At 45.8% G+C, this 57671-nt stretch carries 52 protein-coding genes, 4 tRNA genes, 1 rRNA gene and 1 riboswitch (1 of these 58 running past the window's edge); of the genes, 24 read left to right on the plus strand and 33 right to left on the minus strand.

Annotated elements, in window-relative coordinates:
* Positions 1–118, minus strand: a 16S ribosomal RNA gene (locus FTT89_RS04110); the annotation flags it as partial.
* Between the two features lie 576 nt (positions 119–694).
* Between FTT89_RS04110 and FTT89_RS14525 the strand changes: the two genes are divergently transcribed.
* From FTT89_RS14525 to FTT89_RS04125, 4 genes are all read left to right on the plus strand, one after another.
* Entirely contained in the window at positions 695–961 is a 267-nt protein-coding gene (locus FTT89_RS14525; RefSeq protein ID WP_257221839.1) for a YfiR/HmsC family protein, read from the plus strand.
* Between the two features lie 8 nt (positions 962–969).
* Complete coding sequence (locus FTT89_RS14530; protein WP_373688336.1) at positions 970–1083, plus strand: hypothetical protein; 114 nt, start codon at positions 970–972, stop codon at positions 1081–1083.
* Between the two features lie 210 nt (positions 1084–1293).
* The gene (locus FTT89_RS04120) at positions 1294–2382 is read left to right on the plus strand and encodes a sensor domain-containing diguanylate cyclase (protein ID WP_180172714.1); all 1089 of its coding nucleotides are present in this window, start codon (positions 1294–1296) and stop codon (positions 2380–2382) included.
* 7 nt (positions 2383–2389) lie between these two features.
* Positions 2390–2869, plus strand: a complete 480-nt coding sequence (locus FTT89_RS04125; protein ID WP_168390147.1) for an OmpA family protein — start codon at positions 2390–2392, stop codon at positions 2867–2869.
* Between the two features lie 133 nt (positions 2870–3002).
* Here the strand turns inward: FTT89_RS04125 and FTT89_RS04130 are convergent.
* From FTT89_RS04130 to secA, 8 genes are all read right to left on the minus strand, one after another.
* Positions 3003–3079 (minus strand) — tRNA-Pro (locus FTT89_RS04130).
* An 18-nt stretch (positions 3080–3097) separates the two neighbouring features.
* Positions 3098–3173, minus strand: a tRNA-His gene (locus FTT89_RS04135).
* A 34-nt stretch (positions 3174–3207) separates the two neighbouring features.
* Positions 3208–3284 (minus strand) — tRNA-Arg (locus tag FTT89_RS04140).
* 41 nt (positions 3285–3325) lie between these two features.
* Positions 3326–3402: transfer RNA gene (locus FTT89_RS04145), tRNA-Pro, on the minus strand.
* Between the two features lie 154 nt (positions 3403–3556).
* Entirely contained in the window at positions 3557–4624 is a 1068-nt protein-coding gene (gene nadA / locus FTT89_RS04150; protein WP_127800468.1) for a quinolinate synthase NadA, read from the minus strand.
* Between the two features lie 144 nt (positions 4625–4768).
* Complete coding sequence (argJ, locus tag FTT89_RS04155; protein WP_016658664.1) at positions 4769–5989, minus strand: bifunctional glutamate N-acetyltransferase/amino-acid acetyltransferase ArgJ; 1221 nt, start codon at positions 5987–5989, stop codon at positions 4769–4771.
* A gap of 160 nt (positions 5990–6149) precedes the next feature.
* The gene (locus tag FTT89_RS04160; protein ID WP_016658663.1) at positions 6150–6503 is read right to left on the minus strand and encodes a hypothetical protein; all 354 of its coding nucleotides are present in this window, start codon (positions 6501–6503) and stop codon (positions 6150–6152) included.
* A 157-nt stretch (positions 6504–6660) separates the two neighbouring features.
* Positions 6661–9378: a preprotein translocase subunit SecA gene (gene secA / locus FTT89_RS04165; protein ID WP_160241013.1), complete on the minus strand. Its 2718-nt coding sequence runs from the start codon at positions 9376–9378 to the stop codon at positions 6661–6663.
* A 339-nt stretch (positions 9379–9717) separates the two neighbouring features.
* Here secA and FTT89_RS04170 point away from each other — a divergent pair, with 339 nt between their 5' ends.
* Together FTT89_RS04170 and FTT89_RS04175 are read left to right on the plus strand one after the other, a co-directional pair.
* Positions 9718–10359: a peroxiredoxin gene (locus FTT89_RS04170; RefSeq protein WP_005179960.1), complete on the plus strand. Its 642-nt coding sequence runs from the start codon at positions 9718–9720 to the stop codon at positions 10357–10359.
* A 136-nt stretch (positions 10360–10495) separates the two neighbouring features.
* Positions 10496–11113 carry a dual specificity protein phosphatase family protein gene (locus FTT89_RS04175; protein ID WP_180172715.1) on the plus strand — a complete coding sequence of 206 codons (618 nt, stop codon included), beginning with the start codon at positions 10496–10498 and terminating at the stop codon, positions 11111–11113.
* On the opposite strand, the gene FTT89_RS04180 is transcribed toward FTT89_RS04175, so the two are convergent.
* From FTT89_RS04180 to trpA, 4 genes are read right to left on the minus strand one after another with little or no spacing between them, the layout of a single operon-like run.
* A complete protein-coding gene (locus FTT89_RS04180) occupies positions 11110–12135 on the minus strand; it encodes an SPOR domain-containing protein (protein WP_160241011.1) in 1026 nt (341 codons plus the stop codon). The two genes, FTT89_RS04175 and FTT89_RS04180, sit on opposite strands and share 4 nt — an antisense overlap.
* A complete protein-coding gene (gene folC / locus FTT89_RS04185) occupies positions 12132–13415 on the minus strand; it encodes a bifunctional tetrahydrofolate synthase/dihydrofolate synthase (protein WP_180172716.1) in 1284 nt (427 codons plus the stop codon). The genes FTT89_RS04180 and folC overlap by 4 nt, the downstream gene beginning before the upstream one ends.
* On the minus strand, positions 13412–14308 hold the full coding sequence (accD, locus tag FTT89_RS04190) for an acetyl-CoA carboxylase, carboxyltransferase subunit beta (protein WP_005179967.1): 897 nt from the start codon (positions 14306–14308) through the stop codon (positions 13412–13414). The genes folC and accD overlap by 4 nt, the downstream gene beginning before the upstream one ends.
* Positions 14305–15108, minus strand: coding sequence for a tryptophan synthase subunit alpha (gene trpA / locus FTT89_RS04195; protein WP_005179970.1), 804 nt, complete (start codon positions 15106–15108; stop codon positions 14305–14307). The genes accD and trpA overlap by 4 nt, the downstream gene beginning before the upstream one ends.
* A 364-nt stretch (positions 15109–15472) precedes the next feature.
* Between trpA and FTT89_RS04200 the strand changes: the two genes are divergently transcribed.
* The gene (locus tag FTT89_RS04200) at positions 15473–16804 is read left to right on the plus strand and encodes a Na+/H+ antiporter NhaC family protein (RefSeq protein ID WP_160242839.1); all 1332 of its coding nucleotides are present in this window, start codon (positions 15473–15475) and stop codon (positions 16802–16804) included.
* Positions 16805–16815: 11 nt separating this feature from the next.
* Here the strand turns inward: FTT89_RS04200 and FTT89_RS04205 are convergent, their stop codons facing one another.
* Positions 16816–17901, minus strand: a complete 1086-nt coding sequence (locus tag FTT89_RS04205; RefSeq protein WP_016658656.1) for an AraC family transcriptional regulator — start codon at positions 17899–17901, stop codon at positions 16816–16818.
* A 120-nt stretch (positions 17902–18021) separates the two neighbouring features.
* On the opposite strand from FTT89_RS04205, the gene FTT89_RS04210 reads away from it, so the two are divergent.
* Positions 18022–18900, plus strand: coding sequence for a metal-dependent hydrolase (locus FTT89_RS04210; RefSeq protein WP_016658655.1), 879 nt, complete (start codon positions 18022–18024; stop codon positions 18898–18900).
* Positions 18901–19001: 101 nt separating this feature from the next.
* On the opposite strand, the gene FTT89_RS04215 is transcribed toward FTT89_RS04210, so the two are convergent.
* The 4 genes from FTT89_RS04215 to FTT89_RS04230 form a co-directional block, all read right to left on the minus strand.
* Complete coding sequence (locus tag FTT89_RS04215) at positions 19002–19994, minus strand: DUF2804 domain-containing protein (RefSeq protein WP_005179978.1); 993 nt, start codon at positions 19992–19994, stop codon at positions 19002–19004.
* Between the two features lie 167 nt (positions 19995–20161).
* Entirely contained in the window at positions 20162–20680 is a 519-nt protein-coding gene (locus FTT89_RS04220) for a DUF1543 domain-containing protein (RefSeq protein ID WP_168399780.1), read from the minus strand.
* Between the two features lie 372 nt (positions 20681–21052).
* A complete protein-coding gene (trpB, locus tag FTT89_RS04225) occupies positions 21053–22297 on the minus strand; it encodes a tryptophan synthase subunit beta (protein ID WP_005179981.1) in 1245 nt (414 codons plus the stop codon).
* Entirely contained in the window at positions 22278–22922 is a 645-nt protein-coding gene (locus tag FTT89_RS04230; RefSeq protein WP_104470884.1) for a phosphoribosylanthranilate isomerase, read from the minus strand. The genes trpB and FTT89_RS04230 overlap by 20 nt, the downstream gene beginning before the upstream one ends.
* 145 nt (positions 22923–23067) lie before the next feature.
* A riboswitch (cobalamin riboswitch) is annotated at positions 23068–23289 on the plus strand.
* 37 nt (positions 23290–23326) lie between these two features.
* Here FTT89_RS04230 and FTT89_RS04235 point away from each other — a divergent pair.
* From FTT89_RS04235 to FTT89_RS04245, 3 genes are all read left to right on the plus strand, one after another.
* Entirely contained in the window at positions 23327–25186 is a 1860-nt protein-coding gene (locus FTT89_RS04235; RefSeq protein WP_180172717.1) for a TonB-dependent siderophore receptor, read from the plus strand.
* A 93-nt stretch (positions 25187–25279) separates the two neighbouring features.
* Positions 25280–25861, plus strand: a complete 582-nt coding sequence (locus FTT89_RS04240) for a cob(I)yrinic acid a,c-diamide adenosyltransferase (RefSeq protein WP_016658650.1) — start codon at positions 25280–25282, stop codon at positions 25859–25861.
* Between the two features lie 145 nt (positions 25862–26006).
* Positions 26007–26720, plus strand: coding sequence for a glycerophosphodiester phosphodiesterase (locus FTT89_RS04245; RefSeq protein ID WP_016658649.1), 714 nt, complete (start codon positions 26007–26009; stop codon positions 26718–26720).
* Between the two features lie 63 nt (positions 26721–26783).
* Here FTT89_RS04245 and FTT89_RS04250 read toward each other — a convergent pair whose 3' ends face one another.
* Positions 26784–27275 carry an META domain-containing protein gene (locus tag FTT89_RS04250; RefSeq protein ID WP_005179993.1) on the minus strand — a complete coding sequence of 164 codons (492 nt, stop codon included), beginning with the start codon at positions 27273–27275 and terminating at the stop codon, positions 26784–26786.
* 228 nt (positions 27276–27503) lie between these two features.
* On the opposite strand from FTT89_RS04250, the gene FTT89_RS04255 reads away from it, so the two are divergent.
* The 3 genes from FTT89_RS04255 (at position 27504) to FTT89_RS04265 (ending at position 30686) form a co-directional block, all read left to right on the plus strand.
* Entirely contained in the window at positions 27504–28670 is a 1167-nt protein-coding gene (locus FTT89_RS04255) for an acyl-CoA desaturase (RefSeq protein WP_005179996.1), read from the plus strand.
* Positions 28671–28784: 114 nt separating this feature from the next.
* On the plus strand, positions 28785–30230 hold the full coding sequence (locus FTT89_RS04260; protein WP_180172718.1) for a YdiU family protein: 1446 nt from the start codon (positions 28785–28787) through the stop codon (positions 30228–30230).
* Between the two features lie 75 nt (positions 30231–30305).
* Positions 30306–30686, plus strand: coding sequence for an MmcQ/YjbR family DNA-binding protein (locus tag FTT89_RS04265; protein ID WP_016658646.1), 381 nt, complete (start codon positions 30306–30308; stop codon positions 30684–30686).
* A gap of 69 nt (positions 30687–30755) precedes the next feature.
* Here the strand turns inward: FTT89_RS04265 and FTT89_RS04270 are convergent, their stop codons facing one another.
* The 3 genes from FTT89_RS04270 to baeS all read right to left on the minus strand — a co-directional run bounded on the left by FTT89_RS04270 (position 30756) and on the right by baeS (position 33661).
* Positions 30756–31022 (minus strand): hypothetical protein, encoded by a 267-nt coding sequence (locus FTT89_RS04270; protein ID WP_104505830.1) that lies wholly within the window; start codon positions 31020–31022, stop codon positions 30756–30758.
* A 266-nt stretch (positions 31023–31288) separates the two neighbouring features.
* Entirely contained in the window at positions 31289–31975 is a 687-nt protein-coding gene (locus tag FTT89_RS04275; RefSeq protein ID WP_005180005.1) for a response regulator, read from the minus strand.
* A 15-nt stretch (positions 31976–31990) separates the two neighbouring features.
* Entirely contained in the window at positions 31991–33661 is a 1671-nt protein-coding gene (gene baeS, locus FTT89_RS04280; protein WP_005180006.1) for a sensor histidine kinase efflux regulator BaeS, read from the minus strand.
* 134 nt (positions 33662–33795) lie between these two features.
* Between baeS and FTT89_RS04285 the strand changes: the two genes are divergently transcribed.
* From FTT89_RS04285 to FTT89_RS04300, 4 genes are all read left to right on the plus strand, one after another.
* Positions 33796–34407, plus strand: a complete 612-nt coding sequence (locus FTT89_RS04285; RefSeq protein WP_180172719.1) for a hypothetical protein — start codon at positions 33796–33798, stop codon at positions 34405–34407.
* A gap of 296 nt (positions 34408–34703) precedes the next feature.
* On the plus strand, positions 34704–36506 hold the full coding sequence (locus tag FTT89_RS04290) for an acyl-CoA dehydrogenase C-terminal domain-containing protein (protein ID WP_075168330.1): 1803 nt from the start codon (positions 34704–34706) through the stop codon (positions 36504–36506).
* 173 nt (positions 36507–36679) lie between these two features.
* Positions 36680–38461, plus strand: a complete 1782-nt coding sequence (locus FTT89_RS04295) for an acyl-CoA dehydrogenase C-terminal domain-containing protein (RefSeq protein WP_075168331.1) — start codon at positions 36680–36682, stop codon at positions 38459–38461.
* A gap of 148 nt (positions 38462–38609) precedes the next feature.
* Complete coding sequence (locus FTT89_RS04300) at positions 38610–39107, plus strand: phosphate-starvation-inducible protein PsiE (RefSeq protein WP_005180016.1); 498 nt, start codon at positions 38610–38612, stop codon at positions 39105–39107.
* A gap of 147 nt (positions 39108–39254) precedes the next feature.
* Here the strand turns inward: FTT89_RS04300 and FTT89_RS04305 are convergent, their stop codons facing one another.
* Positions 39255–39680 (minus strand): RcnB family protein, encoded by a 426-nt coding sequence (locus FTT89_RS04305; RefSeq protein ID WP_160242833.1) that lies wholly within the window; start codon positions 39678–39680, stop codon positions 39255–39257.
* 183 nt (positions 39681–39863) lie between these two features.
* Here FTT89_RS04305 and FTT89_RS04310 point away from each other — a divergent pair, with 183 nt between their 5' ends.
* Positions 39864–40319, plus strand: a complete 456-nt coding sequence (locus FTT89_RS04310; protein ID WP_005180018.1) for a hypothetical protein — start codon at positions 39864–39866, stop codon at positions 40317–40319.
* A 241-nt stretch (positions 40320–40560) separates the two neighbouring features.
* Here the strand turns inward: FTT89_RS04310 and FTT89_RS04315 are convergent, their stop codons facing one another.
* Both FTT89_RS04315 and znuD read right to left on the minus strand, forming a co-directional pair.
* Positions 40561–42024: a phospholipase D family protein gene (locus FTT89_RS04315; protein ID WP_180172720.1), complete on the minus strand. Its 1464-nt coding sequence runs from the start codon at positions 42022–42024 to the stop codon at positions 40561–40563.
* Between the two features lie 105 nt (positions 42025–42129).
* Complete coding sequence (gene znuD, locus FTT89_RS04320) at positions 42130–44262, minus strand: zinc piracy TonB-dependent receptor ZnuD (protein WP_180172721.1); 2133 nt, start codon at positions 44260–44262, stop codon at positions 42130–42132.
* A 142-nt stretch (positions 44263–44404) separates the two neighbouring features.
* Between znuD and FTT89_RS04325 the strand changes: the two genes are divergently transcribed.
* The 4 genes from FTT89_RS04325 (at position 44405) to FTT89_RS04340 (ending at position 48333) form a co-directional block, all read left to right on the plus strand.
* Complete coding sequence (locus tag FTT89_RS04325; protein ID WP_168384234.1) at positions 44405–45169, plus strand: DUF4184 family protein; 765 nt, start codon at positions 44405–44407, stop codon at positions 45167–45169.
* A 144-nt stretch (positions 45170–45313) separates the two neighbouring features.
* A complete protein-coding gene (gene aspS, locus FTT89_RS04330) occupies positions 45314–47098 on the plus strand; it encodes an aspartate--tRNA ligase (RefSeq protein ID WP_045796021.1) in 1785 nt (594 codons plus the stop codon).
* Between the two features lie 111 nt (positions 47099–47209).
* The gene (locus tag FTT89_RS04335; protein ID WP_005180031.1) at positions 47210–47428 is read left to right on the plus strand and encodes a hypothetical protein; all 219 of its coding nucleotides are present in this window, start codon (positions 47210–47212) and stop codon (positions 47426–47428) included.
* 23 nt (positions 47429–47451) lie between these two features.
* The gene (locus FTT89_RS04340) at positions 47452–48333 is read left to right on the plus strand and encodes a lysophospholipid acyltransferase family protein (protein WP_180172722.1); all 882 of its coding nucleotides are present in this window, start codon (positions 47452–47454) and stop codon (positions 48331–48333) included.
* A gap of 8 nt (positions 48334–48341) precedes the next feature.
* Here the strand turns inward: FTT89_RS04340 and FTT89_RS04345 are convergent, their stop codons facing one another.
* From FTT89_RS04345 to FTT89_RS04370, 6 genes are all read right to left on the minus strand, one after another.
* Positions 48342–49508 carry a glycosyltransferase family 4 protein gene (locus FTT89_RS04345; protein WP_373688337.1) on the minus strand — a complete coding sequence of 389 codons (1167 nt, stop codon included), beginning with the start codon at positions 49506–49508 and terminating at the stop codon, positions 48342–48344.
* The gene (locus FTT89_RS04350) at positions 49501–50307 is read right to left on the minus strand and encodes a galactosyltransferase Lgt5 (protein WP_373688338.1); all 807 of its coding nucleotides are present in this window, start codon (positions 50305–50307) and stop codon (positions 49501–49503) included. The genes FTT89_RS04345 and FTT89_RS04350 overlap by 8 nt, the downstream gene beginning before the upstream one ends.
* A 22-nt stretch (positions 50308–50329) precedes the next feature.
* The gene (locus FTT89_RS04355; protein WP_180172723.1) at positions 50330–51094 is read right to left on the minus strand and encodes a glycosyltransferase family 25 protein; all 765 of its coding nucleotides are present in this window, start codon (positions 51092–51094) and stop codon (positions 50330–50332) included.
* A gap of 61 nt (positions 51095–51155) precedes the next feature.
* Positions 51156–52136 (minus strand): glycosyltransferase, encoded by a 981-nt coding sequence (locus FTT89_RS04360; protein ID WP_180172724.1) that lies wholly within the window; start codon positions 52134–52136, stop codon positions 51156–51158.
* Positions 52133–53704 (minus strand): glycosyltransferase family 2 protein, encoded by a 1572-nt coding sequence (locus FTT89_RS04365; protein WP_180172763.1) that lies wholly within the window; start codon positions 53702–53704, stop codon positions 52133–52135. The genes FTT89_RS04360 and FTT89_RS04365 overlap by 4 nt, the downstream gene beginning before the upstream one ends.
* A gap of 57 nt (positions 53705–53761) precedes the next feature.
* Positions 53762–54532, minus strand: coding sequence for a glycosyltransferase (locus FTT89_RS04370; RefSeq protein ID WP_075174841.1), 771 nt, complete (start codon positions 54530–54532; stop codon positions 53762–53764).
* Positions 54533–54694: 162 nt separating this feature from the next.
* On the opposite strand from FTT89_RS04370, the gene FTT89_RS04375 reads away from it, so the two are divergent.
* Positions 54695–55864 carry a nucleotide sugar dehydrogenase gene (locus tag FTT89_RS04375; protein ID WP_104498923.1) on the plus strand — a complete coding sequence of 390 codons (1170 nt, stop codon included), beginning with the start codon at positions 54695–54697 and terminating at the stop codon, positions 55862–55864.
* Positions 55865–55921: 57 nt separating this feature from the next.
* Here FTT89_RS04375 and FTT89_RS04380 read toward each other — a convergent pair whose 3' ends face one another.
* Together FTT89_RS04380 and glnE are read right to left on the minus strand one after the other, a co-directional pair.
* Entirely contained in the window at positions 55922–56848 is a 927-nt protein-coding gene (locus tag FTT89_RS04380) for a branched-chain amino acid transaminase (RefSeq protein ID WP_075174843.1), read from the minus strand.
* Positions 56849–56872: 24 nt separating this feature from the next.
* On the minus strand, positions 56873–57671 hold the final stretch of the coding sequence (glnE, locus tag FTT89_RS04385) for a bifunctional [glutamate--ammonia ligase]-adenylyl-L-tyrosine phosphorylase/[glutamate--ammonia-ligase] adenylyltransferase (RefSeq protein ID WP_180057621.1). The gene runs 1952 nt beyond the window's last position; the window shows 799 of its 2751 coding nt (coding positions 1953–2751); the start codon falls outside the window, past its right edge; it ends in the stop codon at positions 56873–56875.

Raw genomic sequence — 57671 nt, forward strand, 5'->3', positions numbered from 1 at the left:
AGCATTACTCACCCGTCCGCCGCTAAGCTAAGGTGCAAGCACCCTCGCTCCGCTCGACTTGCATGTGTTAAGCCTGCCGCCAGCGTTCAATCTGAGCCATGATCAAACTCTTCAGTTAAAATCATTTCGAACTTTATAAGTAAAGTTCTTAAACTTGGCTCATCAATTTTCTGACTTAAATTCGCTCAAATAAACTTCGAGTAATTTAAACCAATCAATTAATGAAAATATATTCGATTAATCAACCAGTAAAAATCCACACAAGTTGTTCTTCATAATCTCTTAATGATCTTCTCGATGCTTCGTCAGCATCAAGCTAGGTCGGCTATACTACTCTCTATTTTTAGAAAGTCAACATGCAATGTTGATTTTATTTCTAAACTTACCACCTAAACCAGAACTCAACCATTTTAGCTAAATCCTTGTTTATCAACAAGTTTTTATCAACATCACCGCCGATGGATGTGCATTATAGAGCAAATAAAACCTGACGCAACCCCTATTTTTAATTATTTTGGGAAATATATCTTAACTGTATTTTTTATGATCAATTTCGGGTTTTTCAGTTTATTTTTTATCCTTTTCTTTCATTTTTATTTTAGTTAGACTGCGGCCATAATTTTATTTTTAACTTTTTATAAAAATGCCTTCTCTCCCCTTACACAAAACACTGTGTTTTTTGCTGTGTTTATGTTTGCACCCTGCCCATGCCAATAGCCCAACCGCTGGTACACCCCAAATGGTGTATGCCATTTTAAGTTATGCCAAATGGGAGCAAAATACGCCGAATATTTGTATTGTGAATAATCCGGCGCTAGCACAACAATTTAAAAGCCAGCGTAGCGCACAGCATGTTTATAAAATCAGCCCACTACAATTAGACGATTTAAAACAGACCAGTTGTCAGGCCATTGTCTTTTCTAACCTAAGCCCGCGTGAAGAGAAGAACAGAATATTCTGAACAATGCAGTGCGTTATCCCGCCTTAAGCATTAGCACTACCAATTCAGCCTGTGAACTGGGCAGTGTCTTTTGTCTTTACCAGAAGAAAAATCAGCAGTATTCATTTAGGGTGAATATGTAAAGTCTGACGCAGTCACAGGTACATATTGACCCCCGGGTATTATTACTGGGTAAAAACGGGGGCCTAAAGCATGAATAAGCCCAAAGCAGTATCGCTACGACGTATTTTCCGTTCGTACCAGCTGGTGATTTTTATTCTGACCTTTGGTTTATGACTAGGTATTTTTTGTGTGGTGTCTAATTACACCCTGGAAGTTATGCCAAACAGAGTTTGAGTATTTTATCCGGTTCTCTGGCAGAGCGGATTCAGCCCGCTGTGGTCTTTCATGACACCTATACAATTCAGAAGATTCTGGCTGAATATGCCGAGCAATATCCAATTCACTCAATTCAAGTCATCGCAACCAATGGTGAAGTCCTGTCGACCATTCATCATCATCAAAATGCGTTACCGTTTATTCAGTATTTACTGGACTGGCTGTATTTTCGTGAGCCGGTGACAGTTCAGATTCAGCATCAGCAGCAAAATTTTGGACAACTGGTGGTCTATGGCAATGCCTCTACCCATGTCAGTTTTTTCTATACCATTCTACTGGCGCTGACCATTAGCTTTATTTTGCTGCTAGCCTTACTGTTCTGGTCGGCAAATGCGGTTTACCGACATTTGATGAAAGCGGTCAATCCACTGGTACAGACCACACAGACCATCAGCACCAATAAAAATTATCAGCTACGCCTCCCCTCGTCTGAAATTTCCGAATTTCAGGAAATTAATCGCGTGGTAAATGAACTGCTGGACAAAATTGAAGCCTCAACCCGGGCGCTACAACATGAAAATCATCAATTGTCGCATCAGGCCCGTCATGATGGATTGACCCAACTCCCTAACCGTGAATATTTCCATCAAATGCTGGCACAGAGTTTTGCCCAAGGTACGCAGGACAGCATTGCCCTGCTGTTTATTGATAACGATAACTTTAAAGAAATTAATGATCGCCACGGCCATGCCGCCGGTGATGCCGTGCTGCTGGAAATGGCCAAACGCTTGCGCCAAGCGTTAAACCAGCATGATTTTGTGTCCCGCCTCGGTGGTGATGAGTTCGCAATTATTGTAAAAAATATTGAAGATCATCATGATTTAATTAGAATAAGTGAAAATTTACTCCACTGCTGTCGCCAGCCTTTAATTTTTAATCATCATCCTATTTATTTCAGTTTTAGTATTGGCATCGCACTCGCGCAGTCAGCATCATCTCCTGAAATGCTGATCAATAATGCAGATATGGCCATGTATAAGGCCAAGCAGCTCGCACAACACTGGTACATTTTTGCAGAGCACGGGCGCATGGCCAAAGGTTAGTTTATTCATGTTAAAACATATTTTTAAAACTGCTTGTCTGCTGCTTGCACTGACTACCCTCAGTGCCTGCATGAGTCTGGGGCAGCTCAATTACAAACAGGCCCGCATGCTCAAGCAGGAAGGTTTTAGCCTGACCAGCGAGGGCTGGAGCTTAAGCCTACCAGAAAAACTGCTGTTCGGTTTTGATCAGGCCGAGATCCAGGCACACAACCAGCAAGCTTTACAGCAACTCTCAAGCAAGTTGCTGAAATATAAACTGGATAAAGTCAAAATTATTGGACATAGCGACAATGTCGGTGACCTGGCCTATAACCTGAAGCTGTCCGGAGAACGTGCCGAAAATGTCGCACAAATTTTTATGCAACAAGGTTTTCGACCAGTGAATTTACAGGTAATTCCTCGCGGTGCAGAACAGCCGCTGGTACCAAACACCTCTCCTGAAAACCGGGCGATGAACCAGCGTGTAAATGTGGTGATTGTGCCTTAAGTATTTTGCCACTTTGTAGAATCAGCCTCTTGCAGAGGCTTTTTTTATGGGGAGATTTTATCAGCAGACTTAAATTTCAGGCATAAAAAAACCGCTTAACGCGGTATCTTTTATCTTTCAACTTTAGGGAAATTGGTCGGAGCAGTAGGATTCGAACCTACGACCCCCTGGTCCCAAACCAGGTGCACTACCAGGCTGTGCTATGCTCCGATGTTCAACTTTAAAAGTTGGGGTGAATGACGGGATTCGAACCCGCGACAACTGGAATCACAATCCAGGGCTCTACCAACTGAGCTACATCCACCATCAATTAGTTCTACAATACCAAGCCACCAAAATGGCGCGCCTGACAGGATTCGAACCTGTGACCATCCGCTTAGAAGGCGGATGCTCTATCCAACTGAGCTACAAGCGCTTAACCGATGATACAAAAAACACATCGTTGCCTTGAGAAATTGGTCGGAGCAGTAGGATTCGAACCTACGACCCCCTGGTCCCAAACCAGGTGCACTACCAGGCTGTGCTATGCTCCGTTTCATCTCAGCTTTTCGTGTATCGCACATCGTGCGGTACGGTGTGCATTCTAGGCGCGACGCCCGTGGACGTCAACACCTATCTTTAAAAAAATATGAAAAATCTCTTCAACCGCTTATTTATCAAGCATTTTAGACATTTTTCAATCAATTTTTAGCGTTTTAGCTGCGCACTGAAGTTTAACATGCGATCGAGCGGTAATTTGGCGCGTTCTGCCAGCGTAGGATCAACAAAAATTTCCTGATCCCCCTGCTGTAAAACCTGCAAAATCCCATCTAGTTCGTTCATAGCCATCCACGGGCAATGCGCGCATGAGCGACAGGTCGCGCCTTCACCAGCGGTCGGCGCTTCTACCAGAATCTTGTTCGGTACCGCCTGCTGCATTTTGTAGAAAATCCCGCGGTCGGTCGCCACAATTAAACGCTCATGTGGCAAAGTCTGGGCAGCCTTGATCAATTGCGAGGTACTGCCGACTGCATCAGCAATATCCACCACCGATTCTGGTGATTCTGGATGCACCAGCACCGCTGCATCCGGATAAAGCGCTTTCATTTGTGCAATCCCGCGGGCACGGAATTCTTCATGCACGATACAGGCACCATCCCAGAGTAGCATGTCTGCGCCCGTTTTTTTCTGGATATAACGACCCAAATGCTGATCCGGTGCCCAGATAATTTTTTCACCCAGGCTATCGAGATGCTCGACAATTTCAACCGCACAGCTTGAGGTTACCACCCAGTCGGCACGGGCTTTCACAGCAGCCGAGGTGTTGGCATACACCACTACGGTATGATCAGGATGGGCATCGCAGAATTGGGTAAATTCATCTACCGGGCAGCCCAGGTCGAGTGAACAGGTGGCTTCCAGCGTCGGCATCAGCACTGTTTTCTCAGGTGACAGGATTTTGGCGGTTTCGCCCATAAATTTCACCCCGGCCACCACCAGGGTTGACGCTGCATGATCACGACCAAAACGTGCCATTTCCAGTGAATCCGATACACAACCACCCGTCAGCTCTGCCAGCTCTTGCACTTCAGGATCGCAATAATAGTGTGCCACCAGTACTGCATCACGTTTTTTAAGTTCGGCCTGAATTAAGGCAAATTTGGCCTGCTTGGCTTCTTCAGTTAAATGATTTTCTTTCGGTTCACCCAAACGGTCTAAATGCGCCTGCACAATCGACTTTGCTTCATTGGCAATTAAAATGGTCGCATCATTCATAACAGCGTCTTCTCTATCGAAATGCTTGTTTGCACAAGCAGTTACATCAGCAATTGGTCAGTGTCAGCGCTTGACCAATCATTAAAAATACAGCGTTGTAAAAAAGCCTCACAACGGAGGCTTTTTCAGAAATACATCAGGGACTTAAGAACGGTAGTCTGCATTAATCTTGACATAATCATAAGATAAATCGCAGGTATAGACGGTATCTTGAGCCTGGCCACGACCTAAATCTACACGAATGGTCATTTCCTGCTGCGCCATGACACGTGCGCCGGCTTCTTCGGTATAGTCCGCTGCGGCGCCGCCATCTTTACAGATTTGTACATCATCTAACCAAACCTGAATTTTTTCAACGTCTAAATTTGGCACGCCCGCATAACCAATGGCCGCCAGAATACGGCCCCAGTTTGGATCTGAGGCAAAAATAGCGGTTTTTACTAGCGGTGAATGAGCAATACTGTAAGCAATATCGCAACATTCCTGGGTATTTTGTCCACCTTCGACTGCAACGGTAATAAATTTGGTCGCGCCTTCACCATCACGCACAATCAGCTGCGCCAGACGTGTCATCACCCGGGTTAAAACCTCTAATACTACGGCATAACGCGGATCTTCGGTCGAGCTGATTTCTGTACCACCGGCTTGGCCAGTTGCAATGAAGATACAGGAGTCATTGGTTGAGGTATCGCCATCGACAGTGATGCGGTTAAACGAGACATTAACCGTACTACTCAACAGTTGCTGTACCAGTTCACGGCTGATTGGAGCATCAGTGGCCACATAACCAAGCATGGTCGCCATATTCGGGCGAATCATGCCGGCACCTTTAGAAATACCGGTCATGGTATAAGTGATGCCATCCAGTTCAAACTGCTCAGATGCACCTTTCGGTGTGGTATCTGTGGTCATAATACCGCGGGCAGCGTCGTCCCAGGCATCGGCACGCAAGCTGTCTAAGGCCGGTTGTAAACCCGCAGTTAAACGCTCAATTGGTAACTGCTCGCCAATCACACCAGTAGAAAACGGCAATACTTCGGCGGTCTGTACACCCGCCAGTTCAGCCAGCTTGGCACAGGTTGCTGCTGCATTTTGCATACCGGTTTTACCGGTTCCGGCATTAGCATTGCCGGTGTTAATCACTAAATAGCGTGGATTACCCGCCTGCAGATGTGCTTTACAGATATGCACAGGTGCTGCACAAAAGGCGTTTTGGGTAAACACACCGGCGACATTGGCGCCTTCGGCCAGTTCAAAAATAACAAGGTCACGTCGGTTCTTATAACGAACATAGGCTTCTGCTGTCCCAATTCTCACCCCTTTGACCACATGCATCTGTGGCATAGAAACGTCACCTACTGCCATTTTTAAAACGTCCAACCAGTTAATAATTCAGTGTGCACAGCTTAGAACAAAATCAGGAAAAAATCGAGCAGAACCCGTCATCCACAAAATTGTGACCGGACTCAACTGCCGTACAATAAAAAACCAGCCCGCAGGCTGGTTAGTGTTGTGTGCTTGACCCTTAGTTTTTGGCCAGTTGCACAGCTTCGTTTAATAAAGCCTGTTTGGCTTTTTGCTGGCTTTCTGCAGACAGGGCCGGGTTAGAAGCAACAATGCGGTCGGCATTGGCAGCATTGGCCGGAGCAATGGCTGCAGTCTGGAGCACAATCGGACGTTTATTCGGGTTGGCAAAGGTATAACGGATACCGGTACGTGGGCTTGCAACCGTCACCTGGTCATTATTGACCACTGCTTGGGTAGTGCTTACACCGACTGCGGCCTGAACTTTTTCCGGCGTGGTGGTTTGGGTATTGGCAAAAGCCAAAGCAGGCGTTGCTAAAGCAACAATCAGTAAAGGTTGTAATACTTTTTTCATTGTGTTTTCCACTTTTCGGTGTGCAATGTGCAACTAAATACCATTTAATTTCCTGCACTGCAATCTGTATTCACATCTTGCAAAACTATTCAAACACTTAGCGGAATAAAAAAAAGCAGAATCGAAATTCTGCTTTTTGCGAGATGTTTTGAATGGCTTAGATTTTGCCGTGGCACTGTTTGTATTTCAGACCTGAACCACATGGACATGGTGAATTACGGCTTGCCGGTGGCGTAAACACCGTTTCGGTTGGGGTTGTCTGCTGCGCATCGGCTTCGAAAGTTTCACCGGTCAGACTGTCCACATCGGCATGAGACAGATTCAGCTGCATCGCCTCGGCTTGTGCCTGTTTCTGTGCTTCAAGTTCAGCCAGTTCTTCAGCTGTTGGTACGTGTACGCGAGACAAGTCAGTCACGACATCAGACTTGATCACAGCGAGCATATTTACAAACAGGTTAAAGGCTTCTTTCTTGTATTCCTGCTCCGGATTCTTTTGCGCATAACCACGTAAATGAATGCCTTGACGCAAGTAATCCATTGCTGCCAGATGATCTTTCCAGTGACGATCCAGCGAGTTGAGCATAAAATGACGCTCCAGCATGGCTGCAGATTCATCACCCATTTGCTGACGGCGGCTGTTATAACGAGCCACCAGCTCATCAGAAATACGCTCCACCAGACCTTCTTCATCCAGACGGCGATCTTCTTCTAACCATTGGTTAATTGGCAGATCTAAAGCCAGATCTTCACGTAACGCCTGCTCCAGACCGTCAATATCCCACTGGTCATGAATCGACTCTGGTGGCACATAGTTGGCAATCACGCCCTGAATCACTTCACGGTGCATTTCTTCGATGTAATCTTGCAATGAGTTTGCGGCAAGAATTTCATCACGCTGTGAGTAAATAATCTTACGCTGTTCATTGTTGACGTCATCGTATTTCAACAGGTTCTTACGGATATCGAAGTTACGTGCTTCAACTTTGCGCTGGGCATTTTCAATCGAACGTGACACCATTTTGTGTTCAATGGCTTCATCTTCTTTCAGGCCCATGGCACGCATCATGGCCACCACACGATCACCAGCGAAAATACGCATCAGGTCATCTTCAAGTGACAGATAGAAACGCGACACACCCGGGTCACCCTGACGACCCGCACGACCACGCAGCTGGTTATCAATACGGCGTGATTCATGACGTTCAGAACCAATAATATGCAAACCGCCTGAGGCCAGTACTGCTTCGTGGTTCTGGTCCCATTCTTCTTTCAGACGTTGCTCATCTTCAGGCGTCGGGTTTTCAATTTTGGCCAGCAGAGCTTTCCAGTTACCACCGAGCAGAATATCGGTACCACGACCCGCCATGTTGGTGGCAATAGTCACCGCACGTGGTGCACCGGCTTGGGCAATAATATCGGCTTCACGTTCGTGCTGTTTGGCGTTCAGAACTTCGTGATGAATACCGGCCTCTTTCAGTTTGTCCGAGAGGATTTCTGAGGCTTCAATGGTGGCGGTACCAATCAGGATCGGCGCGACACCGGACTCCTGCACGCGCAGGATTTCCTGAATAATCGCGTTGTATTTGCCTTCACGATTTAAATAGATTAAATCGTTATGGTCCTGACGGATCATTGGACGGTGGGTTGGAATAATCACCACATCCAGACCATAAATTTCTTTCATTTCTGCCGCTTCAGTATCGGCAGTACCGGTCATCCCGGACAGTTTTTTGTACAGACGGAAGTAGTTCTGGAAGGTGGTGGTGGCCAGAGTCTGGTTTTCCGGCTGGATTTCCAGACCTTCTTTGGCTTCAACCGCCTGATGCAGACCTTCAGACCAGCGACGACCCGGCATGGTACGACCGGTGTTTTCATCGACAATAATCACTTCACCATCATGAATGATGTAGTGCACATTGCGCTGATACAGGAAATGGGCACGAATGGCCGCAGACACGTGATGTACCAGATTCAGGTTGGAAGCAGAATACAGGCTTTCCCCTTCTGCCAGCAGCCCCATCTGAATCAGCTCATTTTCTACGGTTTCATAACCGACTTCGGTCATTTCAACCGAACGCTGTTTTTCATCAATCCAGAAGTGACCGCCATCTGGCACTTTCTCTTCTTTTTGCGGATGCAGTTTAGGCGGAATGGTATTAATCGCCGCATACAGCTGTGATGAGTCTTCGCTCTGACCCGAGATAATCAGCGGGGTACGTGCTTCATCAATCAGGATCGAGTCGACTTCATCGATAATGGCATAGGTCAGGCCACGCTGCTTTTTCTCTGCCAGCGAGAACACCATGTTGTCACGCAAATAGTCGAAACCAAATTCGTTGTTGGTCCCGTAAGTAATATCGGCACGATAGGCTTGCGCTTTTTCGGTCGGGTCCTGCATCGAATAAATAATGCCGATGCTTAAACCCAGAAATTCAAAGAGTGGACGGTTGAGTTCGGCATCACGCTGCGCCAGGTAGTCGTTCACGGTAATCACGTGTACGCTTTCACCACTTAAGGCATTCAGGTAACAGGCCAAAGTCCCCATTAAGGTTTTACCTTCACCGGTACGCATTTCTGCAATTTTACCTTCGTGCAGGGTAATACCACCAATCAGCTGTACATCATAATGGCGCATGCCCATGACCCGTTTCCCGGCTTCACGGCAGACTGCAAACGCTTCTGGCAATAACTTATCTAGACTTTCGCCCTTGTTATATCGTTGTTTGAATTCTTCGGTTTTTGCAGATAAGTCTGCATCGCTTAAGGCTGATATCGTCGGCTCGAGCGCATTAATCTTGTCTACGATTTTACGCATGCGTTTGAGTTCGCGCTCATTTTTGGTACCGAAGATTCCTCCGATCAGACTTGCCAACATGAATAGACTCTCTAAATCTTGCTTGTCAAAAGAATAATTTGTTCTCAGTCGTTATTATGCTGCTAGAAATTTGAAGTACAAGGGTTTTGCACACAACCCATCAAAAAATTCTGATGATTTCTATCCGTACAGCGAAGCTAAGGCAAAATAATGTAGCAAATTTTAATCGGATGATATAGTCAAAGCATGACAATATGACTGCATGTTTTTTCAGCATTTCATTCAATCACTTATTCAATATATTCATAAAGAATTACAAAAAAAGTATTTTCAATGCTAAAAGAATTGCGCCATAGTCAATTCCATCCCCCAATACAACAACGATATGAGGCAGTTAAAATGAGTTTACGATTAGGCGATACCGCACCCGACTTTACTCAGGAATCAAGCGAAGGCACCCTGAACTTTTATGAATTTCTGGGCGACAGCTGGGGCATCCTGTTTTCACATCCTGCCGACTACACCCCGGTCTGCACCACCGAACTGGGCTATACCGCAAAACTCAAACAGGAATTTGAAAAACGTGGCGTCAAGGCCATTGCCCTGTCGGTCGATGATGTCGAGTCACACAAAGGCTGGATTAATGACATTAACGAAACCCAGAACACCAGCGTGAATTTTCCGATTATTGCCGATCAGGACCGTAAAGTATCGACGCTATATGATTTTATCCATCCCAATGCCAGCGAAACCCTGACGGTACGCTCCCTGGTGATTATCGACCCGAATAAAAAAGTGCGTCTGATTATTACCTATCCGGCCTCTACCGGACGTAATTTCCATGAAATTTTACGCGTGGTCGATTCCCTGCAACTGACCGACAACTATAAAGTGGCCACCCCGGCCAACTGGCAAGAGGGTGAAGATGTGGTGATTGTGCCTTCACTGCAAGATGAAGCCGAATTAAAACAGCGCTTCCCGAAAGGCTATACCGCAGTAAAACCATACCTGCGTTTAACCCCGCAGCCGAATCGTGACTAAATAATCAATATCCGTTCATCTTCCTGTATGCCTGTCTTCGGACGGGCATTTTTTCATGGTACAAGGTCAGCACCTCAGCCGTGCTACACTGGGATGGTCCAGCACAACCAATTTCAGCACAACCAATTAGAACACTATGCTCAAAAATCTGCTTGCCCTGGTCCTGACCTGTATTTGTTGCACGGGCTGCATGACCACACCGGCCTTATCTGAACAGCAACGCCCGAGTACCTGGGCTCAACCGCTGGATGCGCAGCACAATTTTTATCAGGTCAGCCCGATGCTGTTTCGTAGCGAACAGCCCGATCAGCAGCTGGCAGCATTGTTACAACAGCATGATATTGATGTGGTCATCAACTTGCGTCCCAAAGCGGCAGAGGCGGAACCGTTGCAGCAGCATGGATTGCAATCGGTGCATCTACCGATTCATACCTGGGCCATTGATCGGGAAGATTTATTGCAGGTGATGCAGCAGATTCAAACCGCCCAAGCCCAACAGCAAAAAGTGCTGATTCATTGTTATCATGGTGCAGACCGGACCGGGGCCAGTGTGGCCATGTACCGGATTATGTTTGAACACTGGCCGGTGGAACAGGCGCTGGCAGAAATGAAATATGGTGGCTTTGGCTTTCATCCGATCTGGGTCAATATTGACGCCTTATTTCGTCCTGAAAATATAAAATGGATTCGACAGCAGCTGTCGAATCCATCGAATGAAAACTCACGGCAAGATACCGATAGACTGGACAACTAGTTCCGCTTGTCTAACGGCACCCAGTCAATCACCCAGGCCGATTTCATGTTCAGGCTGGCATCCGCCGCAATTTTCTTGCGCGCTGCATCGGCACTTTCACGGTCTTTGGATGGCCCCACCATAATCCGGATCCCTTTAGAGGTCGGACTCTTGGTGACTTTATAGCCTTTGGCTTTTAAGCGCGCGGCCAGTGCATCGGCATTGGCCTCATTGGCGGCCAGTGCCACCTGCACCATCCACTGTTTGCCATCATCTTCGCCTTCCAGCAGTTTACGTGCTTTCTCGGCTTCAGCTTTCTTTTTGGCTTCTTCTTCGGCTTTACGTTTGGCTTCTGCCTGACGTTTTTCTTCAGCTTTGCGCTTCTCTTCTGCAGCTTTCTGTTCAGCAGCCTTGCGCTCCTGTTCGGCCTTGCGTTTGGCTTCTGCCTGACGCTTCTCTTCGGCTAAACGTTTTTCTTCCGCAGCTTTTTGTTCTGCTGCTTTTTTCTCGGCAGCAGTACGTTCCTGGGCCGCTTTCTGCTCGGCAGCTTTTTTGGCTTCAGCTGTTTTTTGCTGTTCCAGCTTTTTCTGGGCAGCCAGTTTTTCTTCAGCCAGACGTTTTTGTTTGGCCTGCTCATCTTCAACCAGCTCTGGCGGAATATTGTCGGAACTTTGCTGCTGGCCATTACGTAGTGCATTTAAGGCCGCATATTCTTCTGCAGCCTTACGGGCGGCTTCAGCTTCTGCCTGCTGCTGCATGGCCAGGAATTCAGCTGCACGCGCTTCCTGTTCAGCCACGGCTTTTTCACGGGCACGGCGCTGCTCTTCCAGCAGACGTTTTTCAGTTTCTACATCTACCGTTAAAGGTTGTAGCTGAATCATTTCGGCTTCAGGCACAGTATTTTGCTGTAACTGTTCGACCCGTTCTGGCGTTTTGACATTATTTTGATGTATTTCTTCTTGGCCTTTCAGGAGTAATGCTGCCAATAACACACCACCACCCAATAAAACAACGCCGCCCATCCAGCGCTGTTTGTTATTCATTGACATTCTTCCAAATACTCCCATACCGCTTCTAAGGTATGAAATGATCCACATACCAAAATCAGCTGATTATTGTTCGTTTCATCCAGCGCTGATTTAAAAGCTAATTGAACACTATCAAAGTGCTGTACTGTTTCGCCCTCGAGAGCCGCATCCAGTTGTGTGATGTCTGCCGCACGAGGAACATTTAATTGTGCAATTTTCCACATTAAAACATGTTCTTTCAATAAGGCAACGACAGAATTCACATCTTTATCGGCCAGCATGGAAAACACACTGATCACTTCGGTGTACTGTTTATTGTAATTTAAATAATTTCGCAATTGCTTTAACAAAAACTCTACACCGTGCGGATTGTGCCCGGCGTCAAAGATTACGGTCTTGCCGGCAATCTGGCGAATTTCAAAACGGCCCGGGAGCTGGGCCTGTTGGATGCCTTCGGCAATCGCCTGCTGCTGGATGTTCAGACCGCTAAGTAACACGGCGGCAACTGCGGTCGATATATTTTCCAGCGCCAGCGTGCCAAGCGGTAATTTCAAGGTGCTGCCACTGCTGGCAAATAACCAGGACTGGCCATCTGCAGCGGTGCGATAAAAATAATCACGATTGGCGACATACAGCGGGGCCTGACACTGTGCTGCCTTGTCCTGAATGGCTTGCGGTAATTCCTGCACGCCGCCAAAGATCACCGGAATATTCGGGCGGATGATGCCGGCTTTTTCAAAGGCAATTTTTTCAATGGTATCGCCCAGCCAGTCGGTATGATCCAGCCCGATATTGGTAATCACGGCCACACCGGGATGTACCACATTGACCACATCCAGACGGCCGCCCAAGCCAACTTCCAGCACCCAGACATCACAAGCCTGCTGTTTAAAAATGACAAAAGCCGCCAGCGTGGTGGCTTCAAAAAACGATAAACTTAAATTACAGTCACGACGCGCCTGATCAACCTGTACAAAGGCCTCAATCAGTTGCTGGTCATCGACCTCGACGCCGCCCAGTTTGACCCGTTCATTAAAACGGTAAATATGCGGCGACTGATACAGCCCCACCTGATAACCCTGAGCATTTAAAATCGCGGCCAAGGTGGTGGTGGTGGAACCTTTGCCATTGGTGCCCGCGACGGTAAACACTTTTGCGTCCGGGTGAGTGACGCCCAGCTTTTCAGCCACAGGAATCACCCGTTCCAGACCTAAATCAATCCCTGTAACGTGAACATGGCTCCAATAATTGAGCCATGTTTCTAAAGAGTCGGTTGCAAGTGGTGCTGTATTCAAGACAAATTCATCAGTTTCGTGACAATGCGATATACAGTATCACGTAATGCATGACGATGAACAATCTGATCGACCACACCATGATCAAGCAGGTATTCCGCGCGCTGGAACGGTTCATCCAGTTTTTCACGTACGGTTTGCTCAATTACACGCTTACCGGCAAAGCCAATCATGGCTTTTGGTTCTGCCAGATGAACATCACCCAACATCGCCAACGATGCCGTTACGCCACCATATACCGGATGGGTTAAGACCACGATATACGGCAAGCCCGCTTCTTTTAAACGCTGGATGGCTGCTGAAGTACGCGCCATCTGCATTAAAGACAGCATGCCTTCCTGCATACGCGCACCGCCCGATGCTGCAAAGCAGATTAACGGCTGACGTTGCTGAATGGCACGTTCCGCTGCCAGCACAAAACGGTCACCGACCACCGTGCCCATAGAACCGCCCATAAAGTCAAATTCAAAGGCACAGGTGGTTACCGGCACGCCTTTTAATAAACCTTGCATGACCAGTAAAGCTTCAGTTTCACCGGTTTTCTTTTGCGCTTCGGCCATACGGTCCGGATACGGCTTGCTGTCCACAAATTTCAGTGGATCTTTGGCAGAAAATTCCTGACCCAGTTCGGCATCGACCTGATCGAGGAACCAGGTTAAACGGTCACGCGCTTTCATGCGTAAATGCTCGTCACATTGCGGGCAGACATAGGCATTGAAAGACATGGCTGTACGAGTCACCAGTGCATGACATTCCGGACATTCGATGGTTGGTTCGGTGAATGTCGCCTTTAAGGCTTGCTGCTCATCCGGTACATGAATTCCCGGTACGCCGCGTTCTGTCCACGGCGTAGTTGGGCTTAAGATTTTCCCTGGCTTGACTTCTTGACTCATACTAACTCATCGAGCGCGGCTCGAAGCTCCTTGACTTTATTAACCGTTTCAACCACGGCTTGTTCTGGTTCGAGGTTGGCAAACTGTTTTACGAAAGCACTGCCGACGATGACTGCATCTGCCACGGCACCCATGACTTTGGCAGACGCCGCATCACTGATACCGAAACCGACACCAACCGGTACATCGGTGACTGCCTTGATTTTCTCAATCCGCTGCGCCGCTTCAGAGACATCTAAAGTGGCTGCACCGGTCACGCCTTTGAGCGACACGTAGTAAATAAAGCCGCTGGCCTGTTTCACTACATGCTGGATACGCTCATCGGTAGAGGTCGGTGCCAGCAGAAAAATCTGGTCCATATCGTACTGCTGTAAGATCTGGTCTAAATCGGCAGCTTCTTCTGGCGGCAGATCCACCAGCAAGACACCATCTACCCCACATTCATGCGCATAGGCGACAAACTTCTGGTAGCCAATGACCTCAACCGGGTTTAAATAGCCCATGAGCACCACTGGTGTTTCCGTGTCTTTTTGGCGGAATTCCTTGACCATATTCAGTGCATCGAGGGTATTGGTTCCCCCTGCCAATGCACGTTCTGCAGCCAAGGCAATGACTGGACCATCGGCCATCGGGTCAGAGAATGGCAGTCCAAGCTCAATCACATCTACACCCGCCTCAACCATTTGATGTAACAGCGGTACCGTTACCTGTGGCTGTGGGTCACCTGCCATGACATAAGATACGAGGGCCTTACGTTGTTGAGATTTCAACTGTGCAAATCGGGTGGCTAAACGTGACATAGGGCTGTGCTTTCCTTGAATAATTCAAAACTGATAAGTTGCTATTGTCGAAATACAGGACATCGCATTGTAACGCTATTTTTTGCTCATTGAACAGAGCACAGCTGGTCGATGCCCGATTTCATCAGCAAAGCGCGAATTCCAGAACAACCCGAAAGCTACATTTACCGATATTTCGGTTTTTTTCTCAATGATCAAAGATGCCTAATTTCGCTATTCCCAGCAATCTCAAGCAGTTAGAAAAACCCAATGACTGAGCAAAAAAGATGATAAAAATAGGACAGTTAGCATTTACATTTAAAGTTTTCAGAAATAGCAAAAGCTGCTTTATACTAGCGCCGTTTTCAGACTTTTTCTTATTTCTATGATTTCCGACTCCCAGGCAAAAGTGCACGCTCGCGGGCTTGCGCTGTTGCCACTTATTGTATTTTTAGCCATTTTTTTAGGCAGTGGCATTTACCATTCCCTGATTGGGACCGAGTTTGCCTTCTATCAGGTCAAGGCGCCGGTGGCAGCCATTCCAGCCATTATCCTGGCATTATTGCTCTATCGTGGTCAGCTGAACCGGGCCATTGAAGAATTTTTGCAGGGCGCCAGCCATCCCAACCTGATCCTGATGTTTATGGTGTTTATGCTGGCCGGTGCCTTTGCCAGCACCAGTGGCGCCATTGGCAGTGTCAATGCCACGGTACAGCTGGGCCTGTCGATTATTCCGCCTGAATTTGTACTGCCGATGCTGTTTCTGATTTCAGCCTTTGTTGCCACCGCCATGGGCACCTCAATGGGCACCATTGCAGCCTGTGCACCCATTGCCTTTGGTTTTTCCGAAGCCACGCAAATTGCCACGGTGTATACCATTGGTGCGGTGGTTGGCGGTGCCATGTTTGGCGATAACCTGTCGATGATTTCTGACACCACCATTGCCGCCACCAGCAGCCAGAAAGTACAGCTGCGTGACAAGTTCAAGGTCAATGTCTGGATTGCCGTACCGGCCGCACTGATCACTGTGCTGATTTATATGCTGATTAACCAGAATACCCAGGCCATTGCCTATCAGGAGTATAACGCCTGGCTCATCTTGCCTTATGTGGCGGTGTTTGTGCTGGCCTTTTCCCGCCTGCATGTACTGGCAGTGTTAACCATCGGGATTTTACTCTCGGCACTGATGGGACTGTTGATGCTGCCTGAGTTTGATCTGCTCAAGCTAAATGGTGCTATTTATGACGGTTTTGTCGGCATGTTTGAAGTGGCGTTGCTGTCGATGTTCCTGGGTGGCTTATCGGCCATTATGCAAAAAGAAGGTGGCCTGGAATGGCTGATTCAACGCATCTACAAGCTGACTCGCCTGTTTAAGGTTGGCGCGCAACGTGCTGGTGAGTTGGGGATTAGCTTTCTGGTGGTGTTTTCCAACCTGTTTGTGGCCAACAATACCGTGGCGATTATCCTGTCTGGAGATATGGCGCGGGAAGTGGCGCAGGAATATGGCGTCGATCCGAAACGCGCTGCCGCCCTGCTGGATATTTTCTCCTGCGTGGTACAGGGCCTGATTCCTTATGGCGCCCAGTTATTGCTGGCCTGCTCGATTGCCAAAATGTCACCGGTAGAGCTGATTGGCAGTGTCTATTATTGCTGGGTGCTGGCGATTTTTGCGATTGCCGCTATTGCCTTGCGTTTCCCTAAACTGCGCACGGCTTAAGACTGTACTTTTTAATTTTCCAAGCGGCTATTCAGCCGCTTTTTATTGGTGGTCTGTTGCTGACGCAGTACCCGCCGCCGCTCGGTTAAGGTCTGGCCGCAATGCGCTTTATAGGCACGCGCCAAAGCCGACTGATCGGAATAACCGAGCTGGCTGGCAATCTCGGTCAGACTCAGCTTTTGCGGTAACAGTAATTCACAACGTTTGATCCGTTCCATGTCCAGCAGCTGTTTAAATGAGGTCCCCAGTTCACTCAGTTGACGCTGCAAAGTGCGACTGGACATACACAGCTCGACAGCCAGCTCATCCAGCTTCGGTGCCTGTTGCTGCAGCCTTAAATAATCGGCAATCAGATGGCGCAGCTTCTGGTCCAGCCCTTCCAGCAAGGGTTTGGCCGCCATCGCTTCTTCAGCCTGCTTTTTTAAAATCCCGATTAAAGTTGGATCAGGCTGCTGTGGTTGCAGCTGCAGGCTGTCGATACTCAGCACCAGCTGATAATCTGGCTGATCAAACAGCACTTCGCAGCCATAAAACTTTTGATATTGATACAGCGCCGTTTGCGGAGCATGGGCAAAATGAACCCGGCGCAAGGGAAAGTGCTCGGCCGCAAACATCTGCCGGGCCAGTTGCAGCATACAGGCAAAGGTGATTTCGTGAATCAGCGTGCTCTGATCCTGCGGATTCGGCCAAGACACAATCAGCAAATCATCCTGCTGCTGGATCTGCATGGGGACCGCTTCGTTGGCATCAATCACCAGCCGGCTAAACTGGGCAATATACTGCAAGGCTTCGGCCACGCTATTACTGCGCGAGGCCATATAGCCGAGCACACCAAAATGCTCCGGACGGATAAAACGCGCCAGCTCAAACACCAGATAGGCTGTGTTCAGCTGCTGCCGGGTCTGTTCCAGTAACGCAATAAAAGCCTGACAGGAAGATTGGCCATCAATCGGCAAACTGAGCACATGCTGCACATATTGCTGCAAGCTGTCTGACAGCTCGAGCTGTTGCGGCTGCACACCTTGTGCCTGCAGGTAGGACTGCCACAAATGCACATAGCCGTTTGGAATCTGAATATCACTCGGGTAAGTTGTCATCCTGACATTTCTTATTTTCACTATGGCGTAAAATGTATAAAAACTGGCAAGACTTGTCAAAACAAAGCCGCTAAAGCCCGACATACTGCAGATATGAACGACTAGATGAAGTAAAACAAGATGAATGCCATAGTCCAATATCAGGCGCAACCAGTGGTGCGCAGCAATCTCGACTTTAAGCTGGAACAGATTCCACGCTTCTGGTTTGGTGGAGATCCTTTTCTGACCCGCATGTTTGATGCCTTAAGCCTGACCTTTCCCGATGGGGAACGCTATTTTATTCAGTCGGTACGCTTATACCGCGAGCAGATTCAGCAGCCAGAACTGCAGCAACGCGTGGCCGACTTTATCCGCCAGGAAGCCCAGCATGGCATCGCGCATGACAAAATGAACCAGCTAATGAAAAATCAGGGTATGCCGGTGGATCAGTTTATCCGCCAGCTCAACCGGATTTTTAAATTTGAACTGGAAAAACGCTCACCGGAATACAATATTGCCACCACGGCAGCAGCCGAGCACCTGACCGCCCTCATGGCCGAAACTTTTTATGCCCATCGCTCGACGTTAGCTGAAGCACATCCGTATGTACGCGCCTTGTTTGCCTGGCATGCGATTGAAGAAATGGAACATCGGGATGTGGCCTTTGATGTAATGCGTGATGTGGCCCAAGTTTCTGAAGCGATGCGGCATTTTGCCCTGGTCTGGACCACGTTCCTGATGTTTGGTTTTACCATTTATCGGGCCAATATCATGTTAAAACAGGATGGCTTTAGTCTGTGGCAGCGTCTGCAACTGAATGCCAAAGGTTTGCCGTGGTTCTTTGGCAAAAAAGGCACCTTGACCCGGATGGGCCGGCTATATAAGGACTGGTTTAAAAAAGATTTTCATCCCAGCCAGCATCCGATTATTGCCCAGTATGAAGTCTGGATTAACACCTTGGAACAGACCAATGATCCGATTCAGGCCGGTGAAGCCTTCTGGCAGGCGGCTAAAGATTAAAGAAAAGTTATGATGGATTAAAAAAGCTGAATGTCAGGTTCAGCTTTTTTATTGAGTGGATGAGTTGTAGCTTTTTGGTGAGAAGGAGCAGCGACGAAGATCTACCATTTGGCATAATGCTGTTCCAGCAAGGCATATTCATTCAGGAACACAATTTCCTGATCATCCTGCACAATGGTACCGCTGACTTTGGCCTGCCACTGGCTAAACTGGCTGCCCACCAGGCGCAGGTTCAGATTTTCATAACGGCGCCAGCCGGTGGTCACGGTTAAATTCAGGCTTTGGTCCAGCGAGACAATATTCCACTGGTTATCTGACTGCTGCTCAAATAACACATCTGCCAGCGGATACAGGCGGCCATTGACCCACAGACAGTTTTCATTGCCAAAGCTTTCATTGACACCAGAAGCCAGATTAATGCCAACCCGTTTGTTCTGGGCATCCCAGAAATTACAGGACAGCCAGAACCAGGCCGTTTCCGGGCGTAAAAAACCACAGGTATCATCCAGAGAAACAAAAGTTTTGTCATGAAACTGGATGGTTTGTCCCTGCTTGTTGATAAAAAAACCTTCACAGCCGAGCGTGGTCAGCTTTTGGGTATAGGTCCAGCCATTAATCCCATTCGGACTGCACATGCTTAATGGATCAGTGCCGGCACAGAAAATTCGCGCACTCAGACGCAGTTCGCCGTATTTAGTCACCCGGATATAACGCACTCCATTGGCATGCTGAATATCCAGCTGATAACCGGCTTTATGAAAATGACTATGGTTAAACAGCGGCTGCTCGTCCAGCACCGTATGCCGGGCCAGAAAACTGATCGCATCCCACTCCAGCACTTCACCGGTCAAATGATTGTAGATATAAACAAAACCATGTCCGGCCCAGGCAATATCAACAATAGCCAAGCCAATGGTGTAGTGCTCATGCTGAATACAACAAAATTTAAACTTTTTATATTTTAATCGTTTACGCCACCCAGACAGCACATCACCATAAGGGCTTTTATATTGATAATGATGGTATTGGATACTGGTCGGTAATTGCTTAAAACGTCCGTAACGTGGCTGTCCATTCTGTTGTATTAAATCCATGTACGACATTCCATGTGGTTTGAGACACTGTAGCTACCGCTTTATTATGCCTATAAAATCTGGCCAGAAAAATAAAAATAAGATTATTTTATCTAAACAATAACAAAAACATAGATTGCTTTCTTTCACAATATCCAAGCCAAACCACTTGCTTAAGTCTGCTACAGTCAGGACTCGGCAATAGGCAAATAGGTATTTTCCCAGCGGTTTCCGGCAAATTCCCCGGCCACCAGTTGCACATAACGGCCATGCACCTGATCAATGGCGATGCAGTCATCGACATCCAGCACCCGGTCGGTATGCTGCTTTTGCCAGTGTGCAGCAAAATATGCCTTGCCACGCTGTTTGGCCACCATGGCATTTTGTGCAACCACCAGAACATAGCGATGCAATTCGCCAAATTCACGCGCATCGTAGCCGCCCAAATTAATCAGCCAGAGTCTTTCATGCGCCTGATTCGGGGCCGCATTACTAAATTGCAGCTGATATTGTTTACCTTCAAATTCCACCCCATTGATTTGCGCCCAGGCATCAATATGTAAGCCGGATTGATCACCAAACCAGGCCTGTCTTAGCTGAGGGAAAGTCTCTTCCAGCGTGTTACCCACGGCAAGCACCACATCGTGCACTTCGGTATTGGCGCGGGCATGACGACCGCCCAACATGACAATAAACAGACTTGGCATGGAAGACTCCAGAAGAGGGTTTTAACCAGGTAGAAGATAAATCAGCAATATGATACCCGTTGGCGATCGGGATGTCGCCTGTTGAGCAGCATGACAGGGACGTCAGATCTGCTCAACAAAAGCCTTTGCTTACTTTGGGCTTTTCCAAACTAAGGGAAAGTCTAAATGAATTACGATTGTCTGAATTTGTGTCAAAAATAGGATCTGAATAATAATCCTCCCCTCGCCCCTCCTTTTAAAAAGTGGGGAACTTTCATTACAACAATAAAAAAAATCGCACCCAATTGCTTGAATGCGATTTAAATCCTCCCAACCCTCCTTTTACTAAGGAGGGCTATTCCCTTTTTTCTTTAAGAGGGTTAGGGAGATTTTTTACATATCCACCATTTCCACGCCATCAATACGCGCTACCGTCATCAAGTCTTTATCACCACGGCCTGAAACCGTTGCAATAATAATTTGATCTTTCGACATGGTCGGCGCCAGCTTGGTCACGTACGCCATCGCATGTGAACTTTCTAATGCCGGAATGATCCCTTCAATCTTGGTCAGGTCACGGAAACCTTGCAAAGCTTCCTGGTCATTAATTGGCACATAATCCACACGATGCATATCTTTCAGGAAGCTGTGCTCAGGACCCACACCCGGATAATCCAGACCAGCAGAAATCGAATGGGTTTCAATAATCTGGCCTTGTTCATCTGACATCAGGTAAGTACGGTTGCCGTGAAGGACACCGACATGACCGGCATTCAATGGCGCAGAGTGTTTACCCGTTTCAATGCCTAAGCCCGCCGCTTCAACCCCGTACATTTTCACCTCCTGATCATTCAGGAATGGATAGAACAGGCCCATAGCATTAGAACCACCTCCCACACAGGCCACAAGTGCATCCGGCAGACGGCCGGCTTGTTCCTGAATCTGACGGCGTGCTTCACGGCCAATAATGGACTGGAAATCACGCACCAGTTGCGGATAGGGATGTGGACCCGCCACAGTTCCGATCACATAATAGGTTGAATCGACATTGGTGACCCAGTCACGCATCGCTTCATTCATGGCATCTTTTAAAGTTTTAGAGCCACTTTCTACCGCGACGACTTTGGCACCCAGCAAACGCATACGATACACGTTCATGGCCTGGCGCTTCACATCTTCCGCACCCATGAACACTACACATTCAAGACCTAAACGCGCCGCGATGGTTGCTGTCGCCACACCATGCTGACCGGCACCAGTTTCGGCAATAATACGTTTTTTACCTGAAAGTTTGGCCAATAACGCCTGACCAATGGTGTTGTTCACTTTATGCGAGCCGGTATGGTTCAGGTCTTCGCGTTTTAAGTAAATCTGTGCACCACCCAACTCTTTCGACCATCGCTCAGCATAATACAGTGGACTTGGACGACCGACGTAATAAGCGAGATCACGGTCGAATTCTGCCAGAAACTGTTCATCATTCTTCATGCGGAAATAGAGCTTTTCCAAGTCTTCTAAAGCCGCCATCAGGGTTTCTGACACAAAACGTCCGCCATGGATACCGAAGTGCCCTTTTGCATCAGGGAACTGGGTATAGTCAATTGCCTGTTTTTCTGTATTAACAGTTTGCTGATCCACGATGGACTCCTTGCATAAAGCGTTCTATGAGTTGTTGGTCTTTAATACCTTTTGCGGATTCTACGCCTCCGCTCACATCTACAGCAAACGCGGCTGTGGTGTGAATGGCGTCTTCAATATTGTCAGGGTTTAATCCCCCGGCCAAAATCAGTGGAATATCCAGTTGGGGAAAGCTGCTCCAGTCAAAGCTGTGCCCGGTTCCGCCCTTTAATTCAGGATGCCAGGCATCTAAAAGTACGGCGCTAGCACCGGCCTGCTGATATTTTTGAATTTCAGCCACCACATCTAGCCCCGGTTTAACCTGAATCGCCTTGTACCAGCGACGTCCAACCTGCTGTGCAATTGACTGGCACTGTTCCGGGCTTTCATCACCATGAAATTGCAGGATGTCCAGCGCGACTGTATTGAGAATGGCCTGAATCTCACCGGCTGAGCTATTTACAAATAAACCCACCACCTGTACATAAGGCGCAATGGCCTGTAGCAGAACGCTGGCCTGTTCTGCGCTCACACTGCGCGGACTTGGAGGATAAAATACAAAACCAATTGCATCTGCACCACTGTTGACGACGGCATGTACATCTTCAACCCGGGTGATGCCGCAAATTTTGGCACGGGTTCGCATAACTTGTTTGGCTCTCGTAATGCCCGCTTTATAGCCTATCTATAAATATGGGGCCGGCTCATTGTAATGCAAATTTTTTCACTTGAGTAAAGTTCAGCCTGATAATTCTTGCACAAGTTGTTTAAAATGCATACGGCACTTATACTGCGCCCGTTTCACAGCAAGTTTAAGCCTTGGCTTTAGGGAAATTGGTGAAAATCCAACACTGCCCCCGCAACGGTAACAATGAAACATATATCAGTTTAAATCATGCGATTTACACCACTGTATTCAGATATGGGAAGGTGGATATATAGGTCCAGGTCATCATCAAGATGCTTGGCGCCACATTGAAGTCCGGATACCTGCTTGTTGTGCCCTTTAACTCAATCATTCACGTGGGGTGAATGTATGGAGCACATATCATGTCTATTCAATTTCAACCTACTGCCTTGGTAGGTGCAATCGCTCTTGCGATGGGGTTTTCAACTTCTGTCTTTGCTGCGGAGTCTCAAGAGCAACCTGCCGTCAATGCGGCCCTGGATACCTTGGTGGTTACAGCTACTCGTTCTGAAGAGAAGATTGGCAATGTGCCTGCGCGGATTTCAATTATTGAGCCTGATGTGATTGAACAATCTCCAATTGCACAGCTTTCAGATTTATTACGCTCAGAGGCTGCACTAAATGTGGTGCAACTTGGTGGTTTCGGTCAACAAACTTCTATTTTTATGCGTGGCACAGATTCTGACCACACTTTAGTGTTACGTGATGGCGTACGTTTAAATAATGATGCCAGTGGTTTAGCATCATTAAGTTTTTTAGATACTACCGATATTCATCAGATTGAAGTCCTAAAAGGCCCTGCTTCTGTTCTGTATGGAACCAATGCTATTGGTGGCGTCGTACAAATTATTTCAAAGACACCAGAACAGTCTGGTGCTTTTATTACGGGTGAAATTGGAGAAAACAATACTTACAAGGCTTTAGTTGGAGCTGACTTATCAGAAAATGATATCTACTTGCAGATTCGTGGTCAGCGTTTAGAAAGTGATGGTACAGCGATTACAGACTTAGAGGGCGCCACCAAATCCAACTATGAGCAAAAAGGTTTTTCTGCCAAAGCCGGTATTGAAAAAGAAAACTATGGCATAAGCCTTGACCATAGCGAAAACCAAGGTAACTCAATTTATCAAAATTTTAGTTGGGTCACTTTAGATTATGAGACCAAGTCACACGACTTTAAAAATGCAGTCACCAATTTAAAAACCTATCTACAACTTAATGAAAATCTACGCGCAAATGCACGTATTTCACATTTTAAAGACGAGTTAGAACAGCTCAAATCCTTTGAAAACACCACCTATATTGCTGACGAATATGAGTTAATGTTAAAGCAGCAGTTCACACCTCAGCAAAATGTAATCGTAGGTATAACTCATAAAGCATTAGAAACTGAAACTGAAAAATCATCCGGTTCATTTCAACAGGATCTTAACACCACAGGCTATTACCTACAGCATCAATATCAAGCAGATAAACTTAACACCCAACTTGGGGCTCGCGTTGAAGATAATGAAAAGTTTGGTACGCATACAGTAGGACAACTTGGTGTACGTTACCATTTCACCCCAAATTTCAGTATTTATTCAAATCTAGGAACAGCTTTTAAGGCTCCTACAGTCAATGATCTTTACTATGGCTCGTCTGCCAATCCAGAGTTAGAACCTGAAGAAAGCACTTCTTATGAAGTTGGTTTCGATCATCAAATTAATAATCAATGGAAATATGGTGCTTCTCTCTACCATACCGATATCGACAATTTAATTGATTATGCCGACAGCGCACCATGGGGCTTAGATAATATTTCTGAAGCACGCATGCAAGGACTAGAGACTTTTGCTAAATGGGCTCAAGACGATTACTTCTTTAAAGCAGCTTATCAATATGTCAAAGCAACCAATGCAATTAAAGATACTGCATTATTGCGTCGTCCACGCCAAACACTAACCTTATCTACAGGCATTCAAAATGAGCACTATGGTTTAAGTGCCTCACTAGTGGCCAAATCCAAGGCTAAGGATTGGTCCACCACACAAACTACACCGGGTTATGCAACTGTTGATTTACATGCTTACTGGAATATCAATCCGTATCTCAAACTGTTCAGCAATATTCAAAACGTGGGTGATGTTGAATATAAAGCAGCATATGATGGCAGTATTGATGGGGTCTACTACATCAACGGCGGCCGCCTCGCCTCTGTCGGCGTAACGGTTAAATACTAAACGCCCCAAAGGACATATAAATTTTGAGGATCATGTCGTGACTGTGGCATGATCCTTTTTATATTCACATGATTAAAAATTCAAGGAACAGCTATGGGCCACCGTTTAAGTAAAATCTATACCCGTACTGGCGACTCAGGCACCACCGGTCTGGGTGATGGTTCACGTGTTGCCAAAGATGATTTACGTATTACCGCACTCGGCGATGTCGATGAACTGAATGCCACCATTGGCGTACTGCGCGCACAGATTGCCGCCAGCACCATTCAGGACAAAGCCAGCTGGGATAAATCTTTAAGCCTGATTCAGCACTGGCTATTTGATTTAGGCGGTGAAGTCTGCATTCCGGGCTTTACTCTGGTACAACCGGTATCAATCGAGTTTCTGGAAAACGACATCGATCGGATGAATGAAACCCTGCCCATGCTTAAGGACTTTATTCTGCCTGCCGGCACCTTGGCGTGTAGCTATGCCCATCAGGCCCGTGCTGTCTGCCGCCGTGCCGAACGTAGCGTGATGTCGGTGCATAGCCGTGACCAGAATATTCAGGCCACCTCTTTACAGCTCCTAAACCGTTTATCTGACTGGTTATTTGTGGCTTCACGCACCCTGCAACGCAGTGAAGGTGGCGCTGAAGTGCTGTGGCAAAAAAATATTAACGAAACGATTGAATAAAGCCGTCATTTTCATAGAAAAAATTGATGAAAATATGCGCTGATCTGACTTGTATAAATTTAAGATCAGCGCACAATAGCGCTGTCACATCCCGGTCATCTTAAAGGCTCACAATGAAACTTCCTCTCCAAACGCTGAGCCTGTTATGCGTATAATTGGACATCGTGGTGCCCGCGGCGAAGCCCCGGAAAATACCCTGGGCGGTTTTCAGTATATTCAGGATTTAGGCGTACGCGCCGTCGAGTTTGACGTACGTCAGCTCAAAGATCAGCAACTGGTCATTATGCATGATGATCATTTGATCCGGACCACCGGTCAGGACCGTCCGCTGTATGAATGCAGCACGCAAGATTTACATCATTATAATCAGGCCTATGGTTGGAAAAACTGGTCGAACTTTGAAATCACCCCGTATTTAAACCAGACCCTGGCCCTAATCCAGAACTTTGAACATATCGAAGTTGAAATTAAAGCGGTGGAAACCCAGGCGCAGGCTGAACAGCTGACTCTGGCCTTGCATCAGCAGCTCAAAGGCTTTGAACATTCTGCTGTGATTACCAGTTTTGACCTGAAAATCCATCAGGCCTTACAGGCGCAGCAGTCGACCTTTAAGCGCGGTTTACTAATTGAAGAAGATATCCAGGAACAGGCAATTGAACAGGCATTGCGCTTTGGCTGCTGTCAGATTGGCTGGATGAATGAACTGGCGACCCCGCGCATGATTCAGGCCACCCAGCAAGCACAACTGGGGGTCAGTGTCTGGACGGTGAATGAAGTAGAACGTGCCAAACAGCTGAAAGATTTAGGCATTAACGGATTAATTACCGATTTTCCAAAACTAATGATGCAGCATATTTAATAAAAATAGACGCTCAATCAGCCTGCATGTTACAGGCTGATTTTATATTGATTGAACTTCTATTTAGCGTTGATTGGCCTGAATCAGCATTAGCCCGCGCTCATCCAGCAAATATAAGGTTTTACCCTGTAACTGGAAGCGTTTGACCCGTTGCAAGGCATCCATCAAGTCGGCTTCCTGCGCCAGCGCATGATCACAACTATTATGCGTGGCACGGCTGTTCAGGCTTAAACGGCCCTGACTGAACTGCAGCTGATAGCGGCCGAAAAGAGAATTACAGCCGGTATTGCCCTGCAGATTCTGAAAACGGGAATTGAGCATTAAATACGGGCTGGCATGAAAATAACGTGCCTTTTTCCCCTGAATGGTTTGAATTTCCCAGCGAATATCCTGCAGACCATCGCTACTGCGTTTAACCGCTGCCGGTGCTTTTACCGCACGTGGCTGTGACTGGACTTTGGAGGCTGTAGAAGACGGCGGTGTGCTTTGACAGGCCGTAATGAAAACCACCGCGATCAAATACGGCAAAATTAAACTAATTTTACGGTATCTCATGTGATTGATTTCGCATTGATCAAGGATTTATCTTTATCATGCCGCAGCCTTCGATAAAATCAATGAAGCTTCAATCTTATTCTGTTACTGTTTGGTACAATACATCTGTACAATAATGCTAGTGACGCCGAAACGCGCATGCTAATATGCTCAAATCTTATTCCATACAAAAAGTAATGGATTAAGCACTTCTTTACACCTCCCCAGCTTTCAGGAGTACTGTTGGAGATGAATGCTCCCCTACCCAAAGCCCCAATTAACTGGGTTGCCGTTTTTGCTCTGGTGTTCTTGCCAATTGTCGCAATCATTGCCATCCCGTTATATGCTTACCACCATGATTTTAGCCTCGCGGCTTGGATCAGCATGTTTGTTTTACTTGGCGTTAGCAGCTTGGGTATTACAGCAGGTTATCACCGTTTATGGGCGCACCGTGCCTATGAAGCCACTTTACCTTTGAAAATCATTTTAATGATTATGGGCACCTTTGCCGTGCAGAACAGCATCCTGTTCTGGGCCTCAGGTCACCGTACCCATCACCGTCATGTCGATGATGTCGATAAAGATCCGTATTCCATCAATAACGGTTTCTGGTACGCCCATTTAGGCTGGATGCTGCGCGACTATCCGGCAGCAGAACCGAATTATAAAAATGCGCCAGATTTGCTGAATGACAAACTGGTGATGTTCCAGCATAAATACTATGTACCGTTAGTGATTCTGGTACATGTTGGCATCTTGCTACCAATTGGCTGGGCTGTGGGCGACATCTGGGGTGTTTTACTTTTAGGCGGCTTAATGCGTCTGATTCTGAGCCACCACGTCACCTTCTTTATTAACTCGCTGTGTCATATGTGGGGCAAACGTCCATATACCGACGAAAATACGGCGCGTGACAACTTCTGGCTGGCTATTGCCACTTGGGGCGAGGGTTATCATAACTATCACCATATCTTCCAGTACGATTACCGTAATGGCGTGAAATGGTGGCAATATGACCCGACCAAATGGTTAATCTGGAGCTGTTCGAAACTGGGTCTGGCAAAGAACCTGCGCCGTATTCCAAGCTTTAATATTAAAAAAGCGGAACTGGCGATGAAGTTCAAATATGCCGAGCAGGACCTGGCGGTATATGGCCACAATGTCAATGACGACATCAGCAGCGTCAAACAGCGTCTGGCACAAGAATATGAAGCCTTTACCCACACCTTGAATGACTGGGCCAAATTAAAAGAGCAGGAAATTCAGGCCAAGAAATCGGCAGTGGCAGAAAAAATCCATCAAATGGATGACAAGCTGAAAGTTGAATTCCAGCTGGTGGAACAGCGTCTAACCCATCACCGGGAAACCCTGAACATTCTGATGCGTAACCTGAAAAAGAATCCGGTTTCACAATAATACCAAAGCCCTGCAAAAAGCCTCCTGATGGAGGCTTTTTCTATTCGGAAACACGACACTTTTCTCCAGCCAAGTTTGTTATAGTGAAGGCCTGTTCTGAATGGCTGTTCTGCAATGCAATTTAACTCGCGCTATCCTACCCTGCCTTCCCGTCTGTATCACCAGCAACAACCGCTGCCTTTAAAAGGCGCCAAAGCCGGGCATTTCAATGCAGCACTGGCCGATGAACTGCAATGGTCAAATGAAGACAAAGCACAGTGGGTCGAAATCTGTAGCGGCCAGAAAACATTTGCTGAATTTCCGGCATTGGCTATGGTTTATGCCGGGCATCAATTCGGGCAATGGGCCGGTCAGCTCGGTGATGGACGTGGTTTACTGATTGCCCAGATTGTTGACCAGCATCAGCAGACCATTGATCTGCATTTAAAAGGTGCCGGTGCCACTCCCTATTCACGGATGGGCGATGGTCGCGCGGTGTTACGCTCGGTGATTCGTGAATATCTGGCCGGTCATGCCTTAAATGCCTTGGGCGTACCTTCCAGTAATGCCGTGGGATTTACTTCATCCACCCAAGGGGTACAGCGTGAAAAACTGGAACCGGGTGCAATGATGTTACGTACCTCGGACTGTCATATTCGGCTGGGGCATTTTGAATGGATCAATCAATATCAGCCAGATTTACTGCCTGAATTTACCCAGAAATGTATCGAATGGCATTATCCGGAATGTCTGAAGGCCGAGCAGCCTGTTTTAGCTTTTGCCACACAGGTGGTGCAGCGTACCGCAGTGATGATTGCCCAATGGCAGCTGGTCGGCTTTGCCCATGGGGTGATGAATACCGATAATTTAAATATCACCGGTTCTACCCTGGATTTTGGCCCTTACGGTTTTATGGAGCGCTTCCGTCCGAACTGGATCAACAACCATTCCGATTATCAGGGACGTTATACCTATCAGCAGCAGCCGAGTATTGGGCACTGGAACTTATGGACCTGGCTGAACAACCTGATTCCGCTTTGTCCGGCAGACGATGACCAGGAGCAATGGAAAACAGATCTGGCTCAATGTTTAACTCATTTTGAACCGACCTTCCTGGAACACTACAAGCATGGCTTAAACCAGAAAATGGGCTTACCCAGCTTCCATAAAGACAGCTTTGACTGCGCGATGGCTTTTTTAAGAATCTTGCAAAGCGAACAGCTGGACTACACCCAAAGCTTTATTCGCCTGCAACATAAAGACTATGAAGCGATTAAAGATGATTGCTTAGACCGTCGTCAGTTTGAAGCCTTCCTGACGCAATATGAGCGTATTCGTGAACATCAGGATACCGATGAACTGGATGCCGCCATGACCGCCGTCAATCCGCATTACATCCTGCGCAACCATATGGCGCAAAAAGCGATTGAACTGGCCGAGCGGGATGATTTTTCTGAAGTCGAGCGTTTATTTAGCCTGCTCAGCCAACCCTATACACGGCAGACCGCGCTGGAAAAACCGGAAGATTTAGCGCCGCTGCCAAGCGATGTGCCTGAAGTGATGGTCAGCTGCTCGTCTTAAAGTATCCACATTAGCCTGGTAAATTGTGGATAATTTCAGCATTATCCACAAAGTGCCCTTCAACCTAAATTGCGTATGGCTTTGCATCCACTTGCGGCAAAAGTCGCTACTACCCTGCCTGAAGTCACAGTGACCCAGCCTTTTGGTGAGGGTTGTGATGTGTTTAAAGTGCAGGATAAAGTCTTTATGTTACAGTTTCATCTGCACGGACAAGCGGCCATTAATTTAAAAGTAGCGCCAGATCATGGTGCCATGCTGCGTGATATTTATCCGTATATTCGTAGCGGCTGGCATATGAATAAACAGCACTGGATTTCAGTGTATGAAGATGAAGAGCTGGATGAAGCTTTAATCGAAGATTTAGTGCTGAATTCTTATGCGTTGGTGGTGTCCAAACTCAAGAAACTGGATCGACAACGTATAGCGTTACTCAAAACTGTAGGCTCGCGTGTTTAGCTCAGGCAAAAACACAGAGATAAATCGTGCCCACAGTTTAATCCTGTCTCTCGTATGTAAAATCAGCGATTAAACTTTATATTTATCATTGAACAACTCAAAGGCTTTGCGCCACCCTGAATGTTCACTGCTGTGCTGGCTTTTTGCAATTAAATACTGCAATAGTGCTTTGATGGTGGCCACTGTATCGGAATTTAAACAGACAATAATCTGCTGTACACAGAAGTTGATCTGATGTTCCAGGCGGGAACTATCCTGGGTTTGTTCAAAATAGTGTATCGCGGGGGTGATATTGCGCTGAATTAAGCGTGCGACAAGCTCAGTATTGACGTGCATAGAAAAATTCCCAAAAGCGGGCTGCGGATTATACCGGAATTTTATTTACTTCAATTTTCAGGCTTATTAAAATTTACAAAATATTCTTGTTAAAAATTAAATTCATTTAAAAATTATAATATTAGAAATCCCCCCCCTTTTATCTTGGTCTTATGCTTGATCAGTCTGTTGATTTATCACCATCCTGCCCCTAAATACTGCACAACCTACTCTCATAAAAAAAGCGAATAGGCACATATCTATTCGCTTTTTCACTCCGCATGAAATTAATCTTCCGGATATTCAAAACGGTAGCCAACCCCATAGACTGCCTGAATCCACTCATGACGATTACCGGTTTCTGCCGCTTCGGAAATCTTGCGGCGCAGGTTTTTGATATGACTGTCAATCACCCGATCTGCAACATCAAAACTGTCCGGGTTAATATGGTCCAGCAACTGGGCACGGGAATAAACCTGCCCAACATGCTCTAAAAACAGTTCCAGTAAACGAAATTCGGTCGGGGTCAGGTTCAGTGCTTTTTGCTGATACCAGATCCGTTGCTGGGCTTTATCCATCCGGAATAAATCATTGGTTTCCGGTTCAGCCTTGCGGTCTAAGCGACGCAGCACTGCCTGCACACGTGCCACCAGTTCTTTCGGACTAAATGGCTTACAAATATAGTCATCTGCACCCATATTCAGGCCTAATACCCGGTCAATTTCTTCGGTACGCGCCGTAACCATAATAATGGGTAAATCAGACTGCTCACGTACTTTACGGCAAATGGTCAGCCCATCCATACGTGGCACCATCAGATCCAGAATCATCAGGCTCGGTTTACGCTGCAAAAAGCTGTTATAGGCTTCTTGTCCATCATGAAACATACTGACCTCAAACCCAGCAGCTTCAAGATAGTCGCGGACCAATTGAGCGAGTTCAACTTCATCTTCAACCAGCATGACATGTTTCATGAATATCTTTTCCTTTTATTGTTTGGTCGGAATCGGGAAAGTCAGTTTGCAGCGCAAGCCACCCAATGGCGAATGCGCAAAACTCAGCTGGCCACCCATGGCCTGCGCAATTTTAGCAGACAGCGCCAGACCTAAACCGGTACCGCCAGTGCTCCGCGTACGCGAATCATCCACCCGGTAAAAACGCTCGCCTAAACGGGCTAGCTGTTCATCGGTCAGGCCAAATGGACTGTCATCGACATAGACACTCCATTCTGTTGCCGTCTGCTCACTATGAATATGAACCTGCCCACCGGCCTCAGTATAACGAATACTGTTCGCAATCAAGTTCACCATAATTTGTTTAAAGCGGTCTATATCTAATTGTAAAGGCACAGCTTCACCTTCTAGACGCACGCTTAACTCGGCCTGTTCAAACTTCGGCCGGAAATTCTCGACTTCCTGTTCAATCACCTGCCAAGGGTTGATTGAGGCCAGATAGAATTTCAGCTGCATGGCTTCGGCCTGCGCCAGATCAGCCAGGTCCTGAGTCAGTTTTTTCAGGCTGCTGACCTGACGCATCATTGCATCTAAGTGTTCCGGTGTGGCTTTACGGATACCATCCTGCATAGCCTCAATTTGGGCCTGTAACACTGCCAGCGGGGTTTTTAATTCGTGTGAGGTATCAGCCACCCACTGCCGGCGTGAGGTTTCATGTTGATCTAAAATGACTGCCAGCTGATTCAGCTCTGTAGATAAATCACCGAGTTCATCATTACGGTTTACTTTCACCTGATACTGATAATTGCCTTTGGTCAGTTCACGGGTCCCATTGAGCAGACGCTGAATCGGCTTTTTAAAATAGGTCGCCAATAACCAGGCCACCAGTAAACTGGCAATAAAGGACAGACCATAAATCAGCAGCAGATAACGCTTTTGTTCGCTAAAGAAATTAATGCTGAGCGCATCATCCTGATCCAGCACCGGTTTTAAACCCAGATAGCCGACCACCTGATTGTTCATTAAAATCGGGCGATACGACATTTGTCCTTCTGCTGGCTCACCGACCACAAACTGGCGTTTGGCATCATATAAAGCCAGACGCGAGCTAAGACCCAAACGGTCCGGCATGGAAATAAACTGTTTTTTGCCATCCGATTGTGGCTGATTCGGACGCGGATTCTGGGCACTGCCCTGATTAACCCGGGTGGTATTCTGCTGCGCGCTTAAAGGAAATTTCAGGCCTTCAAAGGGACGGTACTCGGAAGGCAGATTCATTTCCAGCCATTTTAGTTCCTCCTGCGAGGCCTGGCGTTTCTGCGGATCTGGTTCAGCCAGCGTTGGCGCCACATTCATTAAGGTATGTTCTTCAAAATAACGCTGCTGCAAGGCAATATCGTACTGACGGCGCAACCACCAGCGCGACAGGCGGTCATAATCTTCCGGGCCGGCCTGTCCTTCAATTTGCAGGATTTGCGCCTGAATGGCATTGCCCCAATCATGATAGACACCATACACACCGGCCAGATTATGAATCACATGATCCAGCTTCTGCATTTCGACATCGGCCACGTATTTGGTGAAATTGCGTTGCATATTCCAGTGCAGCACCCACAGGCTGACCGTGGAAATGACCAGCGCGGTCAATAGCACAGTCAAAAACAGGCGCAGGGCGATTGGAATCCGGCGTATTTTCAAAACACTCATCTCAATTTTTCTTTTATTTCACTATTGTAGCGAACAGTGTTTGAAAAAACTCTCCATTGTTTCTTCATCTTTATTATTTATTCTTGTCGCAGGTAAAAATAACTGTATCGCGGTTCTGTGTGGAGACAATAATCATGAAAACGATGACAAAAATTGCGCTTGTTTCAGTGGGTTTACTCAGTGTCGGGACACTGACAGCCTGTCAGTCAACCAATAGTACAGCAACGCCGGAACGTGAAGGCCGTATGGCTCATTCCATGCACGGCAAACATGCACGCCTAAGCCCGGAACAGCGTGAACAATGGCAGCAGCTGCGTACTGAACGCCGCCAGATGATGCAGCAGATCAAAACGGCCTGTGAAGGCAAAACTGCCGGACAGGTGGTTCAGGTCAAAGCCGGTGAAAAAACCGTGAATGGGACCTGTACCCTAATATTTACGCCGGAACGCCAGCAGCTTAAACACAGCCGTGAACATCGTCCAATGCGTGGCGATGTACGCCAGTTTAAACAGCATGCTGCTCAGACCGGTGCCTTAACCGATGCCAAACGTGCCGAACTGGTGAAACAGTATGATCAGCGCCTAGCACAGCGTCAGGCCCGTCAACAGGCTATGGCCAATGCCTGTAACGGTAAAATAGCCGGTCAGACTGTCCAGATTAAACTGGGGGATAAATCGGTCAATGGTCAATGCAGCCTGCGTTTTAAACCGAATACCGCTGTGACCATTCCGGCCAAAGTGGCTTAAGCGAAGTCAGCAAATAAAAAAGGCGCATGGTGCGCCTTTTTTATTGGACATATCTGTTTACGTTTTTGACTATTTGTCCACTTCCTATACCGATAAATCTGTTTACACTCAATACACTTAGCTATTTCAAGTTAAAAATCTTTGACTTTACAGTCACCAAGAAAAGCCATTGAAATGCTTGTACCCAATTAGAAGATGTTGCACGATTAAAACATTCAAGATGCGCCTGTGAAGGCGCGTGAACTCACTGATTTAGGATTATAACCGCTGGTTAAACCAGTATTGAGGAACCCGATATGCCACAATACAAAGCGCCACTACGTGATATGCAATTTGTTTTGCATGAATTATTAAATGCTGAAGAACATTATGCAAAACTCCCTGCATTCTCTGGAAACGTAAGCCGTGAGTTGGTTGACCAATATTTAGAAGCTGCTGCTGACTTCTGTGAAAATGAATTATCTCCTTTAAACCAGGTGGGCGACCGCGAAGGCTGTACCTGGAACGATGGTGTAGTCACCACGCCGACTGGCTTTAAAGAAGCGTATCAAAAATATATCGAACTGGGTTTCCCGTCTTTATCTGCCGAAGAACAGTACGGCGGTCAGGGTTTACCAAACTCTCTGGGCATTACCATTTCTGAAATGGTCGGTACCGCAAACTGGGCTTGGGGTATGTATCCGGGTCTGTCTCATGGTGCAGTACGTACCCTTGAGCACCACGGTTCGCAAGAACAAAAAGATACCTATCTGCCAAATCTGGTATCAGGTGTCTGGACCGGAACCATGTGTCTGACCGAATCTCATGCCGGTTCTGACCTCGGCATTATCCGTACCAAAGCGGAACCAAATGCGGATGGCAGCTATGCGATCTCTGGCGAGAAAATCTTTATCTCTGCTGGTGAGCACGACATGGCCGAGAACATCATCCATATCGTTCTGGCACGTTTACCAGGTGCACCGAAAGGCACCAAAGGTATTTCACTGTTCATCGTACCGAAATTCAACCTGAATGCTGATGGTTCAATCGGTGAGCGTAATGCTGTGCGTTGTGGCTCGATCGAACACAAAATGGGGATTCACGGTAACGCGACTTGCGTGATTAACTTTGACAACGCCAAAGGTTACTTGATTGGACCTGAAAACCGTGGTCTGAACTGTATGTTCACTTTCATGAACACGGCGCGTATCGGTACTGCAGTACAAGGTCTGTCTGCATCTGAATCTTCATTCCAGGGCGCTTTGGCGTATGCAAAAGACCGTCTGGCCATGCGTTCACTGTCTGGTCCGAAAGCACCAGAAAAAGAAGCCGATCCGATTATTGTGCATCCAGCAGTACGTAACATGCTGTTGACCCAGAAAGCATTTGCTGAAGGTGGCCGTGCGCTGGTTTACCTATTGGCTCAATATGCAGATGTGGTTGAGCAGGCTGCTGAGGAAGAAGACCGTAAATTTGCCGACAACATCCTGTCTTTATTGACACCAATTGCCAAAGCCTTCCTGACCGAAACCGGTTCAGAAGCTGCAAAACACGGTGTACAGGTGTTTGGTGGTCACGGCTTTATTTCCGAGCACGGTATGGAGCAGATTGTACGTGATACGCGTATTTCTTGCCTGTACGAAGGTACTACTGAAATTCAGGCACTTGACCTGCTTGGCCGTAAGGTTCTGGGTACGCAAGGCGCGATGCTGAAAGACTTCACCAAGATCATTCACAAATTCGCAGAAGCCAACAAAGACAATGCCGGCATGAAAGAGTTTGTTGAACCGCTGGCCGCGCTGAACAAAGAATGGGGCGACCTGACCATGCAAATTGGTATGCGTGCGATGCAAAACCCTGAAGAAGTCGGTGCTGCAGCAGTCGATTACCTCTACTTCTCTGGCTATGTGACACTGGCTTACCTCTGGGCACGTATGGCACTGGTTGCACAAGAAGCCTTGGCTGCAGGTACTACCGATGTCGACTTCTATAATGCCAAAGTGACCACTGCACGCTTCTACTTCAAGAAGATCCTGCCACGTGTACGCTCACATGTTGACGTGATTGCGACTGGCCTGGATCCATTGATGGCGCTTGATGCTGAACACTTTGCCTTCTAATGCACGTGATGTGTAGTAACTTGTAATGGATGTAAAAAGGACGGCCAGCTGTTGGCGGTCCTTTTTCTCTATTTATCGCGCTATATTAACCTTTCGTCGTCTAATCAATTGAAATCTCATCGTTTAGACTGACCTGATCACTATGAATAAACAAGAAACAGGTGAAATGAACTATGCCAATTTATAACGCACCGCTTGCCGATATGAAATTCATCCTGAATGATGTCTTCCAAGCAGAACAATTCTGGCAAAATAACGAAAATCTCGCCCACCTCGATGCTGCAACCGCAGAAGCTATTCTTGAAGAAATGGCCAAATTTACCCAGAACGTTACCCTGCCCTTAAACCGCACTGGTGATGAAGAAGGTGCCCAATATAACAATGGCAGCGTAACTACACCGGCCGGTTTTAAAGAAGCATTCAAGCAATATGCCGAAGGCGGCTGGATTGGCCTGGGTGCCGATGAAGAATGGGGCGGTCAAGGCATGCCAAAAATGCTGACCGTTCTGTCGGATGAAATGATTTTTGCCACCAACCCGTCATTTATGCTGTATCCACTGCTGTCAGTTGGTGCGGGTATGGCGCTGAGCAGCTATGCTTCTCAGGAACAAAAAGAAACCTATTTACCAAAAATTTATTCAGGTGAATGGTCTGGCACCATGTGTCTGACTGAACCACATGCCGGTACCGATTTGGGGATTATTAAAACCAAAGCGGAACGCAACGAAGATGGCAGCTATAACATTACAGGGACCAAAATCTTTATTACCGGTGGTGATCATGACCTGGCTGAAAACATCATTCACCTGGTACTGGCCAAAACCCCAGATGCACCTGCCGGTTCACGCGGTATTTCGCTGTTTATCGTGCCAAAATTCCTGGTCAATGCCGATGGTTCACTCGGTGAACGTAACCCGGTTGGCCCAGGCTCTATCGAACACAAAATGGGGATTAAAGCCTCTGCCACGTGTGTCATGAACTTTGATGGTGCCAAAGGCTATCTGGTCGGTAAAGAAAACGAAGGCCTGGCAGCCATGTTCGTGATGATGAACTATGAACGTCTGTCAATGGGTATTCAGGGTTTAGGCGCCTCTGAATTTGCTTACCAGAATGCAGCACAATATGCGACTGACCGTTTACAGGGCCGCAGCGCTTCAGGTGTACAATCACCAAACAAACCGGCTGACAGCATTTTAGTACATGGCGATGTACGTCGTATGCTCTTGAATGTGCGTGCCAACAACGAAGCATCACGTGCCTTTGCAGTCTATGTCGGCCAACAGCTGGACATCACCAAATTCTCGACTGATGCAGACGCGGTGAAAAAAGCCAATGACCGTGTGGCGCTGCTAACGCCTATTGCCAAAGCCTATTTAACCGATACCGCTTTCCAGGCAACACTGGATGCGCAAATGTGCTTCGGTGGTCATGGCTATATCCGTGAATGGGGCATGGAGCAATGTGTACGTGATTTACGTATTGCGCAAATTTATGAAGGTACCAATGGCGTCCAGTCACAAGATTTAATTGGCCGTAAAACCATTAAATGTCAGGGCGCCTATATTGCAGAATATATTGCTGAAATCCGTGACTTTGCCAACCAGTTAGATGCCGATCTGAACTTCATTAAAGATGCGACCTTAGATGCAGCCACAGAAGTCGAATCGGTAACGCAATACATTCTGAATGCGGCGTCTGAAAATGCAGAATTCCCGAATGCAGCAGCGGTCGATTATTTACACGCGGTTGGTCTGCTCAGCTTTGCCTATATGTTTGCCCGTATTGCCCAAGCAGCGCAGGCCAAACAGGGTGAGTTCTATCAGAACAAACTGGCGCTGGGTCTATACTTTGTACAACGCATTCTGCCAGAACTGGAAATGCGAATTACCCGTATCAAAGCCGGTTCTGATGTGATCATGAAATTCTCGGAAGATTATTTCACTCATCAGGCTTAAGCTTTTTATCTCTCAAAAACGCCTGCACTGTCAGGCGTTTTTTTATAGCATCCATGTTTTCCTGCTGTTTTTACACCACTTTTCCTGTAGTTGTGCACAGTTTTTGCATGAGTTTTTCTTATTCATTCAGCAGAATCAGGAGGAGCATATGACAGCACGGCATCCCAAAGTAGAAAAAATAGAAACCCTCCTCGACCGGTTGGGTAATCTGGCCGTTGAAAGTTTTCACTATATTGCCCTGTTCGTGATTGGCTGTATGGTGATCTGGTCGGCCGGCCATACTGTGGTCGATATTCTGACCGTCAAACAATATGCCACGATTGATGATATTTTACTGCTGTTCATTTATTTGGAGCTCGGTGCCATGGTGGGTATTTACTTTAAAACCAACCACATGCCAGTACGCTTCCTGATTTATATTGCCATTACCGCCCTGACCCGGCTACTGATTTCCGATATCCAGCACGACCATAAAGCGGATATTGACCTGGTGATTATTACCGGTTCGATTCTGATTCTAGCCTTTGCGATTCTGGTGGTACGTTTTGCCTCCTGGAATTATCCATCGGTAATTCGGGATAAACACAGTGAAAAACCGTTGCCACAAGGCAAGACCCCACGCCCGGAAGATGATGAACTGGCCTAAACACCAAAATCACATCCATCATTCAAATCTGAAGAACAAAAAGCGCGCCTGGATACCACTACGGCGCGCTGATTTTTGAGTGAAGATTCACCGGATCATCAGTTTGGCTCAAATACTTTTCTTCACCGCTTGAACGCTTCAGATGATCTAACGGTTCGGCACCAAAATATAACGACCATTTTCATAAATCCAGTAGCTGCCATTTGGCGGAGCCGGCAAACCTAAACGGCGCCAGTCAGTAATGATGGTCTGCGTGCTGCTTTCAATCCGGGCCACATTCGGGTCACCATTGACCCAGCTATAACTTTGCGAATTCTGGTAAATGGTGGTGGGCGCCTGATATTGAATACTGATGCCCGGACGTACCGGTTGATGGCCCCATTGCGGACGGGGCGGATAATATTGTGGTGGCCTGTGCTGCGGATAAGACGGGCGATGCTGTGGATAATGCTGCGCATGCGATTTTCGCTCCACACCCTGATAACTGGCCCAGCGATTGGTATCGGCCAGCGATAATGTCGAGATGGCAGACAATCCAATGCCTAACCATACACCTGCTTGTATTCTTTTCACTACCCGACTCCCAAACATCAGCCTATTGATTTTACTATAAAACAGGATTAAGGATAAAAAATGAACATGCATGCTTTATACAAGTTTTTTAGATGAATGGCGGTAGATCGGCCGTATTTCTCAGTGAAAATAATGGCCTACTTTTATGCTACACTCGCTTTTTTTCATACTAGGTTCATGCTTGTGTCTGATTTAAGTTTTGATCGTCTTTATGAATATTTCTGCAAAGTACCCAGTGTTCAAAAAAACTTGATCGATGCCTATGGCACAGATGGTGCTCAGGCATGGTGGTTTAAATTTCAGATTAATGTAGCACACCCACTGGCCTGGCAAACCGTACAGGAACTGGGTCATGTGCTGAACTATATTTCCAAGAATGAACGTTTGCCAACGCAGTTTTTACCGGTATCGCCACCACCTTATATGAATGGTGAAGCCAAAGACTTCCTGTCTTGGGTGATCCAGTGTAATCATGCCGATTTCCCGCCCGATGTGGTCTGCGACTGGCTGGAAGCGCGTTTGCCGAATCCGGTTGAAGATGAAAGCCAGTGGAAAATTAAAACCGACCTGAGCGAGCTGGATGAGCTGTCTGATAAAGATCTGGATGAACTGGTACCACCGAATCCGGGGCAAAACTAAGCGTTAAACCTTAGTACTGACCTCTCCCTGACTCTCTCCTAGAAGGTTAAGGAAAAGCGTGTCTCCCTAACCTTCTCTTACGAGGAGGAGAAAAAGCTATTGTTCCTAACTCTCTTGCAAGGAAGGGGAAAATCGCTTCTCTCCAACCCTCTCTTTACAGGATGGAAGAAAACTCATTCTTCCAAACATCTCTTATAAGCAGAAGCCACGGCTCCCAAACAGAAGCGTGGAATAAGGGAGATTAGAACGTCGACCAGCCACTCCATTCCATCAAACGATACAGCCCATATTTCAGCGTCGATTCATCGGCATACTGGGCATAATCCACGCTCATCTGACGGCCATTTAAGTTTGACCAGGCGGTATCAAAATACTGCTGGGCATCTTGAAATACCGGTGCTTGAGCCGGGCCTAACACGCGTAAATTGGTTTCCAGATTATAATTTTTTAAATTCCGTGCGGTGAAATTGGCCGAACCTAAAATCATCTCCTGTTGCTGGGCATTGCGCTTGATCAGCATTTTGCTATGACATTGCTCGCCTTGGGTATTACACCAGCGCAGTGGAATGCCGGCCTGATGTAATTCTGCTGCCACTGGCCGGTTCGGTACGCCATTCTTTTCCAGACCAAACGCATCTTTATTGGCATCCAGCAGCACCCGCAATTTCACCCCACGCTCATGGGCTGCAAGCAGGCTTTTGATAATCTGGCGCTCGGACAGATAGAACATCACCAGATCGACCTGTTCATTGGCTTTGGCGCTATTAATCAGGTTTAAAGTCGCATCATAAATGGCTTTTTCAGTCAGCACCTGCACCTGCGGTTCAGTAGCAGCGGCCTGAAACTCACCGACAATCACCCCGGGAATATTGCTGCCGGACATGAGCGCCACCGACTGCTCGGTTTTCAGAATATCTACCGCGGTATTGCCTTTGACCACCAGCGCCACATTGGAGTGATGGGAACTGGCATCATGCGGATTCATTGAGGTCACCAGAGCTTCCCAGCCGTCCGGGGTATCAACCACAATGGTTTTACGGTGGTTGGCCTTAAAATTCAGCAGCTCGGAATAACTGCGCAGGGTGATTTTGCCCTCGCCAAACGGATTGGCCAGCCAGCCAGCCTCCGGATTATTGCGGATGCCCTGACAGCAGATGTACCAGAATCCGGACCACATCGGATTGGAAGCGCGTAGCGGAGTTAAATTGGTTTCGATCACATCAATTCCGGCCTGGCGCAGTTGCCGATAATGCTCTGGCGCAAGGCCGCCATAAACCGAGTTAATCGGATCGGTAATCAGCTTGATTTCAATATCCGGCTGGGTACGGCGTTTTTGAATCAGTACATCAGTCAATTGCTGGCTGAGCGGTTGATGCTGGGCCTGTGATGCCCCGGTTTGCGGATTAAACAGGAACATATCCAGCACAATTAAACTTTGTGCTTCATCAATCAGGCGCAGCATTTCATTAAAAATCTGATGATCATAATGCTGCTGGCCCTGTGCATCCAGATAGGTCTGATCGGCCAGAAATTTGACTTCGGCATGACGTAGCGGTCCCGCATAATTCAAACCATCCGGTAAGGGCTTATAGGTATGATACAGTGCCGAGGATAAATAGCTTAACGCCAGCAGGCCCATCATCACGCCCAGATAACGCCGTGGTGACCAGTTCAGTTTATTGTGAATTCGTTGAAAGATACGCATAAGAAAAAACCTAACCCAATCAACTCAGGCTAGGTTTTCTTCAGGCTTTTTTCAAGAGGATTTCCGTGACATCCTCTTGATTTTGGCAATAAATTTAAGTTTTGCTTAGAAGTTATATTCTAAACCAACGGTAAAATTACGGCCCACTTGCGGAATGTTGGACAGGAATGAGGTATGTGAATAAACCTGATCATCCAGCAGGTTATTGGCTTTAAAGAACACGCGGTAGTCCTGGTTATTCGCCATGGCACCTGCATACGCCAGACCGACATTGACCATGTTATAGCCTTGGGTTTCCTGTTCATAGCTGGCGATCTGGTCCTGTTTAAAGACATGATAGTACTCTGCCAGACCTGACCAGCCATCAGCAAAATCGGCTTCTACTTTGGTACCTAAACGGCCTGCGGGTACACGCGGGGCATTTTCACCATCAATTTTGCCACGCACATAGTCACCAAACAGGCTAACTTTATAAGCATCGTTAATGGCATAGCCTAACTGCGCTTCTGTACCGTAGAAACGGGCTTTGTCTTGTTTATAATCAACTAGACGGAATGTTCCTTCGCTGTCGGTTGTTGAGCCATAAATATAGTTATCAAACCAGTTGTGATAAACATGCACATGATAGTCGAGTTTCGCACCTTCATAATGCAGACCTAACTCAAGGTTATTTGACTTCTCAACATCCAGATCCTCATTTCCACGCTCATAGGTATTGGTGGCAAAGTGAATACCGTCCGCATACAACTCTTGTGCCAGTGGTAAACGTTGCTGATGCGAGCCAACCACAGAAAGCTTATAGTTTGGAGCAAACTGCCAATTGGCTGCTGCTGAACCTGAAACACCGGTATCTGAATAGTCTTTTTGAGTTGAATCTACATCAATTTTTTGATGTTCTACACGTGCACCCAATTCCACATGCACATCACCAAACTGCTTATGCTCTAAACCGAACAGGCTATATTTTTCGGTCTTGGTGTCTGCCATCAGCACGCCACTATGAGAATGCCCATCATGTTCTTCCGCACCACCCGCAAGATTAATTTTCTGTTGGCTATATTGGGTACCAAAGACCCCTTCCCAACCCGCGACTGGTTTATGAAGCAACTCTAAACGGGCATCATAGCCTTTGCTTTTAAAATTACTGATAACTTCACTTTCTTCCAGCTCGTCATGTTCATAATCGGTATAGCTGGCATGGGCACGTAACTTGTCAAAGCCGGAAAATGGCTGGTCCAGCTCAGCACGGACGTCATAACGGTGTGATTCCAGATCGACCCATGGACCACCATGATCATCGTGAGGAGGACATTCAATTATATTCGGATTGTCATGATCTGGCCCACAACCATGATATTCATGACTATGCCCTGGTAAACCGTATTTGTCCTGACGGTTGCTATAAGACACCCCGACAAAACCACGGTCATGAATCCATGAGCCACCAATATTCACGGTTTGGCCTTCTGCAAAGGTATTGTCTACACGACGGGCTTTATCAAAATGTGTTTCATGCTCTTCATCACCCTCATGTGCATCATCATGTCCATGATCTTCATGGCGTGCTTCATCATTATGATGTTCTACCCAGTAATCTGGCGTAATATAGTTATTCGCTTTACGTTTTGAACCTTCAACACGTAAGGCAAAGCTGTCACCAATTGCCGCTGTTACACCTGCACTGGCCAGCTTCTCATCGCTACCCGAGTTATAGCGCACGCCGACGGTACCCTCTAAGCCATCTGCTGGCATTTGGGTTGGAATTTTCTGATCGGTTACATTGACCAAACCACCGACAGTACCGGCACCATAAAGTAAAGTCGATGGACCACGAATCACTTCAACCTGTTTTGCCAGAATTGGATCTACCGTAACCGTATGATCTGGAGATAAAGTCGATACATCGGCAGTTTCAGATGCGTGTTGTAAGACTTTGACACGCGGACCATCTTGACCACGAATCACGGGGCGGCTTGAACCTGTGCCGTACTGATTTGAATATACACCCAGTTCATCAGCCAGTGCATCACCAATGGTTGTTGGGCGTTCAGCCAATACTTTCTGTTCTACCACCTGATCTGCTACAGCAAAGTCCGCTGCAGTCTGAACCAGAGGATGGGCTTTTAGCTGAATGGTTTCAAGTTGCTGCGCATTGGATAGATTCGCCTCATCTGCAAAAACCGCAGGGGCCACAACAGCAAAAATAGACAGTGTTATTAAATTCTTATGGAAGGACATGACTCAGGCTCAGAGTAACAAATTTGAATAATGTTATAATATAACATTTCAACTGTTTTGCAATAAAAAACATAAAATTCATCTTTGCTTGGTTAAGCTATAGGGCCTCACGAATTTTTCTGTTTTTATTGTCTACGCCTGTATGCCCTTTACCTTATCTCATGCGGTTTTAGCACCACCCATTGCCCAGCTGACAGGCCATCGTCTTCCCGTTGCAGCCCTTGCCATTGGCTGTATGCTGCCCGATTTAAGCCGATTATTTACCACCGATCAGGGCGGCTTGAATCATTTATGGAGTTCAATTGTTCATCCAAATTTATGGCTGGGTCTGGCTTTTTGTGCGGCGTGGTATCTGATTTATCGTCCGGTGCTGTATCGGGCGCTAGGCATACAACATGAGCTCAATCTGGATTCGTTCAAGTCGGCCCTTGGTTTTTTACTTGCGATGGTGCTGGGACTATTGCTGGGCAATGCCACCCATTTAATTTGGGATGGTTTAACTCACGTCGACTTTCGCACTTTCGCCTTTCATGATTTTTTAAACCAGCCGGTGTCCTGGTTCTCCCAGACCTATCCACTACATTTTATTTTGCAGATTGGCAGTTCGCTTCTGGCCCTGCCGTTTTTGCTGTGGATGTGCTGGCGTTATTATCAGCGCTATCGTCAGCACTGGCCAGTGAGCCGACGGGTCAAACAAGCGGCAGCCATCCTGATTGGCCTGGCCATTTTGCTAGGTGCTTATTCGGTCTGGGATTATGCCCGCTATTTCAGTGATGAACTGTGGTATAGCCATCGTTATTATTTTCTGGGCCGGGCTTTTAATGAGTTTAGTCAGGGTGCCTTAATCATTTTAACCACGGGCTGTATTTTATTTCAGATTCTGGACCGCAATCATGAGTTCGGTTAACTCGAAATAGCAGGAAATTGCCGGGTTTTTCACGCTAGTTCTTGTGACAAAACCTGCAAAGAGGCATAATCCAACATTTACTTCAAGCGGTACGCTGTTTACGTATGCGCTGTCATTAACCCATATAGTTGGATTTTTTACGCTATGATGCGAACTCATTACTGCGGTTCTTTAACCGAAGCTCAAATCGACCAAACCGTAACCTTGTGTGGTTGGGTACATCGTCGCCGTGACCACGGTGGGGTGATCTTCCTGGATATGCGTGACCGTGACGGTCTGGTACAAGTGGTTATCGACCCGGATACCCCAGAAGCATTTGCCACAGCAGATAAAGCTCGTTCTGAATTCGTATTAAAAATTACAGGCCGTGTACGCCGCCGTTATGCGGGTACTGAAAATGCCAATATGGTCAGTGGCCAGATTGAAGTATTGGGCAAAGAAATTGAAGTGCTGGCTCAATCTGAAACGCCGCCATTCCCACTGAATGATGAAAACACCAATATTTCTGAAGAAATCCGTCTGAAATACCGCTTCCTGGACATCCGTCGTCCAGAAATGTTAGAGCGCTTACGTTTCCGTTCTAAACTGACCAACCTGATTCGTAACTACTTCGAAGACAATGGTTTCCTAGACGTTGAAACTCCAATTTTGACTCGTGCAACGCCTGAAGGTGCACGTGACTACCTGGTTCCAAGTCGTGTGTCTAACGGTAGCTTCTACGCACTGCCACAATCACCACAGCTGTTCAAACAGTTATTGATGGTAGGTGGTATTGACCGTTATTACCAAATCGCCAAATGTTTCCGTGACGAAGACTTACGTGCGGACCGTCAGCCAGAATTTACCCAGATCGACGTTGAAACATCGTTCATGAGCGACGATGACATCATGGATTTGATGGAACGTTTGACGGTGAAGATGTTCAAAGAACTTCTAAACGTTGAATTCGACAAATTCCCGCGTATGACCTATGCCGATGCGATGCGTGACTATGCATCGGACAAACCGGACCTGCGTATTCCGTTGAAACTGATTGATGTTGCAGATTTAATGCAAGACGTTGAGTTCAAGGTATTCGCTGGCCCTGCCAAAGATCCGAAAGGCCGTATTGTGGCACTTCGCGTTCCGGGTGCAGGTTCACTGCCACGTAGTGCAATTGATGAATACACCAAATTCGTGGGTATCTACGGTGCCAAAGGTCTGGCTTACATCAAAGTCAACGAACTTGAAAAAGGTATCGAAGGCCTGCAATCACCAATCGTGAAATTCATCGAACCAATCGTGCTGGATCTCTTAAAACGCGTTGGTGCTGAAAATGGTGACATCGTCTTCTTCGGTGCAGACAAAGCCAAAGTTGTAAACGATGCAATGGGCGCGCTTCGTGTCAAGATTGGTCACGACATGAATCTTTCGACGTGCGAATGGGCTCCGCTTTGGGTGGTTGACTTCCCAATGTTCGAAGAAACTGACGATGGTAAATGGACCTCTGTGCATCACCCATTCACGCTGCCGAAATCAAGCGTTGAAGAAGTGAAGAATAACCCGGGTGCTGCGCTGTCTGTCGCTTACGATATGGTATTGAACGGCACTGAAATTGGTGGTGGTTCACTGCGTATTCACAACCTGGAAATGCAAAAAGCCATCTTTGAAGCTTTAGGTATTGGTGAAGAAGAAGCCGAAGAGAAATTCAGCTTCTTACTAAATGCTTTACGTTACGGTGCACCTCCACACGGTGGTCTAGCATTCGGTCTGGACCGTTTAGTGATGCTGATGACCGGCGGTGCGTCTATTCGTGATGTGATTGCATTCCCGAAAACCAAGACTGCTGAATGTCCATTGACTCAAGCACCAGCACCAGTTGAAGCGACTCAACTGCGCGATTTGGGTATTCGCTTACGTGAAAAACCAAAAGCGGAATCTCAAGAATAATAGCTTGTCATTCTAAAGAAGCCCTGCCATTGCAGGGCTTTTTTATTACATTGAGATCACTGCCGAGCAATGGCATAATAACTGCAGTTTTCATTCTTAGGTGATTCAGCGATGGCAATGCGTCCTGCAGTACGTAACCGTGGCATCATGCTTATTGTCTTTTCGATTGTACAATGGCTGTTCATGCGTTATATCTTGGCGAATAACCTGTTTGCGCTTGATACCAATGACCGTATTGTGTATTTCAGCCTGAGTAGTATTATCGGCGCCTTGCTGATTTTTGTCGGACTGATTTATATGGTCTTAAAAGGCAATGCCGATCGACCATAATTGTGCGGACTCTTGCTTGATTCATGTATTCCCTTCTTAAAAATTTCTCCAGACTTCCCCTGCGTTTGATTCAGGTCACTGCCCGATCTGTGGGCTGGTTACTGTATGTGAGCAACTCCTCTGCTCGACGCGTGACCGAAATTAATTTAAAGTCTGCTTATCCGGAGTTATCTGAATCAGAACGGGAGCAACTCACGCGGCGCAGCCTGAAAAGCCAATGTATGACCTATGCAGAATCGGTCAAGATTTGGGGTTCTGCGCCGGAGTTTGCCCTTGAACAGATCAAGGTCGTGCATGGGGAAGATATTTTTTTAGACGCCCTGCAAAACCCGAATGGGACCTTGGCAGTGGTGCCGCATTTTGGTACCTGGGAATTGATGAATGCCTGGGTGAATTTACATACTGCACCGGTCATTATGTATAAACCGAGCAAAAATCCGGATGTAGACCGGTTTATGCTGGAAGCACGGCAGCGTCTTAATGCCACACTGGTACCCACCGATGAAACAGGCGTACGTGCCTTATTTAAGCATTTAAAACAAGGTGGATTTGCCGCAATTTTACCGGATCATGTGCCTAAAGAGTCGGGTGGCATTTATTCACCTTTCTTTGGTCAGAATGCACTTTCCTCTACCTTGCTCTCAAAACTGGCAGCCAAGACCCAGTGTTCAGTGATTGGTTTAAGCTGTTTACGCCGTGAAGATTTAAGTGGCTTTGAGCTGCATGTGCAGACTTTGTCTGCAGAGATTAATGCCAAAGATTTGCAGCTTTCAGTCGATACGCTGAATAAAGAAATGGAGCGCATGATTAATGTCGCTCCAGAACAGTATTTGTGGGGGTATAAGCGGTTTAGGAAGGTTAAGGGGGGAGGAAACTATTATAAAACTCTCTCCCATTCAACCTAGAACCATCTTTATTTTGTAACCTCTTCTAAAATAATTTTTCGAGTATTTTTAACAAACCTCTCGACAGTATGTACCTCATTGATATATTGAATAGCTTTAACAGCCAATTGCTTCTGTAATATATCATCATTCATTAATTTATTTACCGCACTACAATAAAGATCAACTTTATCAAAACCATCACCTAAAACATCACCAACATGAACTCCAAATTTTTCAGTCAGGTTTTCTGGATTCCTATTACTAACAATAAGAACTCCATATGATAATGCTTCAAGAAATGAAATAGGTAATGCTTCATGAATTGAAGTATTTATTAAAATTTTTGCACGCTTGAGATATGAGGCTTTTACCTCACCATCTACATGTCCTGCAAAATGTAAATTTGGTAATTCAAGATATGGCTGTATTATTTTTGAATTTTCCCCATCATCTCTAAAAGTTTTCCCTAAAACATAAAATTGATATTGTGGCATTTTCTTTGCAATCTCACAAAACAACCACCCTCTTTTCACAGACTCAATTCTTCCTAAAAAAATAATGATATTTTCTTTATTCTTATATGAGTAAATATAATTTGGGTCGATATCAATTGGATTAGGTAGATATTCGATTTCAACATTACAATCTAAATCATATAAATCAATTGCCTTTTCATTTAAAAAATGGCCTTGAGTTACGAATTTTACACGTCCGCGCTTATACCACTCATGCACTAAATCATAAATTTTTTGATTATAATATGATGGCTCAGGAAATAACTTAACAGTATTTATCTCATCCCATTCATATTGTGGTCTTGGGTCTTGTATCCACAAAATCAGCTTCTTATCGATATTTTTTTCACACTCGAGAACATAACTATATGTAAGTTCAATACTTAAATATATAGAATAATCTTTTTTTGAAAGCCAATGAGATGCAAACCACTTTCTACGTGGTAATTTGTATACATTAATCCCATCTACAACATTTGCCTCAGATTTAAAGTTATACTTTCCTTTACCAAGTAGAACCTCTATTTCAATTTCACTATCAGGTAAATATTTTGAAATATACCTTCTTGCTAAAAAACCATACCCACCATAAGCTGTACCTAGAGCACCAAAGTACTCATCAACGATCAAAGCAACCTTAATTTTTGGCTTTTCACTTTTTGCAGTCAACTTATTCACCCTTAACCCTTAAACTATTTTCTAACATTTTATTTAGAACACATTTGTCAGATATTTGATTTAAATCAATATTTTTAAGCATCTCATTGTATAAATGCACACATTTCGTGCGATAAGTCACTAAATCATCTATTGTTAAATCAGGGTCTAAAAGCTTACTAATACATTGATAGTGTATTGGATAATAGTAATCCATTGGTTTAACCAAACTTAAAAGATTATTTTTATGAAAATAATATGTAATTGCTTCTGGCCCAATAACACCCCAAGGCATATCAGAAATATGCTTGGAAAACCCTAAAATTTTCTTTATTTTAAATCTGAGCTGTTTATTTTTAGAATACCATGGCGGAATAAAATAAGGGTCATAAGCTGCTTTTAACAAATGATCAAGGACAACAGAGTTTTCAGGTAATGCTAGTACTGCACCATTAATTTTATTATCATCCTCAAATGCAACTATATAGTCTTCTTGCAAGATTGGGCGAATACAATAGACATCACAATCAACATAGACCCCTTTCCCTTTCAAACTTTTCATTAATTCATAACGAAAAATATCAGAAAACAGTGCATAACTACCTGTTTTTTTGTGCTTTATAATTTTACTTTTATTAATTATTTGATTAGCGTCTGCCAATTTAACTCCGCTAGGCACATCGTTAATGTCATTATACACATGTAAAACAACATTATGCCCTTGCTGTATAAAGGACATTAAACAGCATCTCGCCAAACGACCTAAATTTTCCCCAACCCATAAAGCATGAATATCTGGAAGTGTAATTGTATTACTCACTAAAAACCCCATACTTATCCTGCTATTTAAATTCAATTATTATTGAAAACATCTTCATCTTCCAACGTAACAGAAAACGTTGAAATTCTTTATAAATCCTTTCAAATATATTTTTTTTTCTTTTTATACGGGTCCAACTAATCCGTGACTGCTCTAGGGAGTTTGATAAACTACATTCATTGAATAAAACTTTTTCTTGTATACATATACCTGGAGACACTTGTACAACATTAATTTCCTTGTCCTTAGTGGTTTTTTCAAACATATAATGATCGGCTGGTAAAAGCTGATCACCTAAAAAAAGATATTGCAATAACTTTGTAGCCCCACTTCTCGTAATAATATATCCTGCCGTACCACTGTGATTAGAGTGTAAATCATACAAATGACGATTTAAAAAACTTTTCCTGAGTTTACCTAATAACACTTTCTCTTGAAATGTTTCTAGTTTAATTAAATCTAAACCTTGTAGGTCTTCGATTATTTCATATAAAAAATCAGCAACTTTCTCACCAAAGAAAATATCATCCTCAAAAATAATTGAATATTGTTCCTTACTTTCAAGCAATTTTTTCCATAAAGCTACATGGCTAGCCAAACACGCAATCTCACCAGGACTAAGAAGTGTAAGATCACTATCAGGTGACATACTAACTAATAATTCCTTACCTTCTTTTGGTCGCAAAGCATCAAAAAACTCAAACTCTAAATTTGCTTTTTTAAATTCTTTTCTTATATGCTCTCTTCTATCAAGAACATCACTTAAACTAATAACAAAACAAAACACTGACTACCCAAAAAATTAGCAAATAATTTTTTATTTTACATAATTTTAAATATAAATTATATCATAATTCATGCCATTCAAGATTTTGGCATTCCTTCATTAAATAAGGAGAATTTTGATTCAATGCTTTACCCTGTATTGCCAGCTCATATTTCTCTAAATATCCGTATGCCATTCTTTCAGCATTAAAATTTTCTACAACATGTTGCTGACAATATAAGGGATCAAATTTTTGCGTATTAATCGCATCCACCAATAGATCAGCATTATTTGAAAGTACCCCGCACTCATGTGGTACCAGTTCAGGAATAGCACCATAAGGCGTTGAAAAAACAGGACAACCAAAATACATACTTTCAATAATAGCCAACCCAAAAGGTTCATGCCAACGCACAGGAAAGATCAATCCCTTCGAGCCATTTAATAATGAAAGCTTTTCTTGGCCGCCGACCATCCCATGAAATTTAATTTGAGGAGAAAAAGTTAAACGTAAACCACGTTTAAAATTAAAACGATCGCCTCCTAGCACATGTAACTGCTGTTTGGCTTTTTTTGCAATATGAATTGCACCTTTGACATTTTTCAAACGCCAAGCTGCTTTACCCAAAAAGTGATAGTAATTCCGCTCTCGCTTCCAGTCGACTTCACCATAATTCGACCAATCCAGACCATTTAACACATAAGAGTCTGAGTTGTGTCTTTGCGCATGATCACGAGAAACAAAAATGGTGTTTTGATTCAAACGCTCTTCAAGCTGAGCATTTCCATGCTCAGTCACTACATAGGGCACCTCTAAACCGGTAACGTTGGGCTGGAACTGGAAATGAACCACATCAATATCATCTGGAATCTGTACAGAAATCGGTCGATCAGGATCCATTTCAATTACTTTCGCAAAACTACAGTGTGAACCTTTCGGCACAAGGAATATGACCTGATGCCCCTGCTCAACCAGTTGTTTTGCCAAATCCCAAATTACACGTTCTGTCCCGCCATAGGCATACACTGGTATAGAAGACATATTGGCAATTAAAATCTTCATTTTTTATTGCTCTCTTTATTCATTTGCCACAGCATCAAATACTTATCTAAAGTATAGCCCATGGATGCCATTGCTAGCAGATAACCATACGCCCCGCCCAAAAAGTCACCACGGATGATATATTCTCGTATAAAAGAGAAAATGCCACGCGATACAGCTGCAAATAAACCTATTTTTTTACCATGCTTAAATTTATCCGATGCCCAATCATGACTATAGCGAATATTTTTCACTAGGAAATGGTGTAAATCATCATTGGTTAAATGCTCTAAATAACCATTTAATTTTACAGCAGGCACATTCCTCTGATCTAAAGATTCATGAACTTCCAAAGATGAGTATTGAAAAGACTTATTGGCATATAACCGTGCTAATCTGTCTGCATACCAAAAACGTTTTTGCACTTCAACACCACAGAACTGATTAACACGCGCCAAGCTAAAAACTTTATCCGTTTGAAGTGGATGCTTTAGCACCTCAACAATCGACTTCCGAAGGGCCTGATCAAGTCGCTCATCTGGATCCAGAACAAGTACATAGTCCTGAGTAGCATAACTTTGTGCTATCTGGCGCTGAATACCAAATCCTTTCCACTCACAGTTAACATACCATTTTACCCCGAATCGCTTGGCAATCTCTTCGGTCTGATCTGTACTGCCAGAATCAAGAATAATAATCTCATCAACAAGGTCATGCACTGTCGCTAAACATGCAGCTAAATGTTTCGACTCATTCTTTGCAATCATCACCAATGAAACAGTCGATTTTTTCTCAGATTGGTCAACTGGCTGAAGCTTTTTAATATTTTCTAGTGACTGATTAAAAGTTGCCAAAGCATGATTATTCTTCAAATCATATAAAATTGCATATTTATTAAAGGTATACTGTGTAAATAACAGAGAGTAAATGAATCCATACTGACCCATTAAGAAGCGGCCATCAATCAGGTATTGTTTAATAAACGCCCAGAACGTATGAAAAAACACCCCCCAAATACCAACTGTTTTCCCTCGTTGCTCACGATCGACAGCCCATGCTTTCGCATAATCTAAACGCTTTTCTAGCCAAAATTTAGGTGTAGGTGCGGTTTGATGCAAAAGAAAACCTTGCAGCTTCTCTGTTTTAGCCCCATTTAAAACAACTGACTCATGAACAAGATTATCATCATACTGATAGTCTTTTGGAAATAAGCGCCAATGCGCCTTCACTGGCCAATAAGCATTATCAATTTGATGACCAAATATGCAATCCAAACGCTTAATTCCAAAGACCGTATCTAAAGGCGGCTGTTGAATTGCTTTTAAAATATTCTGCTGTAGCTGCTCTGTAACCACTTCATCTGCATCCAAAGCAAGAATCCATTCACCTGTAGCATAAGACTGTGCAAGTTGACGCTGTTTTCCAAACCCTGGCCAATTTAGATTTTCAAACCATTGTCCCCCAGCGTCTTCCACCAGTTGTCGGCTATGATCTGTGCTTCCAGAATCCAGTACAATTAACTCATCAATCCAGCCTTTTAATGCGGGTAACGATAATTCTAAGTTTTTTGCTTCGTTCTTAACAATCATGACCACACTTAAGCGATATGGTCGCGCTGTATGATTTAATGCAGGATGTTGCTTCAATTACTGCCAAGCCTCTTTAATCCAATCCGATGGCAACACATAGCGATACCATTTTCCTCCACCGCCATGAATTGCATCTGGTGGATTAATTTCCCCATGGAAAATAATAATTTTGGCACCTTCCGGTTTCACTGGCGGCTTAAAATAGGCCATCGGAATCTTTTGCAGACAATGATATTTATAGCTTTTACACCAGCTCTCTGGCCAGTAGCTTAATTTTTTCTCCTGATCGACATACCAGGACAAATACGCCTGCTCATTACGGAACTTCTGACGGATCTCATCAAAATGCTCACGGAAATACGGCAATAATCCTGGGAAAGCCCCCAGTTTAAAACGATAGACCGAACTGTTGCCGGTAATTCGCCATGGACGTTTCCAGTCATGAATAATCAGAAAATCACCCGGATGGGTAAAAAATGCGTCGATATTGTCGACAATGACCACATCTAAATCCAGAAATAGCGCATTGCCTGTCAAGCCATATAAATCTGGCTCAAACGTCGACAGCTTGTTCCAGCCACGCTCAGGCGCCCCTTCTGGCAAAGCCAGCGGCGGGATCGGAAAACATTCTACTTCCGGATTAATGCCTTCAGTACGGTCAGTCAGGCAGACCATTTTAAAGTCGACTGTGGTATGGCGTTTGACCATATTGTACAAACGGTTAACGTATTCCGAACCGTATTTGGTTCCCCATTTCATGCACAGAACAACATTCTGTTCCTGCATTAAAGAAGATTGAGAGTTCATCTCTGTTTCATGTAAAGCCATGCCGCATGATCCACCTGAGCAATGGCGCCATCATATCACAGAGTTACAAATTAGCAGAATGGCTGCAAAGAAAAGCCACTGCAAAATAACTGTCAGAAAAACGTCATCGAACTTGCACATTCAAGATGCAGATTAGAACTCATCGCAGAACAACAATAGATTATGAAAATTAGTATTGTCGGTACCGGCTATGTTGGCCTTTCCAATGCCATGATTTTTGCGCAGCAGCATGAAGTGGTGGCGCTCGATATCATTCCTGAAAAAGTCGAACTGCTGAATTATGGCATTTCTCCCCTACAAGACCCTGAAATTAGTGACTTCCTGAAAAATAAAGACCTGAATTTTAAAGCCACCCTGCATCAGGCCGATGCCTATCAGGATGCCGATTATGTGATTATCGCCACGCCGACCGATTACGATCCACAGACCAATTATTTTAATACCGACAGTGTCGAAAGCGTGATTCAGGATGTACTGTCAATTAATCCCTGCACCACCATGATCATCAAATCTACCGTTCCGGTCGGGTTTACCGAAAAAATCAAACAGAAATATCGTAGTGGAAATATTATTTTTTCACCGGAATTTTTGCGTGAAGGCAAAGCCCTGCATGACAACCTGTATCCATCACGGATTATTGTCGGAGAACAGTCGGAGCGTGCCCGACTGTTTGCCGATATGCTACTCGAAGGCGCCATCAAAAAAGACTGCCCGGTACTTTTTACCGGTTCCACCGAAGCCGAAGCCATCAAGCTGTTTGCCAACACCTATCTGGCTATGCGCGTGGCCTATTTCAATGAACTGGACACCTATGCACAGCTGTTTCAGCTGGATACCCGACAGATTATTGACGGCGTCTGTCTGGATCAGCGGATTGGCAAATATTATAACAATCCGTCCTTTGGCTACGGCGGCTACTGCCTGCCGAAAGACACCAAACAGTTGCTGGCCAACTATCACAATGTACCGAGCAATTTAATTCAGGCCATTGTCGATGCCAATGCCACCCGTAAAGATTTTATTGCCCAGTCCGTCCTGCAACGCAACCCGAAAGTGGTCGGTATTTACCGTCTGGTCATGAAAAGTGGTTCAGACAACTTCAGGGCATCGGCCATTCAAGGGGTGATGAAACGCATCAAAGGCCGTGGCGTGGAAGTGGTGATTTACGAGCCGACCTTGCAGGAAGATGAATTCTTTCACTCCAAAGTTATGCAGGATCTGAATGAATTTAAACACTATAGCGATGTGATTGTTGCCAACCGTCAATCCGATGAGCTGGCGGATGTGCTGGAGAAAGTCTATAGCCGCGATATTTTTGGTATGGATGATTAAGAGTATTTCCCAGCCTATAAAAAAGGACTCATCTGAGTCCTTTTTTACAGTTTGCACTTATTTTACATAAGTTAACCAGTGTGCATATTTCGGGTCTTTGCCCTGCACTGCATCAAAGTAGGCTTTCTGGATTTGCGTGGTGATTGGACCACGAACACCTTCCCCAATCTGACGGTCATCGTATTCACGGATAGGCGTTACTTCTGCAGCCGTACCCGTAAAGAAGGCTTCATCGGCAATATAGAATTCATCACGAGTAATACGGCGCTCAACCACCTCATAACCCAAGTCTTTAGCAATGGTAATAATCGATTGACGGGTAATCCCATCCAGCGCACCACCAGCGATATCTGGGGTATGAATCACACCATCTTTAACCAGGAATACGTTTTCGCCCGAACCTTGACACACATAACCTTGTGGATCCAGCAGCATCGCTTCGTCATAACCTGAATGCGCCACTTCCTGATGGGCCAGAATCGACAGCGTATAGTTACCAGACGCTTTGGCTTTACACATGGTCACGTTTGGATGATGGTGGGTAAATGATGAGGTTTTTACGCGAATACCCTTCGCCATTGCCTCTTCACCCAAGTAAGCACCCCAGCTCCACGCTGCAACCACGGCATGAATAGTGTTGTCTGTTGCCGCAATACCGAGTTTTTCAGAACCAATAAAGATGATTGGACGTAAATAGCAAGATGCCAGTTTATTTTCACGCACCACATCAATTTGTGCTTGCTCTAAAGTTGCCTGATCAAATGGCACTTTCATTTGATAAATTTTTGCAGAATTTAACAAACGCTTTGTGTGCTCTTTTAGACGGAAAATAGCCGTTCCATTCGGGGTTTCATAGGCACGGACACCTTCAAACACACCCATGCTGTAATGCAGGGTATGGGTCAACACGTGAGTTTTGGCCTCACGCCAGTCAACCAGTTGTCCATCTTGCCAAATAAAACCATCACGATCAGCCAAATTCATGCCATAAACTCCAATTTTTCACAATTATTCACTCTCCAGTGCAAATGCTGCAGCTGGATCAATCAGTCTTTGCCATAACTTGCAAACGGTCATTCGGGTATCGTGCCAGTCGCTTGCAGACACTTGCATGGATTGATTTGCAAGGGCTAAGCGGTGGCTCTCTGCGCGTTCACGGAGATAAGCTTGAATCAGAGCAGTCGCATCGTTGCTGGATAAGCAACCTGTCTTTGCGGCATCCTCAAGGATTCGTACATTGTCGGAGTAATGGGCGAGATCTTTATTCGTCCCACTCCACGCTAACACCGCATACTGTGCCATAAATTCGATATCAACGATACCACCTGCATCCTGTTTTAAATGAAAAATTCCATCTTTTTTTTGCTCATTTGATGAACCGAGATGGTCTTTCATCTTCTGGCGCATTTTCAGCACTTCGGCACGCACATGCGCTTGTTCACGTGGCTGGGTCAGAATCCGGCAGCGTAGTTGCTCGAACTTGTCCCGAAGGCAGCGTTCACCGGCAATACTGCGCGCGCGCACCAGCGCCTGATGCTCCCACAGCCAGGCACTTTTTAGCTGATAATGCTCAAAGGCTTTCAGGCTGGTGACCAGTAATCCTGCTTCCCCAGACGGACGTAACCGGGTATCGACTTCATAAACGCGGCCATCTAAAGTCTGAGTGGTCATCAATGACACAAACTTTTGCCCCACCCGCATCGCAAACTCAAAACCGCTGATGGGTTTGAGCCCGTCGGTATCGGCCTGCTCATCCATATAATGAATAAAGACCAGATCCAGATCTGAGCCATAACCGAGTTCAATC

This window comes from Acinetobacter sp. YH01025 (assembly GCF_013420185.1).
GTDB lineage: Bacteria > Pseudomonadota > Gammaproteobacteria > Pseudomonadales > Moraxellaceae > Acinetobacter > Acinetobacter indicus.

Coding starts and splice junctions, on each gene's coding strand:
- FTT89_RS04125 (WP_168390147.1), top strand. CDS start 2,390: ATGTTAAAACATATTTTTAAAACTGCTTGTCTGCTGCTTGCACTGACT.
- nadA (WP_127800468.1), bottom strand. CDS start 4,624: ATGAATGATGCGACCATTTTAATTGCCAATGAAGCAAAGTCGATTGTG.
- argJ (WP_016658664.1), bottom strand. CDS start 5,989: ATGGCAGTAGGTGACGTTTCTATGCCACAGATGCATGTGGTCAAAGGG.
- FTT89_RS04160 (WP_016658663.1), bottom strand. CDS start 6,503: ATGAAAAAAGTATTACAACCTTTACTGATTGTTGCTTTAGCAACGCCT.
- secA (WP_160241013.1), bottom strand. CDS start 9,378: ATGTTGGCAAGTCTGATCGGAGGAATCTTCGGTACCAAAAATGAGCGC.
- FTT89_RS04170 (WP_005179960.1), top strand. CDS start 9,718: ATGAGTTTACGATTAGGCGATACCGCACCCGACTTTACTCAGGAATCA.
- FTT89_RS04175 (WP_180172715.1), top strand. CDS start 10,496: ATGCTCAAAAATCTGCTTGCCCTGGTCCTGACCTGTATTTGTTGCACG.
- FTT89_RS04180 (WP_160241011.1), bottom strand. CDS start 12,135: ATGAATAACAAACAGCGCTGGATGGGCGGCGTTGTTTTATTGGGTGGT.
- accD (WP_005179967.1), bottom strand. CDS start 14,308: ATGAGTCAAGAAGTCAAGCCAGGGAAAATCTTAAGCCCAACTACGCCG.
- trpA (WP_005179970.1), bottom strand. CDS start 15,108: ATGTCACGTTTAGCCACCCGATTTGCACAGTTGAAATCTCAACAACGT.
- FTT89_RS04200 (WP_160242839.1), top strand. CDS start 15,473: ATGATTTCCGACTCCCAGGCAAAAGTGCACGCTCGCGGGCTTGCGCTG.
- FTT89_RS04205 (WP_016658656.1), bottom strand. CDS start 17,901: ATGACAACTTACCCGAGTGATATTCAGATTCCAAACGGCTATGTGCAT.
- FTT89_RS04210 (WP_016658655.1), top strand. CDS start 18,022: ATGAATGCCATAGTCCAATATCAGGCGCAACCAGTGGTGCGCAGCAAT.
- FTT89_RS04215 (WP_005179978.1), bottom strand. CDS start 19,994: ATGGATTTAATACAACAGAATGGACAGCCACGTTACGGACGTTTTAAG.
- FTT89_RS04220 (WP_168399780.1), bottom strand. CDS start 20,680: ATGCCAAGTCTGTTTATTGTCATGTTGGGCGGTCGTCATGCCCGCGCC.
- FTT89_RS04230 (WP_104470884.1), bottom strand. CDS start 22,922: ATGCGAACCCGTGCCAAAATTTGCGGCATCACCCGGGTTGAAGATGTA.
- FTT89_RS04235 (WP_180172717.1), top strand. CDS start 23,327: ATGTCTATTCAATTTCAACCTACTGCCTTGGTAGGTGCAATCGCTCTT.
- FTT89_RS04240 (WP_016658650.1), top strand. CDS start 25,280: ATGGGCCACCGTTTAAGTAAAATCTATACCCGTACTGGCGACTCAGGC.
- FTT89_RS04245 (WP_016658649.1), top strand. CDS start 26,007: ATGCGTATAATTGGACATCGTGGTGCCCGCGGCGAAGCCCCGGAAAAT.
- FTT89_RS04250 (WP_005179993.1), bottom strand. CDS start 27,275: ATGAGATACCGTAAAATTAGTTTAATTTTGCCGTATTTGATCGCGGTG.
- FTT89_RS04255 (WP_005179996.1), top strand. CDS start 27,504: ATGAATGCTCCCCTACCCAAAGCCCCAATTAACTGGGTTGCCGTTTTT.
- FTT89_RS04260 (WP_180172718.1), top strand. CDS start 28,785: ATGCAATTTAACTCGCGCTATCCTACCCTGCCTTCCCGTCTGTATCAC.
- FTT89_RS04265 (WP_016658646.1), top strand. CDS start 30,306: ATGGCTTTGCATCCACTTGCGGCAAAAGTCGCTACTACCCTGCCTGAA.
- FTT89_RS04270 (WP_104505830.1), bottom strand. CDS start 31,022: ATGCACGTCAATACTGAGCTTGTCGCACGCTTAATTCAGCGCAATATC.
- FTT89_RS04275 (WP_005180005.1), bottom strand. CDS start 31,975: ATGAAACATGTCATGCTGGTTGAAGATGAAGTTGAACTCGCTCAATTG.
- baeS (WP_005180006.1), bottom strand. CDS start 33,661: ATGAGTGTTTTGAAAATACGCCGGATTCCAATCGCCCTGCGCCTGTTT.
- FTT89_RS04285 (WP_180172719.1), top strand. CDS start 33,796: ATGAAAACGATGACAAAAATTGCGCTTGTTTCAGTGGGTTTACTCAGT.
- FTT89_RS04290 (WP_075168330.1), top strand. CDS start 34,704: ATGCCACAATACAAAGCGCCACTACGTGATATGCAATTTGTTTTGCAT.
- FTT89_RS04295 (WP_075168331.1), top strand. CDS start 36,680: ATGCCAATTTATAACGCACCGCTTGCCGATATGAAATTCATCCTGAAT.
- FTT89_RS04300 (WP_005180016.1), top strand. CDS start 38,610: ATGACAGCACGGCATCCCAAAGTAGAAAAAATAGAAACCCTCCTCGAC.
- FTT89_RS04315 (WP_180172720.1), bottom strand. CDS start 42,024: ATGCGTATCTTTCAACGAATTCACAATAAACTGAACTGGTCACCACGG.
- znuD (WP_180172721.1), bottom strand. CDS start 44,262: ATGTCCTTCCATAAGAATTTAATAACACTGTCTATTTTTGCTGTTGTG.
- FTT89_RS04325 (WP_168384234.1), top strand. CDS start 44,405: ATGCCCTTTACCTTATCTCATGCGGTTTTAGCACCACCCATTGCCCAG.
- aspS (WP_045796021.1), top strand. CDS start 45,314: ATGATGCGAACTCATTACTGCGGTTCTTTAACCGAAGCTCAAATCGAC.
- FTT89_RS04335 (WP_005180031.1), top strand. CDS start 47,210: ATGGCAATGCGTCCTGCAGTACGTAACCGTGGCATCATGCTTATTGTC.
- FTT89_RS04340 (WP_180172722.1), top strand. CDS start 47,452: ATGTATTCCCTTCTTAAAAATTTCTCCAGACTTCCCCTGCGTTTGATT.
- FTT89_RS04360 (WP_180172724.1), bottom strand. CDS start 52,136: ATGAAGATTTTAATTGCCAATATGTCTTCTATACCAGTGTATGCCTAT.
- FTT89_RS04365 (WP_180172763.1), bottom strand. CDS start 53,704: ATGATTGTTAAGAACGAAGCAAAAAACTTAGAATTATCGTTACCCGCA.
- FTT89_RS04370 (WP_075174841.1), bottom strand. CDS start 54,532: ATGGCTTTACATGAAACAGAGATGAACTCTCAATCTTCTTTAATGCAG.
- FTT89_RS04375 (WP_104498923.1), top strand. CDS start 54,695: ATGAAAATTAGTATTGTCGGTACCGGCTATGTTGGCCTTTCCAATGCC.
- FTT89_RS04380 (WP_075174843.1), bottom strand. CDS start 56,848: ATGAATTTGGCTGATCGTGATGGTTTTATTTGGCAAGATGGACAACTG.